We start from the raw sequence: 55,341 nt of genomic DNA, 5'->3' as shown, positions 1-55,341 counted from the left end.
GCGCCAGGAAGGCGGTGGCCCGCTCCGCGATCGCCGAGAGCCCCGTGTCATAGCCGATCGGCCTCGCGCCTGCTCGGCACAGCTTGATGCCGTTGTAGGCGGCGGGGTTGTGGCTCGCGGTGATCATCGCGCCCGGCAGGTCGAGATCTCCCGAGGCGAAGTAGAGCAGGTCTGTCGAGGCCAGGCCGATGCCGATGACATGGCCGCCCTGGGCACGCACGCCGTCGGCAAAGGCGGACACCAGCTCTGGTGAGGTGTCACGCATGTCGTGGCCGATCACGACCGTGCCCCCACCCTCGACCGTCGCGGCATCAACGCCGGTCTCGAGGGCGAAGGCCTCGCCGAGAGCGCGGGTCAGGGCAGCGTCGAGCTGTTCGGGCGAGCGGCCGCGTACGTCGTACGCCTTGACCACCTCCGCCAGACGGGGATCGATCAAGATTCGGGCCTCACGAGTCGAAGGGCGGGCGGTCCGTCGGGAACCGGTGTCGGTGGACGACCGGCCTCCCGGACAGCGTCGGCGAGAGCGAGCAGGTCATCGCGGCTGGGCTCGACGGCCGCCGGATCGGGGGCGAGGCGAAGGACGTTCCACCCCAGCGGTGCGGACATCCGCTGCGAGTGCTCGGAGCACAGGTCGTAGGTGTGCGGTTCGGCATAGGTCGCCAGGGGTCCGAGGACCGCGGTCTGGTCCGCATAGACATAGGTCAGCGTCGCCACTGCAGTCTGAGAGCACGCCGAGCGCGTGCACCGTCTCATCACACCCACGAGGCGAGGCTATCCCTGACCCCCACACCCGCGCGTTAGGCTCACCGCATGGATCATTTCGGCGGCGCCGTCAGTGGTCCACGCCCGGGCCGGATGCGCGATCGCCGGGGCCGGGGCCCGCGTGGGCCGATGGCGCTGCCGGGTCCGCTCTCGCCCCGCAGCGTGCCGGCTCATCGCCCGGCCCGCGCCTCGTTCGATCTGCTCGTCGGCGATGTCATCGCTGCACTCGAACCGCATTTCGCGGTCGAGACCGATCATGTTCAGGTCGTGGTCGAGGAGGCGCCGCTGCTGCCGCCGGAGTGGACCGACGACGTGCCGCTGAGCATCGTCACGCCGGACGCCGGGGGTTCCCGCGTGGTGCTGTTCCGCATCCCGATCGCGCAACGGTGCGGGAGCAACGAGGACCTCGAGGACCTGGTCTGGGCGACCGTCCTCGACCGCCTCTCCGAGGTGTGGCACATCTCCCCTGACGACCTAGATCCGCGGCCACGCTGACCCCTCCTTCAGGAGACCGGGCGCACCTGAGGTCCGAGCACTGTCACCGGCGCTGCGGTGAGTGCGAGAGAGCTGAGGGCATCGCCCTGTGCGTAGGTGGCCCCGGCCACGACCCGTCCGCGCGGGCGCACGATGAAGTAGGCCGCGTCCTTGGCGTCGACCTCGAGCCACGTCGTGGTGCCGGCCTTGATCTTGGCGGTGCTCGACATGAGCGGCCGCATGTCGGCGTCGTAGGCCTGCACCTCGGCGGACGCCGCCTCACCAGGTGCGGTCAGCACGAGCCGCGGGGCATCGACCTCCGGACCGATGTCTACCGGCACGATCGCGGGTCCGTCCAGCGCCGGCACCGCCTCGGCGTAGGCATAGTCCTTGTCGCTCGGCGCCATCTTGACCGTCGCGGCAACCGGTTGGTCGGAGGTCAGACGCATGGCCTGCGACCCCGAGCCCGCCGACTTCGGCACCGTGATCGCCAGGGTCGACCCGGCCGGCACCTTGATGTCCTCGAGGCCCGACGGCGTGAAGGTGCTCTTGGGCCCGATCACCTCGGCATCGACACGCGCGCTCTCGTCGCCCGGGTTGAGCAGCAGGAGCGTACGCCCGGCAGCGCCCTCCGCGACGCCGCCGATGACCTGCGTACGACGCGGAGCGAGTGTTGCTGAGACCGGCTCGGTGCCCCTGGACGCAGACGTCGACGAGTCGTCGACCGCGGCGGACAGCAACCCGCGCCGACGATGCACGTGCATCGCGAGCTCGGGCTCTCCCGCAGCCAGCTCGTCGAGCCTGATCCGGCGGACCGACGACGGCTGGACCACGATGCCCTCCGCGCCGACCGCTTCGATCTCGCCCTCGGGGCCCCACAGCGACAGGTCGACGGCGGCCGGCGAGTCGCCCAGGTTCGTGAGGATCAGGGTCGAGAAATGTTTGCCACCCGAGCCGAGCCCCATCAGCCAGGCATCGTCGACAACACCCGGGCAGGAACCGACGACCAGCCCACCGCCACCGTCCTTGGGAGCCGTACCGGCGAAGAATCCGACCGCGCCGGAGCCACGCCCGGGCTGCTGCACGACGACACCCGATCCATCGACGACTGACGTGCGCCACGCGCTCGCGTCCTCGAGGTCCGCATCGCGGTCGCGGCCGGGCAGGACCGTCGCGGTGCTGCCGGAGCCGGCCCGCACCTGGCCCGAGGCCACCGTGATGACCGAAGAGGCAGGGCAGGCATACGACGACTCGGAGACCGTGACCCGGGACGGAACACGGTCCGGCTCGGAGCCGGTCGGCGCCGACATCGCGAGCACGACGAGCGCGATGGCAATGAATGGAAGCGCCAGGATGCGCAGGTCTTTCACGGGGTCCCGACCTCCTGTTCTTCGCTCGCTCCGAGTGGTTCCGGAACGGCTCTCCTCCGTACGGGCGCGGTGAGCACGATCGCCACGAGCCACAGGAGGGATTGCAGAACCATCAGGACTCCGTGCCACCAGGGTGTGATGTCGGTGTTGACGCCCGGCTTTGAGGACAGGGTCCACACCCGCGAGCCGGGCTGGTCACTGCCGGCCGGGTCGAGCCGCGGCGCCGCATCGATTCGTCGGCTGAGCTCCGGGTCGGCCTGGGGGGCATAGATCGAGTCGATGCCGGCAGCGCTGAGGGCCTCGATGTCGGCGACGGTCGCCTGTGCCAGCACTCGGCGCATGATCGCGCTCAGGTCCGCTGACTCCGACGCCGATGCGGTCATGGCCTCCTGTCCCAGGTAGGGGCCTTCGCCCGCGACGACGCGATAATCCACACCCGCGGCGATGGTGCCCGTCATGACGAGGGTGTCCCCCGGGCGCTCGGCGAGGAACGCCGGGACGACCGCGGTCGGACCATCCTTGATCGGGTCAGCGACACCCCGGCCGAGCCACCACGCGCCAGAGCCGAGCGGCAGGATCAGGGCGACGACGACTGTGGCGGCGAGGGCCGGACGGGGCCACGAACCGACTGCCGGCACGGCCAACAACACCGCGGTCAGCAGCCCGCCCATCCACACGACAGTCGGCACCCCGACCCATGGCGTGATGTCGGTCGGGCCGGCATGGGTGGAGAAGGTCACGAGTGTCCCGGACAGCGCGGCGCCGAGCCCCAGCAGGGCGACGAGCCAGGCGAGCTGGACCCCCGTGCGGGTGCCGCGGGGTACGAGTGCCAGCAGCGCCAGGACCAGGAGCCCAACTGTCAGCCAGTCGGGCGCCGCACCGGGCCCGCCTGCGCGACCCAGCACGATCTCGCGAATCGTGGCCGAGCCGGGCAGCGGATAGCCAGCCTCCCACCAGCCGCGCCATGGCCGCAGGGCCCGCTGGGCGAGCCACGGGCCGAGCAGGAGCAACGGGACGACCGCTGCGACGACGAGCTGTCGCCGGACCCATCTGCCCTCCGCGTACCAGAGGATCAGGAGCCCACCAAGGCCCATGACCAGCACGATCGGGGCAAAGGCGGCCGCGAGTGCGATCCAGATGCCGAGTCGCAGCGCGAGCTGCCGGCCCGGGTTCTCGGCGAGCTGCCATGCGGTGTTGGCGATGATCGGGAGCACGATCAAGGCGATCACCGTGCCGATCCGGCCTTGGCTCACCGCGCCCGTCGCGACGACGCACAACGCATAGGAGACCGCCCAGACCATCCGGGGGAGGCGGTGCGGGGTGATCTGTCGACCGAACCGGTGTGCGGTCAGCGCGGCGAGCGGCACCGCGAACAGCATGACGATCGTGATGACGAGACCCGGGTGGAACCACACCGGGGTCGACAGGACCGCGAGCGGCAGCGCGAAGATGGGTGGCAGGGCACCGCTGGGGACGCCGAGGTCCTGGTTGATCCCCAGGAGCAGCTGCCACCAGCCGGCTGCCGAGGCCGGAGCCGGCGGGAGCGAGCCGCCGTGGAGGCCGCCCCCGAAGAGTCCGCGTCCGGCGACCACCGAGAGCGCGACAAGCACCACGACCGCGGTCAGCCATGGCCTCCGCTGCAGGAGCGACGGACCGTCCTCGAGATCGACAGCGTCGTCCGGCGCCTGGTCGAGAGTCGTCGACCGGCGCCCCACGGTCTGGACCGACTCCGGCTTGACGAGGGCGGTCGCGGTCTCACGGGCCATGTCCAAGCCGTGCTGATAGGGCAGCCAGAACGGCGCGAACAGGTGGCGGATCGCCCGCTGCGATCGTCGCGCTGTCAGTCCCCTTCGGCGGCGTGCCCTCGCGAGCCTGACCGGGTGCGCGTACGCCGATCGCAACGCCAGGAGCTCGTCGCCTGCGGCCTCGGGATCCTTGCCGACCAGCAGGCCGAGCACCCGCAACAGCGATCCGAAGAACAGCCGGACGTACTGCCAAAGGAAGCGTGGCATCGGGGTGTTGGCGAGCATCGTGTGGAGCGCAGCACGGCGATGCTCCCAGTGCGGGACGTCTCCCGCTGTGCGGGTGCGGGTGCCGCGGCGGCTCGACTCGGCGTGGAACATCACGGCGGTCGGGGCAGTCAGGGTGCGATAGCCCGCCCGGGCGATCCGCCACCCCAGGTCGATGTCGTCGAAGAACATCGGCAGGTCGGGATCCAGGCCGTCGAGCTCGTCCCAGACATCGCGACGGATCAGCATGCCTGCGGTGTTGACCGCGAGCACCTCTCGGGGGCGGTCGTGCTGACCGGCATCGGGCTCACCGGTCTCTAACCCTGTCTCGCGAGAACCCGTCGACGTGATCGTCAGGCCGACCTCGAGCAGCCGGCGCAGCGATGGCCACTCGCGGATCTTGGGACCCACGGCGGCGATGTCGGGGGCCGAGGTCGCGGTGTCGAGCAGTCCCGAGAGCGTGCCCGGGAGCACCGAGGAGTCGTCATGAAGCAGCCAGATCCAGTCCGTGCGGGGCATGGCGGCCAACCCGAGTCGCACCGCCGCACCGAAGCCCGTTCCGGACGGCGCATACGTGATGCGCTCGGCGCCGAACGAGTCGCGCAGCAGGTCCGCACTTCCATCGGTCGAGCTGACGTCGACGACCCGCCACGACGTCGGGGCATGGAACATCTCGGTGAACGAAGCGAGGACCTTGGGCAACCAGGTCGCCCCGTTGTGGGCCACCAGGACAGCGGCGACGCTCGGTGGATCATCGAGCCAATGGCGCGTCGTACTGGTCTCGTCCACGTAGAGCGACTCTAGTGGACGAGGAAAGAGCGGGTTCTAGGCCCGCTTCTTGAGCTTGCGACGCTCGCGCTCGGACAGACCGCCCCAGATGCCGAACCGCTCATCATGTGCCAGGGCGTACTCGAGGCATTCTCCACGGACATCACACGTCAGGCAGACTCGCTTGGCCTCACGTGTTGATCCGCCCTTTTCAGGGAAGAACGCCTCGGGATCCGTCTGAGCGCACAGGGCACGCTCTTGCCACATGAGTTCCTCATCGAGCTCTTGCGGCAGATCCAGATCGAATGACATACATGGAATTACAGTCCTGTCACCTGTCACAAGTCAAGCCGAATGGCAAGATTCATGAAATCTCCGGCGTGTCGCCCGCCTGCTGGACGTCTGAACCCGCACGACACAATGGCCGGCATGCGCATTCTGCTCGTCTCCGGCGGTGACGGAGCCCCCTTCGCCCGCGCCCTCGGCGACGCCCTGAGGTCCGACGACGAGCTGACTGTCATCGCGCCCACGGTGCGCGGTCACTGGTCCGCGGGACTGTTGGCGAGCCCGGACCTCGACGCCCTGCTGGTCTCCGCGGCGACCCCGCCGACATACGCGGTCGCCGACTCGCTCGAGCAGATCGGGTATGTCCCGCAATGGCAGCGTGCCAGCGACGACACCATTGCCATCCGGCTCGTCCGCACGGACATTGCGACAAGCGGCGGGGCCTTGACCGATGCCACGATCGCCGCGGCGCAACGGGCGGCACTCCCCTATCGCCTGCTCCCGATGTGCGAGGACCGGGCCGAGCTCCGCGTCGTCATCGGCACCGAGGACCCGCACGCGGTCCATGTCGACGAATACCTCGACGACCCTTCGGCGCATGAGCCGACTCAGCTGCTGCTGGTCGCCGAGGGCATCTCGATCTCCTCGGCCGTGTCGCGGGCACTGCTCGACGCCGACCTGGTCGTGATCGGCCCCTCGAGCCGCACGCTGGCGGTCGATCCCGTCCTGAGGACACCGGGCTTCCTCGACCTGGTCGCACCCGACCTCCCCGTCCTCGTCGTCGATCATGAGGATCAGGCACCCGCTGACCTCATCCGCGTCGCCGGACTGCGCGAGACGGTTCCCGGCCGGACCGAGCCGGTCGCGCCGGACGCCGCCGCCGTCATCGAGCACGCGAGGCTGGTGGTGTCATGAAGGCCCTCGACCACTTGTTGCGCGCATCAGCTGACCCCTCCCAGCCGCTCGTGACGTACTACGACATGGCGACCGGCGAACGGGTCGAGCTCAGCACCACCACGACGGCCAACTGGGTCGCCAAGACCAGCAACTTCCTCGTCGATGAGCTCGATGCGGGCCCGGGCAGCCGAATCCGTATCGGGTTGCCGAGCCACTGGCTCACGACCGTGTGGATCCTGTCGGCGTGGAATGTGGGCGCTGCCCTGGTCGACCACACCGCCGACATCGGGCTGAGCGGCCCGGAGCTCATCGCAGATGAGCCACACCGGGTCGCGGCATCATTGCGCCCGCTGGGGGGTCGATTCCCCGTCCCTCCACCCGGATTCGTCGACCTCGGCGCCGAGGTGCCGGGCCACGGGGACCACTTCCTCGCGCTCGATCCGCCCGAGCCGTCCACCGTGGCGATCGACCTCGACGGAGCGCTCGTCACTCACGCAGAGCTCATCACCACGACTCTGCCGACCGGCACTCGCCGGCTCGTCACCCCCGCACACGTGCGGCGCGACGCCGAGCTGATCGTGGCGGCTTGCCTGGGCGGAGGTTCCCTCGTCATCGTGTCGTCGGCCACACCGGAACAGATCTCCCGCGTGGGCGCGCAGGAGGGCGCCGAGATCGGGTAGCCGGGTCCACTACACTCGACGATGGCCTCGACGGCAGCGCCCCGAGCTGCCCGACCCACCGAGCATGAGGGACCACACGACATGACTTCCGCCGAGGACGCGGCACAGGCCGGCCTGATCAAGGTCGGCGGCCGCCCCACCCTCTCTGCCTACGTGTCGGAGGTGTGGCGTCGTCGCACCTTCATCTACTCGATGGCGCGGTTCAAGATCGAGGCGGAGAACCAGCAGAACTCCCTCGGCATGCTGTGGGTCATCCTCAAGCCGTTGCTCAACGCACTGGTCTACGGCGCCGTCTTCGGCCTGCTGATCGGCCCCGAGGGTCGTCCGGACCAATTCGTCGAGTTCCTCATCATCGGCGTCTTCGTCTTTGAGTTCTTCTCCCAGTCGTGGACCGCCGGTGGCAGGGCGATCACCAACAACGCAGCCCTCGTGCAGAGCCTCGCCTTCCCACGCATGGTGCTGCCCCTGGCAGCGGTCACGCAGCGCTTCCTGCAGTTCCTGCCGACCGTGGCGATCATGCTGGTGTTCCTGCTGGTGACCGGCAGCTCGCCGAGCTGGAAGTGGCTGCTGATCCTCCCGCTGTTCGCGCTGTTCTTCCTGTTCAACTGCGGCCTCGCGATGATCACGGCGCGGCTGTCCGTGCACTGGCGTGACCTCAACAACTTCCTGCCCTTCCTGACCCGGTTCGTGTTCTACACGACCGGGATCTTCTTCAGCGTCGAGGAGCGATTCGGCGAGGGTGCACGTGGCGGTGGGCAGCCCTGGGTCGTCGCCATCAGCAACTGGCAGCCAGTTCACGAGTTCCTCACGCTCGCCCGCTCCTGCCTTCTCGAGGGGCCCGGCTACGAGATGAATGAGCAATTCTGGATCCGCGCCACGGGCTGGTCGATCGGCTTGTTCGTGTTCGGTATCTGGTTCTTCTGGCGGGCCGAGGAGAGGTATGGCCGTGTCGAGTGAGCAGCACCGCAGACCCGTCGTGATCGTCGACGACGTGCATGTCGAGTACAAGGTCTTCGCGACCGGCAAGCGTCCCAACGCCGCAGACCGCCGCAGCCTCAACCTGCGCGGCCGCGGCAAGCAGATGCGTACCGTGCACGCGCTCAAGGGAGTCACCTTCACGGCGTACGAGAACGACAGCATCGGCGTGATCGGCACCAACGGATCAGGCAAATCGACCCTGATGCGGGCGATCGTCGGGCTCACCAGCACGAGCCAGGGCGCGATCTATGCCCAGTCACGCCCCAGCCTCCTCGGCGTCGGCGCCGCACTGATGAGGGATCTGTCGGGTGACCGCAACATCGTTCTCGGCGGTCTCGCGATGGGGTTCACGCGTCAGGAGATCGAAGACAACTACGACGAGATCGTGGACTTCGCCGGTTTGGAGAAGTTCATCGACCTGCCGATGCGCGCCTATTCCTCGGGCATGACGGCCCGGCTCAAGTTCGCGATCGCCAGCGTCAAGACTCACGAGATCCTGATCGTGGACGAGGCGCTAGCGGTCGGTGACCGCAAGTTCCGTCAGCGCAGCGAGGCCCGGATCCGCGAGATCCGCGACAATGCCGGAACCGTCTTCCTCGTCAGCCACTCCATGACGTCGATCCGCGACACCTGTAGCCGGGTCATCTGGCTCGACCAGGGCAAGCTCGTCATGGATGGCGACCCCGACGTCGTCATCAAGGCCTACAACGCGTCTCAAGACAGCAAGTAGGGCGTGCGGCTCGTTCCTCGCCGCTCCCGCGACTTCGTCGCGGCCAGGCTTCGCCTGGACGCCTGCCTTCACTCGCTGCGCTCGTTCGGCAATGTTGGGCCGGGCGAGCGCAGCGAGAGACGCTCTAACAGACGGCTTTGAGGTCGTCGGTCTGGTTGGCCGGCCGGCCGGAGGTGTCCTTGTCGTCCCGCTTGACCGGGGCCGTGCTCTCGGACTTGTCGATCGCGGTCTGAACCGCGGTCTGGATCGCCGGGAAGTCCGGCACCACGGTGTCGAACTTCGGAGGAACGATCGACACGGTGCGGATCTTCTCACCACGTGACTTGAGCGCGAGATCAGCGAACTGGCCGAGCTCCTTGGCCGGGATGTTGGTGCTCAGGAGCTCCTTGCCCGACTTGGCGATCTTGGTCGCGTTGAGCAGCACCGTCTGCGGGCTGAGCTGTTCGACCATGGCGGCCATGAGGCACTTCTGCCGCCCCATCCGGTCATAGTCATCGGACCCCACCCGGCTCCGTGCGTACCAGAGGGCCTTTTGGCCGTCGAGGTTCTGCTTGCCAGGCTCGATGTAGACGTTCTTGTAGGCATCTTCCTGGCCGAACATCGCGATTCGGGCCTTGACGTCCATCGTGACACCGCCGACCGCATCGACAAGCCCTTTGAAACCGTTGAGGTTGACCATCACGTAGTAGTTGATCTTGAGGTCCGTGACGCCCTGCACAGCTTCGATCGTGGCATCCAGTCCCGGCTGCTTGCTGCGGGGGTAGAGGTCGGGTCGCCCCTCCGCCGTTACGTAGACCGCGTTGAGCAGGCACTCACTTCCACAGTTGAAGCCATTGGGATAGACCGCTTGAAGTGGCGATCCCTCCGAGAACGGGACGTTCTGCAGGTTGCGCGGCAGTGAGACCAGGACGACCTTGCCGGTGTCGGTGTCGATGCTGGCGACCGTCATCGAGTCCGGCCGAACCCCCGTGCGATCCTTCCGCGCATCCGAACCGAGGAGCAGGATGTTGTAACGCCCCTGGAGCGGCGCCGAGGTCTTGGTCTCGCTGAAGACCACCTTGACGGTGTCTCTCGACACCTTGATGAGCTGCGAGGCGTATGCCGTGGAGCCGGCGACGCCGCCGATGATCGCCAGGTTGAGCACCGTGATCAGCGCCGCCCGGGTGAAGTTGAGCTGGAACGGCGAGCCGAGTCGCCAGGCATCGATGAAAAGCGCGACCCACAACACCGCCAGCGCGACGATGCCGGCCCTCGCCAGCAAAAGGACATCGGTGTCGGTGAACCAGCCCAGCACCTCGGCTCGGTCGGTGCGGAACTTCCAGAGCAGATAGCCACCGCCGCCGAGCGCGGCCAGCCACACCGTGACGGCAAACCAGCCGACGCCTCGTCTGCCGGCAGCGATGTGACCCGAACCGGGCACCACGACCGTCATCAGGCACAACATGAGGGCACGACGGAACCGGATGCGCGGCGAATCCAGATGACTGTCCCGGTAGCCGCGGCCCAGGATACTCGCGCGGTGCGACATGAGCTCCCTATTCAGTGTGGCCGACGAAGCACCCAGTATCACTGAGACCAGTGGCAGGTGTGAAACCGGCCGCCGTGATCTCAGCGAGCACTCAGGGTGCGGACATCAGCATGACGCACCCAGATCGGAGCTCTGGTTGGCCTTGCGCGGGTCCTTGGCCTCGCTCCCGGACTTCGGCAGCGACAGCTTGGCCTTGGTGATCCCGCCCTGGATCGACGAACGACCCTCGGCCTTGTCGATCGCCTTGTCGATCTGCCGCCTGACCTTCTCGAAGTCCGGGTTGCCCGTGTAGATCGCCGGCGGCACCAGCGAGACCGTCGAGACCTTCTGCGTCTTGGCCTTGAGGGCGAGCTCGACGAAGACGTCGAGGTCCTGCTGGGGTATGTCGGTCGTCAACAGCGCCTTGCTCGAGGTCGCGATCTTCTCGACGTTGAGCAGCACCCGCTGCGGGCTGAGCTGCTGCAGCATCGCGTTCATGACGCACTTCTGGCGACCCATGCGGGAGAAGTCGTCGTTCTGCACGCGGCTTCGGGCGTACCACAGGGCCTGGTCTCCAGTCAGCTGCTTCTCGCCGGGCTCGATCCAGCCGCGGATCGGCGAGCCGATGCCGCCGATCGCGGTCCGCTCGCGGACGTTCATGCGCACGCCTCCGACTGCATTGACGAGCTTGGAGAACCCGTGCATGTTGACCATGGCGTAGTAGTTGAGCTTGAGCCCGGTGACCTCTTCGACCGCGCCCATCGTCGCGTCGAGCCCGGGGCGCTTCTTCCCGAACAGCGATGCGTGGTCATTGGCCCAGGTGTTGATCGCGTTGAGATAGCACCCCTCGCAGTTGAAGCCGTCCGGGAACTGATCGTCCATCACCGAGCCCTTGGGGAACGGGATGTTCTGCAGGTTGCGTGGCATCCCGATCAGCACGGTGCGACCGGTCTCGCGGTCGATGCTGGCCACGGTGAGGGAGTCCGGACGTACGCCGTCGCGGTCGGGGCCGGAGTCGCCGCCGAGCAACAGGACGTTGTAGCGCCCGTCCTCGGGCTCGGAGACGGTGTCGGCGACGAACACGCCGTCGATGAACGAGGCCTGGACCGCCACGAGATGGGCGGCGAAGAACAACGTCCCGGCGGTCACGAAGCACAGCGCGCCGTTGAGGCCGGTCATCCAGAGACGATGCTTGCGCCGCAGCTCCAGTGGCCGGCCGAGGCGCCAGGCATCGACGATCAGGGCGACCCACGCGATGGCTCCCGCGATGAGGACCCATCGGCCGACCATCAACAGGCGGGTGTCGAGCATGATCGAGAGCAGGCCCTGGCGAGAGGTCAACGACGTGAACAGCAACACCGCACCAACGGCGAGGAAGCCGAGCCACACCCGAATCGCGACACGGCCGATCCGTTTGTTGCCGCTCACGAGCTGTGCGGATCCGGGCATGAGGAGGGTCATCGCCGTCAGGGTCAGCGCACGGCGGAACTGGATGCGAGCCGATGTGTCGGCCGGACGGGAGTACGACCCACCCATCACACTCGAGCGAACGTCAGACATGGTGCCCTCACGTTGGGGAAGAAGCTGAGGCGATCATCAGTATCCACACAAAGTCTCCAGTTGAGGTTGAGGGCGCGCCGCGAGACCCGGAAGAACTTCGCACCTTCTCCCCGGAGGGCGAGGTCGGGTCGGGTACGGTCGTGCCCATGTCAGATCAGCGTCCCGACGGCAGCTATGGATGGTTGTACGGCGAGGCGCAGCCGACCCGTCCCGCGCCACGCTCCGGTAGCTCGGACCTGCCTCCGCCGAACCTGCCGCCGCCGGGCAGGCGGGCCGGCGGCTCCCGCCCTCCCGGACCGACGAAGCCCAGCAATCGGCGCAGCGGCCGGCGGATCCTCGGGATCATCCTGCTGGCCTGGATCGTGTTCCTTGTCGCGGTGCCGATGTGGGCGTGGGGACAGATCGACAAGGTCGACGCGTCCCCGGCAAGCGGCCGTCCTGATGACCAGCCCGGGACGACATACCTGCTGGTCGGCTCCGACAGTCGACGTGGTCTGAGCGCGGCGGAGCAAAAGGAGCTCACGACCGGCGGAGACTCCGGCGGCCGGGGCCGCACCGACACGATCATGCTGCTGCAGACCGGCTCGGGTCCCAGCGTCCTGATGTCCCTCCCCCGTGACTCGATCGTCGACATCCCCGGCTATGGCCAGAGCAAGATCAACGCGGCGTACGCCTTTGGCGGACCGAAGCTCCTCGTGAAGACCGTCGAGCGCAACACCGGCATCAAGGTCGACAACTACATCGAGGTCGGATTCGGCGGGCTCGTCAAGGTCGTGGACTCCCTCGGCGGCGTCGAGATCTGCCCCAAGCAGCGGATCAAGGACAAGGACTCGGGACTCAACGTCAAGAAGGGCTGCCAGGACGCGGACGGCAAGACCGCCCTCGCCTACTCGCGCAACCGGCACTCCTACGCCACACAGGACATCCAGCGTGTGCAGAGCCAGCGCGAGGTGCTCGGCTCGATCTCGAGCGAGGCCAAGTCGCCGTGGACCGTGCTCAACCCGGTGCGCTACGTGAGCGTCGCGAACGGCGCCTCGGGATCGCTCAGGATCGGCGACGACGTCAGCCCGATCGCGCTGTTCAGGTTTGCGCTCGCGCTGTCGGCGTCGATGGGCGGCGACGGCCTCAACTGCACCGTGCCGCTGCGGGACTTCGCGGTCAACTGGGATGCCGAGCGCGCGCCCAGGATGTTCGACCTGATCAAGAAGGATCGGACGGATCAGATCGGCAGCCTCTGCACCAAGGACGGCCTGCCGAAGTCCTAGTCGCCCCCAGATAGGTTTGGGACATGACTTCTGCCGATCATCCAGGCGCCCACGCCTATGGCGTCGCCACGCTGACCCCGGACGGCACGGTCCTCGACGTCTGGTATCCCCAGCCCCGGCTGGGCGCGGCTCCTGACGCCGATCCGGAGCCGCCTGAGCTCATCGCGATGGGTGGCGAGGACGCGATCCGAGGCGTGCGGACCTTCGTCGTCCACACCGACATCGCCGACCTGCAGCGGCCTCCCGCCGATGCATACGACGTCTATCTGCGCCTGCACCTGCTGTCGCACCGCCTGGTGGCCCCCCATGGATTGAGCCTCGAGGGTCAGTTCGGGCTGCTCGCCAACGTCGTGTGGACATCGATCGGCCCGTGCGCGGTCGACGGGTTCGAGGCGACTCGCTCCCGGGCGCGTGGGGCGGGCCTGCACCTGCAGGTCACGAGCATCGACAAGTTCCCCCGCATGACGGACTACGTCGTCCCGTCGGGTGTCCGCATCGGTGACGCCGACCGCGTACGCCTGGGCGCCCACCTCGCCGAGGGGACGACCGTCATGCACGAGGGTTTCGTCAACTTCAACGCGGGAACGCTCGGCACCGCGATGGTCGAGGGTCGGATCTCTGCCGGCGTCACGGTCGGCAACGGCTCGGACGTCGGCGGCGGCGCCTCCATCATGGGCACGCTGTCCGGGGGCGGCAAGGAGATCGTGAGCGTCGGGGAGAACAGCCTGATCGGCGCCAACGCCGGAATCGGCATCTCGCTCGGCAATGACTGTGTCGTGGCCGCCGGGACCTATGTCACGGCAGGCTCCAAGGTCACGATGCCCGACGGCGTCGTGGTCAAGGCCTCCGACCTGTCCGGGCAGGACGGCATCTTGTTTCTCACCAACAGCCAGACCGGAGCGATCGAGGCCCGGCCGCGCGGCGAGCGTACGGGCATCGAGCTCAACGCCGATCTGCACGCGAACTGACGGTGCGCTACCGCTGGCTGATCGCCCTCGCTCTGGTCACCGCCACGATCGTGGTGGCGATCACGCTGCGCGACCGCACGCCGCTTCGCAGCGAGCAGTGCGTGGCCGAGGTCGGCAAGGTGCGGGCGGAGGTCGACCTCGAGCAGGCCCGGTGGTCGGCCCTGATGTCGGCGATATCACTACGCCGGGGCCTGCCGCCGCGTGCCACGACGATTGCGATCGCCACGGCGTTCCAGGAGTCCAAGATCCACAACATCGACTACGGCGACCGCGACTCTGTCGGCCTCTTCCAGCAACGGCCGTCGCAGGGCTGGGGCACGGTCGAGCAGATCAGCGATCCGCTCTATTCCATCGGCCGGTTCTATGACGCACTGGTCAGGATCGACGGCTACGGGAGCCTGAAGATCACGGATGCGGCTCAGCGGGTCCAGCGGTCGGCCTATCCCGCGGCCTACGCCCAGCACGAGGCCAGCGCTCGCGCCCTCGCCTCCTCGCTCCGTGGATTCAGCCCAGCGAAGTTCACCTGCCAGATCAATCCGCGCGGCAACGGGACCATCAGCCGGGTCGTTCAAAGCGTCGAGGCGGCGTTCGGCGACGTCTTGGTCGCCACCGAGGGCAGCGAAGCCAGCTATCCGCTCACCGGCCGTCCCGCCGACGTCAAGGCCCGGGGATGGGCCATCGCCCACTATCTCGTCGCGAATGCCTCGCACCTGCGGATCACGAAGATCTCTTTCAGCAACCGGGAGTGGAGCGCGCCTGCCTCCGACCAGGGCTGGACGAGCCGCTCGGGCACCGACTCGGACACCGTCAGGGTCTCGACGAACTAGGTGTGCGTACGGGTCGGACCCAACTTTCCCAATTGGCGGTCACTTAGCGACCTTTCGACAGCTCGGATAGGTCGCTGACTCACCGCTCCAACTCAGATGGTGAGGCGGGCGACGGCGGCGGCCACCCGCTCGTCAGTGGCGGTGAACGCCGCGCGCACGTGTTGCGATCCGGCAGCACCGTAGAAGTCGCCCGGGGCTGCCAAGATGCCCCACTCGGCGAGCCAGTCGATCGTGTCACGGCAGGGCTCGCCGCGAGTCATCCACAGATAGAGCGCACCCTCGGAGTGCTCGACCGTGAAGCCGGCCGACTCGAACGCCTGGCGCAGGGCGTGCCGCCGGGCCGCGTAGATCGTGCGTTGGGCGTCGACATGCGAGTCGTCGCCGAGGGCCGCTGCCATGGCGGCCTGCACCGGCGTCGGGAGCATGAACCCCAGGTGCTTGCGGACCTCCAAGAGCTCTGTGATGAGCGACTGGTCACCCGTGACGAACGCGTCGCGATAGCCCGCGAGATTGGACCGCTTGGACAGCGAATGCACCGCGAGTATGCCGTCGAACGAGCCGCCGCAGATGTCAGGGTGCAGGACCGAGCAGGGCGTGTCCTCCCACGCGAACTCCAGGTAGCACTCGTCCGAGACGACCAGGGCGCCCCGCTCGCGGGCCCAGTCGACGACCTTGCGCAGGTGATCGCGTCCCAGGATCTGCCCGGACGGATTGGCCGGCGAGTTGAGGTAGACGAGCGCCGGCACCCTGGGGCCCAGCGACAGCGTCGAATCGGTCGCGATGACCTCGCAGCCGGCATAGCGGGCGCCGACCTCGTATGTCGGGTAGGCCAGCTCAGGCACCACGACGAGGTCACCCGCACCGAGGCCGAGCTGCGTCGGCAGGTTGGCGATGAACTCCTTGGAGCCGACCGTCGGCAGCACCTGGGACGGGCTGAGCCCGTGCACCCCGAAGCGACGATCGAGCCAGTCGACCGCGGCCTGGCGCAACGACTCAGGGCCGAACACCGTGGGATAGCCGGGAGCGTCAGCGGCCGCGGTGAGTGCCTCGCGGGCGACCGCGGGAGTGGGGTCGACCGGCGTACCGATCGAGAGGTCGACCAGTCCGTCCGGATGCTCGGCCGCCCGCGCCTTCGCAGCCGCGAGCGTGTCCCACGGGAAGTCCGGGAACCTGGTCGAGACCTGGCCCATGGAGCCCATCAGTGCGACTAGTCCTGGATCTGCGGGGGCAGCGCGGCGATCAGTGGGTGATCCTTGTCGATCACGCCGAGCTTGGCAGCACCACCGGGCGAGCCGACGTCGTCGAAGAAGTCGACGTTGGCGGCGTAGTAGTCCTTCCACTCCGCCGGGGTGTCGTCCTCGTAGAAGATCGCCTCGACCGGGCATACCGGCTCACAGGCACCACAGTCGACGCATTCGTCGGGGTGGATGTAGAGCATCCTGTTGCCCTCGTAGATGCAGTCCACGGGACACTCGTCCACACAAGCGCGGTCCTTGAGGTCCACACACGGCTGGGCGATCACGTACGTCACGAGCATTTCTCCTTAGAAGACCTGGTCCTAGTATCGCGGGTCGCTCTGAGTCCCGCACATGAGGTCCACCTCGTGACATGGAAGGGTTGCCCGCATGAACCTGGACGCCGCTTCCGTGGGCCAGCGCGTCGTCGTCCGGCATGCCGTCGGCGGCACCGGGCCCTCCGGCGGTCCGGCCATGAGCGATGTCATCGGCCGTGTCCGATCCGTCGATGCGACAGACGTGACGATTGAGCGACGGGACGGGCGCATGCACGTCGTCCACCTCGCCGACGTGGTAACCTGGAAGCCCGTGCCGGACCGGCCGGCGCGTCGGCGCAAGGCCGCCGATGTCAGCGCGGCCGAGCTGACCCGCATCACGTCGCGCGGCTGGCCGGCGATCGATTCGGTGCCGCTGGGCGAGTGGGAGCTGCGTACGTCCGGGCGTTTCACCGGGCGCGCCAACTCCGTCGCGGTGCACGGCGATCCCGGTGTCCCCTTCGACGAGGCCCTCCTGCGGGTGCACGAGTTCTATGCGGCTCACGGGGTGCCGCCCCTCGCCCAGGTCGTCGTGGGATCGGCCGACGACCGCACGTTCGCTGCGGCGGGCTGGGTGCCGATGTCCGGTCGCCACGACGGCGCGGTCGTGCAGGTCGCTGATCTCGACCCGGCCTACGACACGCACCCCGGGGCGCGCATCGCGGACACCGCCGATGACGACTGGCTCGACAGCTACGGGCGGGTCAACGACCCGTTGGCCGCGAGAGCCGTGCTTGAGGGCCCGGCGACCGTCGGCTTCGTGTCGATCGGCACGCCGGCCGTGGCGATCGGCCGCATCGTGGTCACCGGCGAGTGGGCCGGGATCGCCTGCGTCGAGGTCTCCCCCGGCCATCGACGACAGGGGCTGGCGAGGCAGATCGTCGAGACCGCGCTCGCCTGGGCGGTCGAGCGCGGAGCCGACAAGGCATACCTGCAGACCATGCGCTCCAACGAGGCGGCTCTTGCGCTCTATCAGCCGTACGGCTTCGGCGACCACCACGACTACCGCTACCTCGAGCCCGGGCACCCAGGCAGGATTCGTACGGTGCTGGCATAGCCAAGACCTTTCCCGACCTTCCAGCGCTGCTCAACCCGCGCCGCGCACTCGGCCTGATCAGTGATGCTGACCTGGCCGCGGCGCTAGCGGATAGTTCAGCGTATGCCGAACTGGATCTGACGCTCCGCATCTCCTGAGGCACTGAATCGGCCATGCGGAATCCAGGAAGCGGAACCCCCTTGCGCCCGGTCTGTGCCGTATATAGATTGCAAGACAGCCTCTCTCGGAGTCCGGCGAAACACGGACGAACATTCGACGTTGGCTTCATCGGTTGCGGTGGTCGGACTGGTTCAGTGAAGGAAGAATCGGGGGTGAAAATGCGCAGGTCACGAAGAGTTGGAGTGGTTGGGGGATTGTTTCTAGCGGCCATGTCGATAGTTGGGCCGGGCGTTGCTCAGCAGGACATAGCCTGGACGTGGAACTCAAGCGATGAGGACGCTCGGGCAAGGTTCGATGATTGCAGCAGCACGAAGTACGGGGTGTCCTGATCAGCAGGAGCATCGGCTCGCTGATTTCTTACCCCGGCGTGCGATGAGACAAGAGGCCGAACACCCGGTAGTCCTCGTCCGCGATCTACACGCGCGGCGGGGACTATCGGTCGTGCTCGATGGAATTGACCTGACACTTCGGCGGGGCGAGACGGTGGCCGTGCAGGGCTCCAGCGGCACCGGCAAGTCGACTTTGCTTGCAGCCATCGCTGGATTGTCGGAGGTCGAGTCCGGTGAGATCGTCGTGGATGGCAACCCCATGGTTGGAGTGTCAGACCGGTCGAGGTCAGCCACTCGGCTTCGGTCGATTGGAATGGCATTCCAGAGCGACGAATTGCTCCCCGAATTGACACTGGGTGAGAACGTCTCACTCCCTCTAAGAATGGGAGGGCGCCGGTGGTCGAAATCTGATGTCGGAACGGCGGTTGCCGGCGTCTTGGCGCGGCTCGGTATCGAAGACTTGGGCGATCGACTACCGGCGGAAGTCTCTGGAGGACAGCTGCAACGCGCTGCTATCGCCCGCGCGATCGTCCACGATCCAGCGGTTGTGTTGGCTGATGAGCCGACTGGAGCACTCGATGACGAGACAGCACGGTTGACGGTTCAGCTGCTCGTCGAGCTGGCAAGCGACCGTGATGCTGCTGTGATTGTGGTGACCCATGACGCGGACGTAGCGCGGGCGTGCGACCGCAGGGTCTACCTGGACGCCGGTCGCCTCAGCGAGCAGCCCGGTGAGACCCAAACCGCCGGTGGGTGAGATGGGCGGGCATGCCTCGTTAGCGGTGCGATTTGCTCTGAGGGGCACCGACCGACTGACCTCCTCCCTGCTCATGATGGTCGGCGTGGCGGGCGTGACGGTGCTGGCATTGGCGACTGTTGGCGCCCCTCAGGTCGCCGCGGACCGAGCAGCACGCACCGAAGCGATCGCCCCCCAGGTCACGTACGACGGCTCGCGAACCGACCTGAGCAATCTGCGCATGATCGATCCCGCTGTACCGCAGGGTCGCCGGTGGAACGGCCATCCCGTCGTCAGGCAATATTTCGCGACTGGAACCTCAAGTCTGACGGCACCTGGGGTGCGGCAGATGCCGGCAGCGGGTGAGTATGTCGCCTCTCCCGCGCTGGTCGACCTGATCGATCGCGACCAGTCCGCCGCAGCCCTGTTCGAAGGCATCACCCGGACCGGCGTGATCGATTCGGCCGGTTTGGTGCAGCCACACGAGCTCCGCGCTGTCATGGGAATATCTGGCGATCCGCGCACTCCGCTGCTCGTCGAGGTTGAGGGCTTCGGCGGGCCCCCACCCCAAGCCCTCGAGGACACGACCAACCTCAACCGGCTTGTATCGTTCTTCGTCCTTGCCCTCGTCTGGCTACCGGTCGGGGCGTTCATCGTGGTCATCAGCCGACTATCGTCGCAACAGCGCTCGCGCCGGGCGCGGACCCTCCGTCAGGTTGGTATGTCACGTCGATCGGTCCTGCTGCTGCACGGTGTCGAAGCTGCTGTGATTTGCACGCCAGCAGCTCTTGCCGCGGCGCTGGTGTACGACAGGTTCGTCGTGCGGGTGGACAGCGTGCCGGGCACCCAGATCGGGTTCTTCGGCGGACCCGCCCGTGCAGGGTGGCTGGTCTCGGCGATCGTCATAGTTCTGGTCATCGGAACGTTCGCCGCTTCCGCCGCAGTTGCGATTCGACGTGCGTTCAACACTGTTGGCGAGACGACGCTCACCGTCCAACCCGCGGCCGCTCTTCGACGATCTCGGGGAACGAAGATCCTCTGCGGCGGGTTGGGACTGCTCATCCTCGCACCGCTTCTCGTCAAAGTCGTCTCTGGCGGAATTGGGTTCAGCAGCCTATGGATTGGTTGCGTGCTGGTAGCGCTAGGGACTGGCACGACGGGCGCAGCCCTCGTCGTGCAAGCGATGCGGTCGACCAGCACACGCCTGTCGTCCGCATCAGCGTTCGTGGGGCTGCGATTGGGCGCGGTGGAGACCGGTTCTCTGCGGCTGGCCAGCATGTTCAGCGTGATCGTGATCCTGCTGCTGGGTGGGCTGGCTTTCATGAACGTGCTCAACGGGGGCAGCTCCCGAGGGTGGGACGAACGCCTCGCCACCCAACAACACGTGCCGGTCGTTGTGAACGACCTCGTCGGCAACCTCAACCTTCAGGACGTTCGGGCAATCGCGCCCGGCACGAGTGCCATCGAGACACGCCAGATTCAACACGGCAAGCAGGAAATCCCTGTCGTCTTCGCCAGCTGCGCTGATCTTGAGAAGCTCACCGGTGTGGCGGTGCGCGATTGTTCAGATCGTCCTCAGTGGATCGCCGCTGAGGGCACGCCCCCGCGACCCAAACTGAGTGGCGCGATCAGGCTTCCAAGCGGAGTCAACATCCAGACCCCGGCTGACTCCGAAGCAGAGATCAAGATGCCGGGCCAGGCCGTGCCCGATGTGATCCGTGGCGCTCTGCTCATACCTGCGGATCTGGCCCCGGTTGCCCCGACCTATGAGAGTGCGAACTATCTGTTGCTCGTGAAGAACGCCAACCTCGAGCGGGTCATGGCCAGGCTCAGTTCGCGTTCACCACAACTCCAGTTCGACCTCGGTGAGCTGGACTACCACAACCCCGACACGCTCCTATTCCCATCGCAGGTTCGCTGGCTCACCGTCGGCACCATCCTGGGCCTCCTTCTCGGGGTGGCGGCCATAGCCGCGGCGGGACTTGGGGAAGCAGGCCAACGATCGTCCCGGATGCGCGGACTGCGCATCCTCGGCGCTCGACGCCAGTTCATCCTCACCTCACACCTCTGGTCGACGGTCACTCCGATCGCTACCCTCGGCCTGGCGTCGACGATCATCGGCTGGCTCGTATGCACCGCGATGAAGAACGTGGATGACAGGGCCGCTGTCCAGCCCTCGACGTTCGCCTGGACAGCCTTGGGGGTGCTCGTCGCGGCCTTTGTCGTCGGCCTCATCACCTTTCCGGCAGTGACTCGTCGATCGGCCCACAACGCTGCAGTGGAAGCCTGAAGGTTCAGACCCAGGCGTGGCGGGTGAAATAGGCGCCGGCGGCGCGCCCGCCTCAATGCGCTGGAGCGGCGTGACGCCTACTCGCTGGGGTCGTTCGGTGATTCCGGCTTCTTGCCGCAGATCACGTTGTCGGCGGCCTGGTAGTTGGCGGTGTCGGTCTCAGTCTTGATCTTCTTGCCGCCTTGGTAGAACGTGCGGTAGATGTCGATGTCGAAGCCCTTGATGGGTTCTTGCGGCACGCACTTGTCCGTGTCGTCGTACTGCTTGCCGGGCGACCGGCCGTTGCGGCGGCCCGACTTGCCGGCGTTGACCTCATAGACCTTGGTGCTCCAGAGCTCGACCTGCATACGACCCGGCGATGACGGAGTGCTCTTGACCACGTTGGCCCGGATCAGGACGCCGTACTTGGTGGGGTTCTTGAACCGCAGGTCGAGGCTGCCGAAATAGACCGTCGCCTCGCGGCCGACCGGATAGCGATTGATGTAGAACGCGTGCGGATGGTGCTCGACATCGTCCATCGCGCCGAAGAAGCCGGCGTTGTACGTCGTGGTGGCGACCTGCGAGACCCCACCGCCGAGCTCTTCGCGAAACACCCCGCCGTTGATGACCGTGCCGCTGACGAAGCCGTTGGCGGCGGTCCGCTCGCCGACGACGTCGTTGAAGCTGAAGGTCTCGCCGGGCTCGAGGATCGTGCCGTTGATCAGCGCAGCGGCGCGGCCCTGGTTGGTATTGCGGTACTCCGCATAGGGGAACTTCGTCTCGAAGCTGCTGATCTTTTCCTTGATCCGCAGCGCCTTGGCGTCCTTGGTCGTGAACAGCGGCTCGACGAGCTTGGCCTCGACCTCGACCGACCGCTGCGCCCCGGAACGGGCCAGCGCCGGGATGAGCTTGGTCGCCATCTCCTTGGGCTGCAGGCCCACACCCTCCTTGCCCGGGACCACGACCGGCTTGCCGTTCTCGATGCGCACCGTGGCATCGACGGCCTTCCTGCCGATCCCCGTCGTCGAGTCGGTCAACGGTTTGGCAAGCTTCTTGGCATCGAGGTGCGGCTGGAGCTTGCCGTCCTCCACGCGTACGACGAGCGCCGGCGCGTAGGCCGAGACCGGGAGCTTGACGCTCTTGTCACCGACCCGGATCGTCACGGGACCGCTGACCGCGGGTTCGGCTATCTCCTTCATCGCGTCGGTCAGACCGTCAGAGTCGACCGCAGGCTCGACGACAGCAGTCGGCACCTTGATCGGCTTGTCGTTGACGAGGTATGCCTCGCGGACCGCCGTGGCGGCATCGGCTCGCGCCACGACTCGGCCGGCCTTGGGTTCGCGCGGCTCGGGCTTGCCCTTGGGGAACGTGATCTGCGCCTCGACGACGTCCTTGTTGACCTTCTCGCCGATCGTCCCGATCGCGCTCTGGAGCTTGGCGTCGTCCACGTCCAGGGCCGGAGCGAACTCATGATCACCGACGAACAGGCCGGCAATGTCGGCCGGCTTCCAGCTGCGCTGGCCTCCTGCCTGGGAGATCGACCCGTCCAGGTCGAAGGCAAGGCCGGCGGCCTCGGGTCGGACGTCGAAATCGGTCCCACCGTGGGTCAGCGTGATCTCGCGATCGACGTTGGGCGTCAGAGCCTCGTCGACCGCACTGCGGGCGGCCGCTGGTGACTTGCCGCTGACGTCGACCCCGCCGATCGTGGCGTTGGCCGGCATGCGGGAGCCGGTGAGGAAGTATCCGCCGACATAGAGGACCGCGAGCACGGCGGCCAGTCCGAGCACGATCCGGCGACCCCAGTGGGCCGAGGGCTCGTCGCCGTCGCTCTCGCCATGCCACGTTCCGTTACCGCCATCACCCGCGTCAGCCGGCGTTGTCTCACGCGCGACCGGCGCGGTCAGGACGGCATCATCGGGTTCGTCGACCTCGACCGACGACTCGTCCGGATCGGGATCGTCACCGGTCTCGGGTTCCTCGCTGGGTTCGGGTTCAGGATCGTCGTCGGGTTCGGGATCATCAACCGCCTCAGCCGATTCGGCTCCCACCTCTGCCCCCGCATCGGCGTCGACGTCGGCCGGCTCAGCCTCGGGGCGTTCGTCGAGCTCGATCTCGTCATCGTGCTCGACGACCAACCCGGGCTCGACGACACCTTCGCCCTCTTGGGCGATGTCGGCCTCTCTCATGTCGGAGTCCGGGTCGCCGGGGATCCGGTCGTCCCCGGGGGTCATGCTCCGGTCGGGCTTGTCGGTCATGAGTGGCTCCCGTAAACGGTCTTCTCGGAGTCGGGCAGACGCACGATCGTGCCGTAGTGCGAGCGGTAGTAGAGCAAGGGGTCATCGAGGTCATCGCGCACGGCGGCCGCAGTGACCTCGCCGACGAGGATCGTGTGATCGCCGCCATCTGTCACCGAGACCGTCGAACATTCCAGCCACGCCAACGACTCGTCCATCAGGGCAACGCCGGTCGCGCCGCGGTGGTGGGCGATGCCCCGCAGCTGGTCAGCCAACGGGCGGCCGCGGTGTGCAAACCAGGCCGATGTCGCGATGCCCTCCTCGGCCAGGATCGATACACCCCAGACGCCGGTTGCGAGGACCGCTTCGTGAAAACGGCTCGTCTTGTGCGAGCACACCAGCACGAGCGGCGGGTCGAGGGAGACCGATGTGAACGCACTCGCGGTCATGGCGTGATCGATGCCGTCGTGGACCGTGGAGACGACCGCGACGCCGCTGGCAAATCGCCCCAGGGCGCCGCGGAACGTCTGCTTGTCCACGGTCACGGTCATGGACCCAGCCTAGGAGGCCGGAGCACCCCGAGGACGATGGCCCCCAGGCAACCGGCCGTGAACGACCAGCCGAGCGAGTCCGAGCCGATGAGATAGCTCCCACCGGGTGAAAATTGCTGCGCCATCAGTGCGATGGCCCAGCCCAGGCCGAACCACGCGCCCCCGACCCGTGCGAACCGATCGGCCGCGAGCACCATCGCGTACGTTGCCGCGATCGCCATCAGGAGCCCCCACGGCCACTGGATTCCACCGACCGACCAGGTGTGACGGTGCACGATCGCACCGACTGTCCCGACGTACGCCCCGAGGACGACCAGAGCTGCCCGCGTCACGACTCAGAGTCCGGCGAAGAGGTCTTCCTCGAGACCGTCTGGTCCCACCGGACCCTTCACGCCCTTGGCGAGGCGGTAGAACTCGGTCCCCCACACCTGCGACCCGGCATTGTTGGACAGCGCGAAGAACGGTCCGTCGAGGGCGATCTGCGAGGCGTGCGCCTTCATCGCGTCCATCTTGGCCTCGGCGAACTCATTGGCCACGACGACCGCGTCGAGCTCCTCGTCCGGCGAGCCCCACGGCAGGTTGTCCGGGTCCCAGCCCTCGAAGCTGGTCTCATCACCAGTGGCCCGCAGCGCGCGGATGCCCTCGGCCATCTGCGACTTGGACATCGCGACCCAATAGACCTTGGGGATGTCCCAGGCGTCGCCCAGCTCGGGTCGGTAGGACCGCACGCCGGCGAGCGCGGTCGCATAGGTCGCGACGCGGTGGGCCTGGACGTGGTCGGGGTGGCCGTAGCCGCCGAACTGATCGTAGGTCGCCAGGACCTGCGGACGGGTCTCCCGAATGATCTCGACCAGGAGGTCGGCGGCCACGGTGAGGTCGGCGTGCCAGAACGTGTCGGCGCGGGTCTCGTCGGCGGCGGTCGCGCTGCCGTCCTCGGCCCACTTCATGCCCGAGTCGCGGAAGTGTCCGACCCCGCCGAGGAAGCGGTGGTCGGTGACCCCCACGGCCTTCATCGCGGCGGCCAGCTCCTCGACGCGGTGCGGTCCCAGAGCGTCGTCGCGGTCTGCGGCGAGGTGCTCCAGCTCGGGCACGAGGATCTCGCCCTCTTCGCCGGCCGTGCAGGTGACGAGCGTGACGTGGGCGCCGTCAGCGGCATACTTGGCCATCGTCGCGCCGTTGTTGATCACCTCGTCGTCCGGGTGGGCATGAACGAGCAGGATTCGCCGGTCACTCAAGGTCATACCTCAAGGCTACTGACCCGCACCGACGTCCCGGGGGTCGCGCTCGCTGCTCGTGGTGAGATGGACGTATGAGCGTCTCCTATCCCCGACTGGCTGCCCGCACGCTGCGCTTCACTCTGGGGATCCCGCGCAACATCACGGTGTCCCCTGACGGGCGCACGGTTCGCTTCATCCGGACGCCAGACGGCGTGACGCGCACCGGCGAGCTGTGGGAGTACGACGTCGCCGCCGGCATCGAGTCGGTGCTCGTCGACCCGACTGCTCTGCTCGGGGAAGAAGGTGAAGAGCTGTCGGCCGAGGAGCGCTCCCGCCGCGAGCGCAGCCGTGAGTCCGCTGCCGGGTTGGTTGGCTATGACGTCGACGAGACCGGGCGTTGGGCGTGCTTCGCCCTGTCGGGCCGGCTGTGGTCCGTGCACCTGGGGGCCAAGGCGGTCCACCCGCTGCCCAGTGTCGGCTCGGTCATCGACCCGCACCTCGACCCGACCGGCCGGTTCATCGCCTATGCCTCGGGCGGCGCCCTGCGGGTCATCGACGTCGCGGGCCGCGACGAGCGCGTGCTCGCGGAGCCTGAGTCCGAGACCGAGGTGTGGGGCCAGGCCGAGTTCATCGCAGCCGAGGAGATGGAGCGCTTCCGCGGGTTCTGGTGGGCGCCGGACGGCCGGTCGCTGCTGGTCGAGCGCTATGACGAGTCGCCCGTCCAGACGTGGCACATCGCCGATCCGGAGCATCCCGAGCGCGAGCCCGTGGCCCAACGCTATCCCGCGGCCGGTACGCCGAACGCCGACGTCACGCTGTGGCACATCGATCTCGACGGCAACCGCACCGAGGTCGAGTGGGACCGGGCGACATACGAATATCTCGGTCGAGTCTCGTGGAGCTCGTACGGCAGCCCCGTCCTCCAGGTCCTCAGCCGCGACCAGAAGTCGTCGCAGATCCTCTCGGTCGACGTCGCCTCGGGGCAAACCGAGGTGCTTCGCGAGCTCTCCGACCCCGCGTGGATCGAGCTGTCATCAGCACCCCGGATCGCCCCCGACGGATCGCTCGTCACGGTCGAGGACGCCGACGGCTGGCGACGCGTGCTGCGGGACGGGGTCGCCCTCTCACCGGACGGCTGGCAGGTCCGCGGCGTCGTCAACGTGTTCGAGGACTGCGTCGTGGCGACCGCCTCGCGGGAGCCCACCGAGGTCCAGGTCGTCCGCTTCGGCTTCGACGGCGTCGTCGCGGAGATCACCCAGGGCGCGGCGGTGCACGGCGCGGTTGTCGGTGGCCCTTCCACGGTCATCATGCGATCCGGGCTCGAGGCGGTCGGCACGACGGTCATGGTGCATCAGGAGGACTCCGAGCCCGCACCCATACGTGTCCTCGCCGAGCCGGCGCCGCACGAGCCGGTCGTGAGGCTGCTCGCGGCCGGTGAGCACGACCTCCGTACGGCGGTGCTGTTCCCCTCCGGACACGTGCCGGGCTCGCATCGTCTGCCGGTCCTGATGGACCCCTATGGCGGGCCCCACGCGCAGCGGGTGCTCGCGTCGTCTCGCGCCTTCCTCGAGGCCCAGTGGCTGGCCGACCAGGGGTTTTGCGTCGTCGTGGCAGATGGCCGAGGCACGCCTGGCCGCGGGCACGCCTGGGAGCGATCGGTGCAGAACGAGCTGGCCACGGTGACCCTCGACGACCAGGTCGCAGTGCTCGAGGCGGTCGCCGAGGCATACCCCGACGACGTCGACACGACCCGCGTAGGAATCACGGGCTGGTCCTACGGCGGATATCTGTCCGCGCTCGCGGTGCTCAAGCGTCCCGATGTGTTCCACGCGGCCGTCGCAGGCGCCCCGGTGACGGAGTGGCGGCTCTACGACACGTGCTACACCGAGCGCTACCTCGGCGACCCGCGCACGCAGCCCGAGGTCTATGACCACAACTCGCTGATCCCCCTGGCTCCGCTGCTCGAGCGCCCGCTGATGATCATCCATGGGCTCGCCGACGACAATGTCGTCGCGGCACACACCCTGAGGCTGTCGTCAGCCCTGCTTGCCGCGGGTCGCGCGCACACCGTGCTGCCGTTGTCCGGCGTCACTCACATGACGCCGCAGGAAGTCGTGGCTGAGAACCTCAAGCTGCTTCAGGTGCAGTTCCTCAAGGAGCACCTCGGCGCTTGAATCAGGTGGTCAGTCCTTCAGCCGCTTGGGCTCGCCGGGCAGCTCGAGCGGGTCGGCGGCCGGACGGTCGTCACCGGGCAGCCAACCCCCGTATACGTCGACCATCTCGCTGACCCGCTCGTCGAACGGCTCGACCACGAGCACCCAGGCGCGATCATCGGAGTCGTCCTCACCGGCAAAGCCGTCACGTGCGAGGCGGGTCGTGTAGCCCTCACTCTGCAGTGCCGTGATCAGCTCGTCCGCGTCGTCGCCGGAGTCGAAGTAGATCGCCTCCATGCCGCCGCCTGAACTTTGTCTTTCGCCCATGGTGAGATCGTATGGTCTAGCGGTCGAGCACACTGGTGACATGACCGAGACCAACTGGGCAGGCAACCTCACCTATGGCGCGTCGGCGCTGCACGAGCCGGCATCGATCGACGAGCTCTCGGCCCTCGTCGCAGCGGCTCCGGCCGTACGTGGGCTGGGCAGCCGGCACTCGTTCAACCGCATCGCCGACACGACCGGGATCCAGGTCTCTGCCGCGGGACTCCCCGCACTGGTGGAGGTCGATGCGGCCGGTCGCACCGTGACGGTGTCGGCGGGTCTGCGCTACGGCGAGCTCGTCGAGGACCTCGACCGCGCAGGCTGGGCGCTGCACAACCTCGCCTCGCTCCCCCACATCTCTGTCGCCGGGGCGATCGCGACCGGCACCCACGGCTCCGGCGACCGCAACGGCAGCCTCGCCAGCTCGGTCGCCGGACTCGAGCTGGTGACCGCCGACGGGAGCGTGTCAACCGTGCGCCGGGGTGATCCGGACTTCGACGGCATGGTCGTGTCGCTTGGCTGCCTCGGCATCGTCACGAAGGTGATGCTCGACATCGTCCCGACCTTCGACGTGCGCCAGGACGTCTATGAGGGCGTGTCGTGGGAGTCCATCGCGGACAACCTCGACGCGATCACCGCGAGCGCCTACAGCGTCAGCATGTTCACCGACTGGAGCGATGCGGGCGCAGGACAGGCGTGGCTCAAGTCGCGGGCGGATGTCACGCCCCCGGACGAGTTCTTCGGCGGTCGGCCGGCCACCCGAGCGCTGCACCCGCTGCCCGATGAATCGGCCGAGTTCACCACAGGCCAGCTCGGAGCACCCGGCAAGTGGTGGGACCGGCTGCCGCACTTCCGACTGGGCTTCACGCCGAGCAACGGTCAGGAGCTGCAGACCGAATATCTCGTGCCACGTCCGCACGCCCTCGCGGCGATCGACGCCGTTCGCACACTCGCCTCCGTCATCCGGCCGCTCCTGTTCGTCAGCGAGCTCCGTACGATCGCCGCTGACGGTCTGTGGCTCAGCCCCAGCCATGACATCGACTGCCTCGCGATCCATTTCACGTGGCGCATGCAGGTCCCGGAGGTGACGGCCCTGCTCCCCGCGCTCGACGACGCGCTCGCGCCGTTCGCGGCTCGTCCGCACTGGGGCAAGGTCTTCGAGTCGGACCACGATCGGCTGCTGGCGGCGTATCCCCGTCTGAACGACTTCCGCACGCTCGCCGACCGCCTCGACCCCGAGGGCACATTCACCAACGAGCTGACATCGCGCTGGCTGGACCGCTGACGATGTGACGCAGTCGGCTCATTTTGGCCGCGACCGCAGTCGAATCCGGTGCCAGACTAGAAATATGAACGCGTTCAACACTTTACCGGCAGAGCTCACCGGACCACGCCTCATGAGGCAGGACTGGACCCGACTCACGTTCGTCCATTGGGCCGTCGACCCCGAGCTCGTCGCCCCGCTGCTCCCGCGCGGCACCAGTCCCGACCTCCTTGACGGCGTGACCTATGTCGGGTTGATCCCGTTCGAGATGCACCGTGCCGGGTTCGGGCGAGGTCCGGCCGTGCCGTTCCTCGGTGACTTCGCCGAGACCAACGTCCGCCTCTACACCGTCGATGACATGGGCCATCACGGTGTCGTCTTCCGGTCACTCGAGACGAGTCGCCTGATGGTGACGCTGGGTGCTCGCCTGGCGTTCGCGACTCCCTACATGTGGGCGCGCATGAGCATCACGCAGGTGGGTCGGCGCATCGACTACACGAGTCGCCGCCGTTGGCCGGGTCCGCGCGATGCCGGGGGTCGAATCTCTGTGACGATTGGCGATCCGATAGCGCACCCCTCCGAGATCGAGGACTTCGTGACAGCACGATTCGGGTTGCACACCCGCTATCTCGGTCGGACGCTGTGGATCCCCAACCACCACGGCCCGTGGCCGCTGCGGCACGCGACGCTGGAGCGTCTCGACGACAGTCTCGTCGCGGCCGCGGGCATACCGGGATTGGCCGGCCGCGCCCCGGACTCGGTGCTCTACAGCGAGACCATCACCACCGAGTTCGGAGCTCCAACCGTCGTGCCCAGCTGAACCTGCCCCCCGCTGGGAGTGACGCTTTTGATGCGACACGCCCGCCGAAACCTCAAAAGCGTCACTCTCAGCGGGGGCGGGAGGTGATGGCTCGACCCTGGATCTTGCGGGTCAGGACATAGCCCCAGATGGCAGCGAACGCGAACATGAACAACGAGTAGACCGCCGCCGGAATCGAGATCTCCGTGACGTCGAGCACCTCGACCGCGATGTAGATCGCGAGAGTCGCGTTGTGCACCCCGATCTCCATCGACGACGCGACGGCCTGGCTCTCGACGACCCCGAATGCCTTGGGCACGACATAGCCGACCACGAGACTGAAGGCACAGAACACCGCTGCAGCGAGCCCGACGTCGGCGAGATAGTCACCGAGCTTGTCACGCTGATCGAGCAGGATCCCCAAGACCAGGACGGCCAAGATGACAGCCGATCCGATCCGCACGGGCTTGTCCATCCGAGCAGCGAAGTCGGGTCGCCGCGAGCGTACGAACATGCCGAGCAGCACCGGGAGCAGCACGATCGCGAACACCTCGACGACCTTGCGGAACTGCAGAGCGACGGTGTCGGCGCGATCGAAATAGGCGATGGCGAGGTTGGTGATGATCGGCAGCGTGAAGATCGCAATGATCGAGTTGATCGCCGTCAGCGTCACGTTGAGCGCCACGTCGCCGTGGAACAAGTGGCTGAACAGGTTGGCGCTCGTGCCCCCCGGGGACGCCGCGAGCAGCATCAGCCCGATGCCCAGCAGCGGCGGCAGGTCGAACAGCAGCACCAGCCCGAAGCAGATGGCGGGCAGCAGGAGCAGCTGGCACGCGAGGGCAATGAACACGGCCCGCGGGTGCTCCCGCACGCGGCGGAAGTCCGCGACGGTCAGCGACAGGCCGAGGCCGAACATGATGATCCCGAGTGCGATCGGCAGGCCGATCGTGGTGAGCGGGGAGTCCATGTCGCCAGCCTAGACGTGACTCAGGTCATGCTGGCGCGGGTCAGAGCGCGGCCACGATCGCCGGTAGACGCGAGGTGAATGCGGCGACCCGGTCACGGGTGCGCTGCGGCTCACCGACCTTGGCCAGGTTGTTGAAGCCCTCGTCGCCGCGCGCCTGGCCGGCCGCGATCCGCTCGCTCGCGGCGGTCATCCGCTCCACGACGGCGTCGAGCACAGTCATCGGCCCCCATTCGCCATATGCGTCGACCAGCAGGTTGAGGCGACGCACGACATCGGCGACCGGGATCTCGCGATAGAGCGGGATTCCGGTCCAGGCGAGAAACGCGAGATCCTCGATCGGCCGACCCGGCCCGGCCATGTCCCAGTCGATCATCGCAACGAAGTGGCCGCCCTGGATGATCCAGTTGTATGCCCCTGGGTCGTGGTGGCAGATGATCTCGTCATCAGCGAGCACGGCCTCGCCACCGCGCCACGCCCGGACACCCTCAGGGCGGAACCCGTCGACCAGGTCGTGGAAGTCCCGCAGCCACTCGGCCGCCTCGGTGAGCACGTTGTCGAGCACGACCTCCCGGTCGATCGGCACCCCGCGCCCTTCGACGTACGAGAGCACCTCGCGACCATCGTCATCGCGGCCGTGCACCTCGGGCACGCCGGGCAGGTCATGGCCGTGCAGATAGGCCAGCAGCTCGTGCACAGCCGGTGTCCATGGCCCGGTCGGGCGCCGAACAGTACGCCCGATGCGGGTCACACCGCCCACCGCGCCGGGGAGGTGTTCGGGCTCAGCGTCATCGCGTGGCACCCTTTCATCGTGGCACATTCGCACTCGCACACCTCTGTCGACTACGGCCCGCCCCGACGGGGTCTGGCGACGGTCCTCACGATCGTCGTGCTGGCGCTCGCGGCACTCGCGATCGCCGCCATGGTGGTCCTGTGGCCCGACACCAACAACGTGCCCCGCGATCAGGGCCCCTACAACGGGCAAGGCGTCAGTACGCTCAACGCCAAGGTGACCGGCGTCGACCCGTTCGACTGCAACAGCGGCGGCGAGGGGCCCGACGGCATGCCGCAGGTCAAGGGCGACTGTGCCCACATCACCGCCACGGTCGACGACGGCACCGCGACGTTCAACCTCGACGCGGCACGCTACAAGGCCGGCATCAAGCCCGGCGACGAGGTCAAGATCCTGCGCATCGCGCACAAGGGCCAGTCGGTCTTCTACGAGTTCCTGGACTTCCAGCGCGGCGTACCGCTGACCGCGCTCGCCGCGATCTTCGCAGTGCTGGTCGTCGTGGTGGCGCGCTGGCGCGGTTTCTTCGCGATGGTCGGCATCGGCGTCACGCTGCTGGCACTCACCAAGTTCGTGCTGCCGGCCTTCCTCTCCGGAGAGGACCCGCTGGCGGTGGCGATCGTCGGCTCCACCGCGATCATGATCGTCGTGCTCTATCTGGCTCATGGGGTCTCGATACGTACGACCTCGGCCCTCTTCGGCACGCTTGTCGGCATCGGGTTGACCGGTGGACTGGGGCTTGCCGCGACCGCCTGGACCAGCCTGTCCGGGATCGGCTCGGAGGACGATCAGGTCCTCGTCGCCACTGTCCCCACCCTCGACCTGTCGGGTGTCGTGGCCGCGACGATGGTGATCGCGGGTCTGGGCGTGCTCAACGACGTCACCGTGACGCAGGCCAGCGCCGTGTGGGAGATGCGAGCGCTGCAACCCGCGGCCCGCGGTGCGTCGCTGTTCGCTTCGGCGATGCGTATCGGCCGCGACCACATCGCCTCCAGCGTCTACACCCTCGTGTTCGCCTACGCCGGCTCCGCCATGACGATCCTGCTGCTCATCACGGCCTATCAGCGTGGCCTCGCCGAGGTGGCGACGAGCGAGGAGATCGGGACCGAGATCGTCCGTACGCTCGTGGGCGCGATCGGGCTCGTGCTCGCGGTGCCGATCACCACGATCTTCGCGGTGTGGCTCGCGCCGAAGGCGATCGACCAGACCCCCGCAGAGCCATCGCCCTCTCACCGGGGCAACCATGCGGGGACTGCAGGAGGCTGACCTACTCGTCGTGCAGGTCGTCGGTGGCGACGTCGTCGTCGCGGGCGGGACCGGCCTGGGCCGTGAGGTCGCCCTGCTGATCACCGGTGTCGCTGACGTCTTCCGGCTCGTCGGGAACGGGACCGGGGTTGGCCAGCTGGCCATCCTCGCCGGTGTTGTCGTTGCGTGCGTCTTGCGCGTTGGGCTCGGTGGATTCACTCATGTCCCCGACGTACCCGCTGGGCGCCGACTCAAGCCTGCGCCCCTGTGCCGTCGACACGTGGCGGCACCAAGATCCCGTTCACGATCGTGGCACGCACTGTTCACGCCCGATCCGCGGGATTTCGACAGGCCTGTCAGTCGGCGTTCCTTACGCTTGAACCACCGCTCGACCACGAGCTCTTCGAGCAGGAGGTCAGATGTCCACCACCCCGCGACGCGCTGCCTGGTCGTCGACCTACCGGGTCTCCTCGGAGTCGCGCCAGCAGCGCATCCTGCGCGCGATCCGCCGGCTGGACCATCCGGGGATCACGGCGCTCGGATTCGTCCATGACCGCGACCTCGTGGTCGTGATCGACTGTGCCTCGGCCGCGGCGGAGGTCCGGTCCCGGCGGATCGTGCTGTCGCTCGACCTGATGGCCGAGCGTCTTGAGACCACTCGGGCATCGAAAGACTCCGGCGACGATCCCCCGCTCTCGGCCCACCCGCCTGGACTCGCCATCCCCCGACGCCTGCTCAACCTCAGCCCGGCAGACCGCCTCCGCAAGCTGTAGTGACCCGACCGGAGGCTCAGCTCCGGGTGGCACTCCCGGAATATCCGTACGTCCAGGGTCGCCCGACCCGGGGCCCGGGGAGATAGCGCTGCTCGAGCGCCACGATCTCGAATCCGGCCGAGCGGACCAGGGCCGGCACGTCGCGGGAGAGGTGACAGCCACCGGCGACCAGGTGCTGGAGCGGGTCCAGCCGCCGCTGCCAACGTACGACTCCGGGCTCGGGAGCCAACCCGTGCTCGAGGAACACCAGCGTGCCACCCGGTCGCAGCACCCGATTGACCTCGCGCAGGGCCCGCTCGACGTCGGGGATCGTGCAGAGCGTGAAGGTCGACAGGACTGTATCGAACGACTCATCGGGCTCGCCGAGCGATTGACCGTCGAGGCCCGAGCGCGTGATCGGAGCTGGCGAAGCCGCGCGGCGATCGGCCGACATACGCCATGCCAGATCTGATGGCTCGACGGCTGATACCGACTCGACGGTGGTCGGGTACTTCTCGATGTTCAGGCCCGAGCCGAAACCGATCTCCAGGACCCGCCCCTCCAGCCGCGCACAGGCCAGCTGCCGCTCGTTCATGACGCCACCGGTGGACAGCGACTTGTCCACGATGTGCGGCAGCACCCGATCGGTCCACAGTCCCATGTCCCGATCGTGTCAGAGAGCGCTCCGGATGTGCTCGCCGAGGCGGGCGATCTGCTCCTCGTTGCGACGGTAGTGCGTCCACTTGCCGACGCGCGTCGCGATGACGAGACCACCTGCGGCCAGACTCGCCAGGTATTGCGACGCCGTGGACTGCGAGACATCGGCGCGGGACTGGATGTGCTTGAGGCATACGCCGACCTCTTGGGCTGGCGCGAGCTGGGGTGGGAAGGAGTCCGGGTCCTTGAGCCACCCGAGGATGCGTACGCGCGCCGGGTTCGCCAGCGCCTTGAGCGCGGCTTCGAGCTCGTCGTCAGGCAGAGCGGTCGTCATGCACTCATCCTACGTCGCATCGCGATAATCCGATCGGTCTGCTACTTTAATCGTAAGATTACGATTTGACGATTGGAGCAACGGATGTCGAAGCAACGCAAGGTCGCCCTCATCGCAGGAGCAAGGGGTGTGATCGGCGGGAATCTCCTCGACCACCTCAGCGCGACGGACGACTGGGACATCATCGGCCTGTCACGCCGAGGGGGTACCGACAGCGAGCGAGTGCGGCACATCGCCGTGGATCTGACCGACGCGGAGGAGACGCGGTCCAAGCTGGCCGGACTCGCCGATGTCACTCACATCTTCTACGCAGCCTTTCAGGACCGGCCCACGTGGGCCGAGCTCGTCCCACCCAACGTGAGCATGCTGGTCAACACGGTCACTGCGGTCGAGGCCGTCGCCCCTGGCCTCGAGCACGTCAGCCTGATGCAGGGCTACAAGGTCTATGGCGCGCACCTCGGGCCCTTCAAGACCCCGGCACGGGAGGACGATCCGCCGCACATGCCGCCGGAGTTCAACGTCGACCAGCAACAGTTCCTCGAGCAGCGGCAGACCGGCAAGTCGTGGACCTGGTCCGCGCTCCGGCCGTCGGTGGTGTGCGGCTTCGCGCTGGGCAACCCGATGAACCTCGCGGTGCTCCTGGCGACGTACGCCACGATCTCCAAGCAGCTCGGCGTGCCGCTGCGCTTCCCCGGCAAGCCCGGCGCCTGGTCGAGCCTCGTCGAGATGACCGATGCCGGGCTGCTCGCCGAGGCGACGGTCTGGGCCGCCACCACACCGGCGTGCGCCAACCAGGCGTTCAACATCAACAACGGCGACCTGTTCCGCTGGCAGGACATGTGGCCGGTGATCGCCGACTACTTCGAGCTCGCTACCGCAGCTCCCCTGCCGATGTCGCTCGACGACGTCATGGCGGACAAGGAGCCGGTCTGGGACTCGATCGTCGCGGACAACGATCTGCTGCCGACGCCGTATGCCGAGGTCTCGTCGTGGAAGTTCGGCGACTTCGTGCTCGCCTGGGACTACGACGTGATCGCCGACGGCTCCAAGGCCCGCAGGCTCGGATTCCAGTCATTCGTCGACACGCGCGAGATGTTCGTCCGCATCTTCGATGACCTGCGCAGCAGGCGCATCATCCCGTGAGTCAGGTGGGTCGGACGTCGGCGACCTCCACGCGGCCGTCGACGCTGTGGCTGCGGACGGGTACGGCCTCGTCGGTGGAATTGGCGAATACGAGAACAGCGTGCGCATGGCCTACGTACGCGGGCCCGAGGGGATCACCGTTTCCCGGTTCGAGCAGATCGGATGACCCGCGTCACTCCGCCGCCTTGTCAGCGCGCCCATTGTGGCGCTGAGTCTTAGTGGCCACAGCCGGTCTGCTCAGGCGGGTCGAAATACCGCTTGTTCAGGGTCCGCGTTTGACCATCGAGAGCGCCGACGTCAACCCCAGAATATCGGGTCGCCGCTGTCCTCGATCCAGTCGAGCAGCACCTGGACATTCTTGTTGGGGCGCTTGCGCTCGTACTCGTGGAACTTCAGGTTGCGATCGCGCCAGTAGATCGCCCACTGCCCTGTGCTCTTGGTGTAGCGCAAACGGGCGATCGGGAAGCGAGTGTGATCGCCCACACCGTCCCAAGGTGGCCTGACCTCCACGATGTCCACGTACCTGTCGGCGACATCCGCCTCGACCTTGAGCTCGTCCCACAAGTTCTCGGGTACGCGTTCACGCGCCCAGCGGCGAATGCGGTGCAGATCTGTCTCGGGAAGTGTCATGACGGCCTCTTGGAGTAGCGATCGAACATCACGGGGTCACACCTCGTGCCACGGCAGCATCAAAGAGTGCGCGGGCGACCTGCTCGGCTTGGTCCGCAGCGGCAGCCCCCACGGGTTTGGCTTGATAGCGATCCCGGTTGCGCGCCCGCCGCAGACGGTCGAACAGTTGTGCCGCCTTGTCGGCAGGAGGCTTGTCGATCACGGTGCGCAAGTAGCGGCCGAGCGCCTCGTGCTGTCCGGGTCCATTGGTGGTGCGAAACCCGTAGGCGGCCAACAGCGCCTCGCCGATGTCGTGGGAGGCGTCGTAGGCGATGCCGTAGCGGACGGCTGCGCTGGTGAGCAGCGGCAGTTGCCTGATTCGCTCGTCAGCCTGCTGCATGAACGAGGACGCCCGAGACTCGTCGACGGGCGCGACGTCGAGACGGCGGGCCTCCACCAGCGCAACCAGAACCGCCTTCTGGACGTTGCTCAGCTGAGTCAGTGCCACGGCAACTCCCCGATGACCGGGACGACCGGGCCAGAACGCACACTGCCGAGGAATCCAGAACGCTCGGCGAGCTCGTCGGCCGTCAGGATGGTCGGGTTGACCGGTCGGTGCACGGCCGATTCCACGTGGGCGCAGGCCTCGTAGACCTCATTGATATCAGGCGTTCCGATCACCATCACGTCGATGTCATTGGGTGTCGGTCCTTCGATGCCGAGGAGTCGGGCCGCGAACGATCCGTAGAGAAATGCAGAGCGGATGCCAGCGATGCGCCCAAGCTCCCCGCTCAAAAGCGCGGCAGGACCGGCGCTGATGACCAGGATCTCGCGCAGCGGTCTCGTGAGGGGACTGTCCTGATTGGCTCGGATCAGCCGCGTACGACCAACGAGACGCTCGGTCAGAATCCCGGCCTCGAGCAACCGGGCCACCTCCCTGTGCACAGTCGGGTAAGCCAGATCGGCGCGACGCGCCAGGTCCGTCACGCTCAGCTCGTCATCACCCAGCAGCAGAGATGCCAACAGACGTGCCTGACCGTCCGACCGGAAGATCGGCGCAAGCAGAGGAGACGCTGTTCTCATATAACTGAGGTTATCCTCCGTTATACGGATAGTCAACACCACGCACCACCGTCGATGTTGATACGATCATTTGAGTATCCACTTCCTATATCAACAGGGGAATCCCGTGCCTCGAGGATGACTGTCTCGGGCCACCGTCCACGCGCGCCTCGATGCTGTCATCGATGAGCTACGCCGTCTCGGCGGACTTCCATCACCCGAGGAGTCGGACTTCGTGTGGCGGGACATCTGGCACCTGGAAGCGCACCACTCCACCGCGCTCGAGGGCAACACCCTGGTGATCCGCGAGGTCGAAGCGCTGCTCGAGCATGGTCGGGCTGTGGGCGCCAAGCCTCTCAAGGAAAGGCCACCCATGGCTGTACCGAAACGCAAGATGTCCCGAAGCAACACCAGGCACCGACGCTCGTCCTGGAAGGCCGCACCCACCCAACTCGTCCCTATCACCGTCGGCGGCGTCGAGTACCGGGTCCCTCGCCGCCTCGTGCGCGCGGTGCACGCCGGACTCGTCGACCCCACCACTGGAAGGCCAACCCCATGAAGGTCCACAACTCCCTGCGCTCGCTCAAGAACAAGCCCGGCGCACAGATCGTCCGCCGCCACGGTCGCACGTTCGTGATAAACAAGCAGAATCCGCGGTTTAAGGGCCGCCAGGGCTGACGGTTGCACGCCAAGTAGACCCGGGGTTCGGGCCCAAAGCGACTGGACCTTCCTTGTCGCCGCGGCACATGCCAGCTGTGTTGCCGCCGATTGTCTACTGAACCAACGGAGACCTCCACACCTTCGAGCCACGAGATCAGCGCCTGCCCGATTTCAACGAGTCTAAGAGCCCGCTCACTGCTGCAGCTCCTAAAAGCCACGTCTACACGGGACGGATCGACCCACCTCGAGGCGCGTCAATCTGGGATGCAGCGGTCGCCCTCCGGCGACGTCTCGGCTCCTATGGGGCAGGCGATTCGAACCGTCTCGCAACCCTAGAGATACGAGGCGAACGCAGCCTGGCTGATCCTGGCCGTCATCGCGTTCAACCTCACCCGCGCCAGCGGCACCATCTGTGGCAGCCAGCACGCACGAGCCACCACCGCCACGATCCGCAGAAGGCTCATCAGCGTCGCCGCACGGACCGCGTCATCGGCCCGAAAACTACGGCTCCACCTCCCCGAAACCTGGCCCTGGGAGACCGCCTGGACAGCGCTCTTCGAACGAGTTCTGGGACCGCCGGCCACTGCTCCTTCATGACCACCCAGCCGTCGCCGGCCCAACCAGCACCACCCGGACAACACTGACAACCGAGGTCAGACGAACAGCCACGCCCACGACACGTCAATCAGCAATCGACACTGCCGGATCCGAATCCGCCAGCCCGCCGGTGGATCGAGGCTAAGCACCGCTACTCTCCCGCAGGACGCTCGGTTAAATTGGAGGCATGACTACTGATCTGTCTGCGGTTGTCCTGGTGTGCTCGCTGAAAAAATCTCCCGCCGCCTCAAGCTCGGAGAAGTTGGGTCGCGAGGTCCTCGAGGAGCTGAAGGGTCACGGCGTCGCAGGAGGTGACGTGATCCGCGTCGTCGACCACGACGTGCGTTTTGGCGTGAGCGCCGACGAGGGTGACGGAGACGCCTGGCCTGGCATCCGGGAGAAGGTTCTCGCTGCTGACGTGCTCGTGCTGGCCACACCGATCTGGATGGGTCTGCCGTCCGCGGTGTGCAAGATGGTGCTCGAGCGGCTCGACAACGAGATCGCCGAGACCGACGACGAGGGGCGCCCCATCTTGTTCGGCAAGGTCGCTGTCGTGGCAGTCGTGGGCAACGAGGACGGCGCCCACAACACGGGTGCGGAGTTGTTCGGGACCCTGAGCGCCATCGGCTACACAATCCCCGCCGAGGGCAAGACCTACTGGGTCGGTGAGGCGATGCAGGGTACCGACTACAACGACCTGGACCCTGCGCCGGAAAAGACAGTCGGCACGACCAAGACTGCCGCACGCAACGCGGCGCACCTGGCGGGGATGCTGAAGTCCACGAACTACCCCGCGAGCTGAAATTTCGGCCGAGGTCCGGGCTGATCACCTGCGGCTGCGTTCACGTCGATGCACTTCAGGGTGGCATGCAGCTCTCGTTCCGTAGCGAGCGGCAGCGGCTGGAGAGCCCGGGTGACTCCCTTCTGCGCCAGCAGTCTCTCGGTGCAACAGTCGTTCAGCACCTATGCGGAGTCGACAAGATGTCACTGGGCGCTTTCGTGTGGTTCAACGGGAGCGACAACCCAGAGCGGTTGCGCCCTACGGTCCCACCCGCAAGGCTAGAGGTATGGCCTCCCCCGTCACCGACTTCACCGGCCTAAGGGCGACCTTCCTGAACTGCACGCTCAAGAAGAGTCCGGCACTGAGCCACACCGAGGGCCTCATCGACGCGAGCGCGAACCTGATGCGAAAACACGGCGTCGACGTAGACGTGATCCGGCCGATCGACCACGACATCGCGATCGGGGTCTACCCGGATATGAAGGAGCAGGGCTGGGAGAAGGACGCTTGGCCCGACCTCTACCCCGGGATCCTGGACAGTGACATCCTGGTTATCGGCGGCCCGATCTGGCTCGGCGACAACTCCAGCGTCACCAAGATCATTATCGAGCGGCTCTACGCGCTCTCGAGCATGCTCAACGACGAGGGTCAGTCGATCTTCTACGGCCGCGTCGCTGGCTGCCTGATCACCGGCAACGAGGACGGCATCAAGCACTGCGCGATGAACATCCTCTACAGCCTCGGCCATGTTGGGTACACCATCCCGCCCCAAGCCGACGCCGGCTGGATCGGCGAGGCGGGCCCCGGGCCGTCGTACCTCGACGAAGGCAGCGGTGGCCCCGAGAACGACTTCACCAACCGCAACACCACCTTCATGACCTGGAACCTCATGCACATGGCGCAGGCGCTTAGGGCATCTGGTGGCATCCCGGCGTACGGCAATGTTCGTCCCGCGTGGAGTGACGGCGAGCGGTTCGACTGGGAGAACCCCGAGTACCGCTCCTGACCCTGGTTTGACCCTGAGTCGGCGTTAGCTCTCTTGTCCGGCGAGCAGGGAAACGCCGTAGGGCCCCAAACCTGCCGGTGGCCCCGGGTCAGCACAGGGATGGCAAGGTGAAGATATGACAACTGTCGCCGAACTGCTCATCGAGTCACTCGCCGAACATGGTATCCGTCAAGTCTGGGGCGTCGTGGGAGATGCGCTCAACCCCGTCACTGACGCGATCCGACGCGAGGACCGCATCGAGTGGGTCGGGGTGCGCCACGAGGAGGCCGCGGCTTTCGCTGCCTCCGCCCAGTCGCAGCTGACCGACGATCTCGCCGTCTGCGCGGGCACGGTCGGGCCCGGAGCGATCCACCTGCTCAACGGACTCTACGACGCCAAGAAGTCCCACACGCCGGTGCTGGCGATCTGCGGGCAGGTGCCGCGCGAGGAGATGGGCTCGGACTTCTTCCAGGAGGTCGACAACGACGTGCTCTTCGCCGACGTGTCGGTCTTCTGCCAGACCGTGAACAGCGTGGACCAGCTGCCCGGCATCCTCGAGCAGGCCGTCAATGCTGCTCTCTCCGAGCGCGGGGTCGCCGTGCTGACTCTCCCCGGGGACGTCGGCGGACTCGACCTGCCAAAGCACACCCCGGTCCCACGGTTCCTGGAGGCCCAGCCGGTGTTGGCGCCCGACCCGGACGCGGTGCGAGCAGCAGCCGATGCCATCAACGCTGCCGATTCGGTGACGTTCCTCGTCGGTCTCGGAGCACGCCACGCCCGGGCGGAGGTGCTCCAGGCCGCAGAGCGTCTCGCGGCCCCGATGGTGCTCACGCTCAAGGCGAAGGAGGGCTTCGACGACGACAATCCCTACGAGATCGGCCAGTCAGGCCTGATCGGCAACCCGTCGACGGCTCTCGCGTTCGCCTCGTGCGATGTGTTGGTGCTCATCGGCACCGACTTCCCTTACCCGGAGTTCCTGCCGACCGGCAAGACCGTGGTGCAGCTCGACGTCCGCGGTGCCCACGTCGGACGGCGCACGCCGGTCGACCACGCGGTGGTGGGCGACGCTCGCCTCGGGCTCGGTGCGCTGCTGCCGTTGCTGCACGAGAAGCTCGATCGAGGCCACCTCGACCACGCCCGCAAGGCCTACGAGCTGTGGGGAAGCGGCCAGGCCCACTTCACCGACCCCGACTACGACCACAAGAAGGTGGGGCTGCTGCGACGCAAGGTGGACAACCCCGATGCGCTGATCCGCCCCGAGCTGCTTGCCGCTGCCATCGAGCGGCACGCGGGCTCTGACACCGTCTTCACCAGTGACACCGGGATGTCGGCCGTCTGGTTGAGCCGCTTCGTGCGGATGAGTGGCGGTCGGCGACTCCTCGGGTCCTACAACCTCGGTTCGATGGCCAACGCGATGCCGATGGCCCTGGGTGCCCAGGCCCTCGACCGCGACCGCCAGGTCATCGCCTTCTGTGGCGACGGTGGCCTCTCGATGCTGATGGGCGACCTGATCACCGCCGTGTCCCAGGACCTGCCGGTGAAGATCGTGGTCTTCGACAACGGCCGGCTCGGCATGGTCAAGCTCGAGATGGAGCAGGTGGGGCTGCCGGAGTTCGGCACCGTGCTGCACAACCCCGACTTCGCCAAGGTCGCGGAGGCCATCGGGATGCGAGGGATCCGGGTGAGCGATCCGCACGAGGTCGACGGCGCGGTCGCCGAGGCGTTGGCCCACCCGGGCCCGGTCCTGCTCGACGTACTGACCAATCCGGACGAGATCGCCCTCCCGCCGAAGCCGACCCTGGAGCAGGGCTGGGGGTTCGCGATCGCCAAGATGAAGGAGTTCGCGGTCTCGCCCGAGTAGGGCCAGCTGCGGGAGCCAGGCGGTCCGCGGTCTCGGCTTTGCTTCCGACGTGACCGAGCGTGGGAGATCGAGGACAACCGGCACGCTGCGATGCGTGCCTGCCTGCGACCTGGAAGACCTACGCGCCTGCTCCTGCGCCGAAGCCCGGCTATACCGATCCTGCGATCATCCGGAACTTCTGCATCATCGCCCACATCGACCACGGCAAGTCGACCCTGGCCGACCGTATGCTGCAGCTGACCGGGGTCGTCGACGGGCGCGCCGCCCGGGCGCAGTACCTCGACCGGATGGACATCGAGCGCGAGCGCGGCATCACGATCAAGAGCCAGGCCGTCCGGATACCCTGGACGGTCCCGGACGGCAACCGCATGCGGTGACGGCACAGCGCCCTGGTTCATCACGGCCTCAGGTCGTCGTCGTCACCAGATGGGGATTCCGCACCGGCACGCTTCGTGTTGACCATCGGCAAACGGAACTTGTTGATGGACGTCGCCAGGCCATGTTCGGGTTTCGCCCGAAGCTCTCGAGCGCCCATGCTCATCGCCGGATGGCGCGCAACGACTCGGCGGTGACGAGGAGCGAGGCCCCGAGGAGCACACTGTCCTTGATCAAGAATTGTCCCACCATCGAGAGCTTGGGCGCGCCGTGGCCCTCTTGCCATACTTCCGGGGTTGTGAGGAGAAAGCTCATCGTGGTGGCGAACATTGCGACTGCTCCGATTCCGCCGAGCGCGGATGCTCGCGGAGCGAGGGGCTTCGCAGCGATCAGGGAACCCAACGCGATCTCAGTGATCCCCACGATCTTTGCCAGCTCAGTCTCGTTCAGCTTTTTCAGGACTGGGGCAAACAGTGGACTCGAGGAGACCAGGGGTTGGATGTTCTCCACCTCGTAGTCTTCAAACTTCAGTATGCCGATCCACACGAGGTTCATCACCAGTGCGGAGCGCACGGTGGAGGTTCCGATCGAGGTAAGAGCGTGGGCGGTGCCGTTTCGTGTTGTCATGTTTGTGTCCTTTCTATAGTGCCCCCTGTGACTGTGACAGGACGGCGAAGTGATCTATGTCGCGACCGGCTTATTGGCCGCGAGGGGCCGAGATTGCGTCATCGTTGCTGCAAACCCTCACTCAAAGTGTGCGCTGTTGTTGGTGTCGAGACCACCGGCTGGACCCATGAGATCCAATCCGGGGCAGGGTCCTGGCGAGCAACGCTCGCGGTGGGAGCCCTGACGGATGTGTCGAGATGGCGAGAGCCTCAATTACCCATAGGCCCGCAGGCCGGTATGTCGCGACTTGGTTTGCTGGGCGGGTGCGGGCGGGCCGCGGGCGGCCGTGACGTCGCCACCGCACCACCACACGTTGTCGCGCGGCTTGCCGCAGCTCTACGGAACGCCGCCGTTTCGGTCATCTCCACCCGGAGATGACCAGGGGCTGAACCGGGGCCTCCGACTGCGCGCGGATGGGGCAGTCCAGTGTCATCCCAGGCGGGGGCGATCCCCGTGACCTACGCGCCCGCAGGCGGGTCGAGGACCCCTGCCAGGGACCAGTGATGCCCGAGCCGCCCGAGGATCGTCTCGCCGAACTCGTGGCCACCATTCAACTGGGGACAGACTTCGGGCTGGGTCAGTCGATGGAGCACGTCGTCCAACAGACCTTCAACGCGCTTCCGCTCGGGTGAGCTCCTCTGGCTTGACCAGGAGGAGCGCACTGTCCTCTACTACTCCGACTTGCTCGCGCGGGTGGTCAGCCCGGCATCCACAAGCTTGGTGACGAGCATCGAGACGTCGCTGCGCGTGACTCCGGACCGGTCGCCAAACGTCTGCTGTGACGCTGGGCTCGTCCCGCACGGCTCTGGGCAGTTGGAACTGTGCTGGGTTGAGCTGTTCGTTGCGCAGCACTGCAGCGGCATCCTGGGGGTGCGATGCACAATGTCTGCGAGCTGACCAAATACCTCCGCGGACCGCTCGGCGCGCTGCGGGGGCGGGGTCAACGTCGCTGCAGCAGTCTCACTCGCGACCTGGCAGCGAGCAGGCGGCACGTCGACGTATGGAAGAAGTCTGGCAAGTCGTTCGAGGCGCCGTGTCGTTCACGATCGGCCCTCTGGGGTTAAGGGCGCTCGACTGACGTGGCTTCCACTGTGCGTCTATCTGGGCGAAATGACTCACCGTTCATCCGAAAGGCCGTCGGCGTCTTCATCAGGCGAGTGGTCTGCGTGGAGTAGCGCGAGTTCGTTGGTCCCGATCTGCAATCAGACCGTTCGTCATCCTGGGGTCTCCTCCTCGCTGGATACCGCTCGACTCGACTCGAGCCCGCTAGCCTTGACCAACCATGAGCGCTCCCGACGACACCCCTCCCTCCAATCTGCTCGAAGCGTTGCGCGAGTTCGTCGAGGAGCGTGACTGGGCTCAGTTCCATTCCCCCGAAAATCTCGCAAAGAGCATCTCGATCGAGTCCGCCGAGCTCCTCGAGTGCTTCCAGTGGAACAGCGACTTCGACGCCGAACGTGTCGCGGGCGAGCTCGCCGACGTTCTGACCTATTGCCACCTCTTGGCGGACCAGCTCGGGGTGGACCCGGCCCAGATCGTCCTCGACAAGCTGGCCGTTACGCGAGCGAAGTATCCCGTCGACAAGGCCTACGGTCGAAGCGACAAGTATGACGAGCTTTAGAGTCGACCAGGTCCCGTTCAGGGCCGCCGCCCTCGCCGAGTGGGCCAAGAACGACCCGAGGAGTGCCAACTGGCCGATCGTCTACACGATCGACGGCGGCAGGCGCGTGTATGTCGGTGAGTCGATCCACGCCGTCACGCGGATGCACCAACACTTGGCACGACCGGAGCGGGACCATCTCGACACCGTTCGCGTCGTCATCGACCCGACGTTCAACAAGTCCGTGTGCCTCGATCTCGAGTCGTTCCTGATCGCCCTGTTCGCCGGAGACGGCAAGTTCCAGGTCGACAACGCCAACGCAGGCCTCACCGGCTCCAACTACTACGACCGCGACCTCTACCGCGAGCAGTTCCGGTCCATCTTTGATCACCTGCGGGCCGATGGGATGTTCGACGGCTCCATCACGGAGATCGAGAACAGCGACCTCTTCAAGCTCTCCCCGTTCAAGACGCTCAACTACGACCAGCGCGTCGCAGTCTTGCGGATCCTGGAGCAGCTGCTCGACGACCTTCGAAGCAAGAAGCCAAGCACCGCGGTGATCCAGGGCCATCCCGGGACCGGCAAGACCATCGTCGGCATCTACCTCATGAAGCTGCTCAGCGACATCCGTCGCGCCGTTCCGCTCGACGGCTCCGACTCAGACGCGGTCTTCTCGGGCTTCTTCACCCCCGAAAACGCCGACCTGCTCAAGGACTTCCGCATGGGCCTGGTCATCCCCCAGCAGTCACTGCGCGAGACCGTCAGGAGAGTGTTCCGGAAGACCTCGGGTCTGGGCAAGGACATGGTTCTCTCGCCAGCCCAAGTCGGCAACAGCGCAACCGACTTCGACTTGCTGATCGTCGACGAGGCGCACCGACTGCAACAGATCTCAGCCACGATGGCCCTCAGGTCGTTCCGACAGATCAACACCAAGCTCTTCGGCCACGAGAACAGCGGCAATCAGCTCGACTGGATTCGCGCCAAGAGTCCCCATCAGATCTTCCTACTGGATCCCGAGCAGAGCATCCGGCCCGGATCTGACCTACCAGCGCAGGTTGTCCACGCACTCGAGCAGGAGGCCGCGGGGTCCGGCAGGTCCTACGCATTGACGTCGCAAATGCGCGTCAAGGCTGGCGAAGACTACGTCGGCTACGTGCGAGGCATGCTCTCGCCGAACCCGCTTCCGCCTGTCTCGTTCGCCGAATACGACTTCAAGCTCTTCGATGACTTCTCCGAGATGCGCAAAGCAGTCGTCGCGCGCGACAACGAGACTGGCCTCTCGCGTTTGCTCGCGGGCTATGCATGGGAATGGGTGAGCAAGAACGACGCCTCGCTGTTCGACATCGAGATCGGCGGCGAGAGGCTCCAGTGGAACCGTGCCGAGAGGGACTGGGTCAGCTCGTCCACCTCGATCGACGAGGTGGGTTCGATCCACACCATCCAAGGCTACGACCTTAACTACGCCGGCGTCATCATCGGGCCTGACCTCAGGTACGACGGCAAGAATGGCCACCTCTACTTCGTCAAAGACTCGTACTTCGACAAGAAGGGCAAGCAGAACAACAAGATGCTCGGCGTCACGTACAGCGACGATGACCTCCTGACGTACGTCGCCAACATCTACCGAGTCCTCCTAACACGAGGGATCCGCGGAACGTACGTCTACGTGTGCGACCCCGAGCTGCGCGAATATCTCGCGGACTTCATTCCACCAGCGGACAATTCGATTACCGCACCGCGGTCAGGTTCTACCGTGCCCGACATCGTCCATCCGCAAGACGCCCCACCTGCTGATGGGGACACCTTCCTCATCGAACTAGGGGAACCAGTTGCCCAGGATCGCCCGCCGATCAAGTCCGAGCAGACTGATCACAACCGCGGCTAGGCCGGCCTTGGCCGGCCTCGTGCACCCCGACGGTCGTCTTGACGGAAGTTCGCCAAGGCGCGCCGTTCCTCGCGGCGCTCGAACTCTCTGCGGGCCGACGCTCCCGGGTGCCGGGAGCGACCGGAACATCCACGACGGATTCGACTTCGGCAGGGGCGGCGTGGGTGGCGTAGCGCACCGTCTTGCTGGCGCGCTCGTAGATGGCGTCGGCCTTGGGCGGCAGCACGACACACTCGACATACGCCAGCGAAGTACAAGCGCATCCGCCTGCCTACAGGTGCCCCAAATGGCCGCGTGGAACCGTCGGAGAACACCCTCGCGAACAGCACTAAAGACGCCTCTAAAGGACACCTCGCAACCACATCGCGCTGAATCTTTTGTGGACTATTACGGACTGCCGGCCCTCGCAAGCCTCTGACCTGCGCAAACGCGCCGATTCAGACGTTGAAGCGGAACTCCACCACGTCGCCGTCGGCCATGACGTAGTCCTTGCCCTCCATGCGCACCTTGCCCGCAGACTTGGCGGCAGCCATCGTGCCGGCCTCGACCAGGTCGTCGAACGACACGATCTCGGCCTTGATGAAGCCGCGCTCGAAGTCGGTGTGGATGACGCCGGCGGCCTGCGGCGCGGTCGCGCCCTTGGCGATCGTCCAGGCGCGCGACTCCTTGGGCCCCGCAGTCAGGTATGTCTGAAGGCCGAGGGTGTCGAACCCGACGCGAGCCAGCGCATCGAGGCCGGGCTCGTCGACGCCCATGTCGGCGAGCATCTCGGCGCGCATGGTCTCGGCCTCCTCGTCGTCACCGAGCTCAACGAGCTCGGCCTCGGACTTGGCGTCAAGGAAGATCGCCTCGGCCGGCGCGACGATCTCGCGCATACGGGACTTGAGGTCCTCGTCCTGCAGCTCATCGGTGTCGCAGTTGAAGACGAACAGCTGGCGCTTGGCACTGAGCAGGTGCAGATCCCGGAGCGCGTCGAGATCGAGGCCGGCGTGGAAGGCGCCCTTGCCGCTCTCGAGCACTGACTGCGCTTCCTTGGCCGCTTCGTACGCCGGCACGAGCGACTTGTCCTTGCGCGACTCCTTGTCGAGGCGGGGCAGCGCATTCTCGAGGGTCTGCAGGTCCGCGAGGATCAGCTCGGTCGAGATCGTCTCGATGTCGTCGGACGGCGAGACCTTGCCGTCGACGTGCGTCACGTCCTCGTCGCGGAAGACGCGGGTCACCTGACAGATCGCGTCGGACTCGCGGATGTGCGACAAGAACTTGTTGCCGAGTCCCTCGCCCTCCGAGGCGCCGCGCACGATGCCGGCAATGTCGACGAACTGCACCGTCGCGGGGAGCTGCTTCTCCGAGCCGAAGATCTCGGCGAGCGCGCCGAGGCGGGAGTCGGGCACGCCGACCACGCCCACATTGGGCTCGATCGTGGCGAACGGATAGTTCGCCGCGAGGACGTCGTTCTTGGTCAGTGCGTTGAAGAGGGTCGACTTGCCCGCGTTGGGGAGTCCGACGATGCCGATGCTGAGAGCCACGATCGACAAGCCTACGGGTTCAGTGGCGGACGTCATCACCCCTGTGGCCACTTCAGCACACTCGTGATGACGTCCTGCGGGGGTGGTCGAGTCGAAACGCTTGGAGCTCGCAGTCATACCAATCAGCCCTGAGGCCGAGATCCGTCATGCCGAGTCGGCGGCAGACGGCCTGTGACGGGGCGTTGTCCGGATCAGTCACGGCATACAGCTCCGGTATGCCCGCCGCGAACGCGCGCCCGACGAGGGCCTGCGCCGCCTCAGTCGCATAGCCGCTCCCCCACACGTCGGGGTGGAAGTGCCAGCCGATCTCCATGTCGTCGCGATCGAGTCCGGCGCTGCTCGGGATCGGCACGAGCACCACGGTGCCGACCGGCACTTCCCCCGCCGAGACGAGGAAGATCCCGGCGGCGGGGTGGTCACCGATCCGCTCGGGCTGACCGGCGATACGGGCCACCGCCTCGTCCCGATTCACCATGGGAATGCCCTGTCGGCTCCATCTCGCGACCTCCGGCCGGCCGAACAGGTCGAACAGGAAGTCTGCGTCTGCGGCCGTCATCGGCCGCAGGGTCAGCCGCGAGGTTTCGATCGTCCCGGTCACTCCACGGTTCTATCAGCCGGCCGATTCTGTCTGCGGTGCGGCGCATGCTGAGGTCATGGACGCCTCGACACCCCGATCAGTGACGGCTTCTGCGCCGGTCGATCGACTAACGTCATGACCATGTCGCAGGCGGTTACCCGCTCACCCTCAGCCATGGCGCGCCGCGATCTGGGCGCCCGCCAGGCCATCGTCGCGGCCTGCGTCGCCATGGCGGCGGTGACCGGCCTCGACCTCATGGACGGCCGCCTCGGTCTGTTGTTCTCCCTCGGATTCATCCTGATCGCCGTGACCGCGCCGCTGGCCGTCGACGTACGCTCGCTGTTCCCCACCGGCGTCCTGCCGCCTGCTCTGTTGATCGGCAGCCTCTTGCTGGTGTGCATGTTCGCCTCGTCGGCGATCCAGGTCGACGGGCTGGCCAAGGACGCCGGGCTGGTGGCGCGCTTCATCGCCGCCGTGATCGACCATGGCCTGACCCTGGTCATCGGCCACGGCCTGGCGCTGGGCATCATCGCCCTGCGGATCCTCACCGATCCCGACCGATGAGCCGGCTCGCCTAGCCGCTCGCCTGGTCGATGAAGCACCAGCGCCAGGCCTCGCCCGGCTCAAAGCTGCGCATGACCGGGTGCCCGGTCTGCTCGAAGTGCCCGGTGGCGTGCTTGTCCTCCGACGAGTCGCAGCACCCGACGTGGCCGCACTCCATGCACAGCCGCAGGTGGACCCAGTCGAGGCCTTCGGCGAGGCACTCCTCACAGCCCGCCGGGGTCCGGGGCGGCGGCACGGAGCACGCAGCGGTGAGGTGCTCGCACGCACCCTCGGCGTCATAGCTCGGGCGCAGATCGGTCTCGCGGTCGGCGGTCGTCTCGTCCTCATACAGACGGTCGAGGATCGACTCCTCCACATCCAGGGCGTTCATGACCCGCGCCAGCACCGACTGGTCGATCGTGCCGAGGTCCCTGAGTCGCAACAGCTCGGTCCGCTCCCGCTCGAGCATCGCAGCCCGGATGCGGGAATATTGCGCGCTGGGCGTCCCAGTGCCCCCGAGTCGCTCCCACACCGCGTTCGTACGATCTGTGGCGCGCTGCCGCAGCCGCTGGACGACCGGGTCGGAGACGTCGCCGTCGACTCCTTCGTCGAGGTAGGACATCCCGGCCTCGGTCACGGACTGGAAGACCGTCGCCTCCTGCAGATGGTCCTCGTGCTGATCCGGTCCGTCGACCTTGAGCCGGCCGACAAGGTACGGGATGCTCAGCCCCTGGATCAGCAAGGTGCCGACCGTCACCACGAACGCCATCAGCACCAGGACCTCGCGCTGCGGGGTGTCTTCGGGCAGCAGGAATACCGCGGCCAGCGTCAGCACGCCACGCATGCCGGTCCAGGCGACCATGAAGATCGAGGTGACCGGCGGGCGTGGATCGGCCGCGGCGACACGTGGGATGAGCCGCGGGAGATATGTCGCCGGGAACACCCAGATGAATCGCAGCGCGATGACCGCGACCAGCACCGCAGCACACGAGACCCCGATACGGGTCGCACTCAGATCGCTGTCGTCGAGTGCGTTGACGATCGACCGGATCTGCAGGCCGATCAGCAGGAAGACCGCGTTCTCCAGGACGTACGAGATGGTGTTCCAGTTGGTCCGCTCGAACAGCCGCGACGACGCGGACTGGATGACCGGCGACTTGTGGCCGAGGATCAGGCCGGCCACCACCACCGCGAGTACGCCCGAGGGATGCGCGTCGATGCCGGGGAGGTGGATCTGCTCTGCGCCGACATAGGCGATCCACGGGGTCAGCAGCGACACGGCCACATCCGTGAGGTCGTCCTGGATGAGCGTGCGGATGCGACCGATGACGTATGCCACGGCTACGCCGACCAGGAGACCACCTGCGGCGGAGATCACGAATCCGCCACCGACCTCCCACACGCTGACGGTGCCCGCAATCGCCGCGATCGAAGCGCGCAGGATAACGATCGCGGTCGCGTCGTTGACCAGGCTCTCGCCCTCAAGGATCGTCACGACCCGGCGAGGGAGCCCCACCCGTCGGGCGATCGCCGTCGCGGCAACGGCGTCGGGAGGAGCGACGACGGCTCCGAGCGCGAAGCCGACCGCGAGCGGCACGTCGAGCAGGACGGACACCAGGAAGCCGACCCCGACGGTCGTGAAGATCACCAGCCCGATGCTGAGCAACAGGATGGGCCGCTTGTTGGCCCGGAAGTCGATCAGTGACGATCGGATCGACGCGGCATACAGCAGTGGCGGCAAAAGCCCGACCAGGACGAGCTCGGGGGTCAGCTCGAAGTCGGGCACGAACGGCAGGTAGGAGCCGACGATCCCGACGACGATCAGCACCAAGGGCGCCGACATGCCGATCCGGCCGGCACCGGCGCTGACCGCGACGACGATGGCCAGCAGGGTCACGAGGGTCAGGGCGGTGTCCACGGACCCATTCTCGCAGTCGGGACCCCACCTCCCGCCACGGTCGCGATCTCGCCGCAGGAGGCATACCGTGGAGGATCAGCAACGACCGACTTCCGGGGGGAAGCCTCATGCTCGCAACACACCGCCGACCGCGCCGCATCGCCTTCGGCCTGAGTGCCGCACTGGTGTCCGGCGCACTCCTCGCGGTCTCATCGGCCCCGCCGAGTAATGCGGAGGCTCCGATATCCGGAGGTACGTCCTCGGGAGCCACGGCGTACGGCAGCGGTGGGGCGGTGTCATCCGTCGACGCCAGCGCCAGTCGGATTGGCCTCGAGGTGCTCCGCAAGGGTGGCAATGCGGCCGATGCGGCCGTCGCCACCGCGTCGGCGCTGGGTGTCTCTGAGCCCTACAGCGCCGGCATCGGAGGCGGAGGTTACTTCGTCTATTACGACGCCAAGCGCCACAAGGTCAGCACGATCGACGGACGCGAGACCGCCCCGGCCGGGATCACGCGCGATGCCTTCATCGATCCGGCGACCGGCAAGCCCTACAAGTTCACCCCCGAGCTCGTCTCGTCCGGTGTCGCGGTCGGCGTGCCCGGCACGGTCGCGACCTGGCAGTCCGCGCTCGAGCGGTTCGGCACGAGATCCCTCGCCCGCACGATCGAGCCATCGGTCGAGCTGGCGCGCGAGGGTTTCGTCGTCGACGCCACGTTCCGCAACCAGACGCTCGACAACGCCAAACGCTTCGCGGCATTCCCCGACTCCGCCCGGCTCTTCCTGCCGAACGGTGATGCGCCCCAGATCGGCACCCGCTTCCGCAACCCCGACCTTGCCTCGACGCTGAGCCGCATCGCCCAGCAAGGCCCCGACGCGTTCTATCGCGGGGCTCTGGCCGAGGACATCGCCGATGTCGTGCAGCACCCGGTCAAGGATCCAGCGTCGACCCTGCCGGTTCCGCCCGGATCGCTCAGCACGCGGGACCTCGCGGCATATCGGGTCCGCCATCAGGACCCGACCAAGGTGTCCTACCGCGGCCTCTCGGTCTATGGCATGGCACCGTCGTCGTCCGGTGGCACGACCGTCGGTGAAGCGCTCAACATCTTGGAGAACTATCGCCTCGGCAGCGGGTCGAAGCTGGCCAGGAGCCTCCACCTCTATCTCGAGGCCTCGGCCCGCGCATTCGCCGACCGCGGGGCCTATGTCGGCGATCCGGCGTATGTCGACGTGCCGACCAAGACGCTTCTGAGCCAGAAGTTCGCCGACTCGCGGGCCTGCACGATCGACCCGGCGCAGGCCGCACCCAAGCCCGTAGCCGCCGGAGCGCTCGCCGGCTCGCGCTGCGCAACCACCAAGCACACCGAGAAGGCGGACACCGAGAACGTCTCGACGACTCACCTCTCGGTCGTCGACCGCTGGGGCAACGCGGCGGCATACACCCTCACGATCGAGCAGACCGGCGGCTCGGCCATGACCGTGCCGGGGCGCGGCTTCCTGCTCAACAATGAGCTGACCGACTTCACCGCCGTCTACGACCCCCAGGACCCCAACCGCATCGCGCCGGGCAAGCGCCCCAGGTCCTCGATGTCGCCGACGATCGTGCTCGACAAGGGCAGGGTCAGGTATGTCCTCGGGTCGCCCGGTGGCGCCACGATCATCACGACCGTGTTGCAGATCCTGCTCAACCGGGTCGACCTCGGCATGACGCTGCCCGAAGCCGTCGCAGCGCCGCGGGCCTCACAACGCAACGCAGTCACGACACCGGCCGAGCCCGAGTTCATCAGCGCCTATCAGGATCTGCTGGCTCCGTTCGGCCACAAGCTGGTGCCGTCGGGTGACCAGTTCACCTCGGCCGCCGAGATCGGCGCCGCCGCGACGATCGAGGTCGGGCGGCGGGGCCAGCTCATCGCCGTGGCGGAGCCGAAGCGGCGAGGCGGCGGGTCCGCACTGGTGGTGCGGCCCAACCGCTGAGCGGGTCACTTATAGGGGATGCCCGCTGCTTTCATGTCGCGGCGCAGCTCCGGCGGGAGGGCAAAGATCAGGCTCTCGTCGGCGGTGCGCACGGCGTCGGCATCGGGGTGGCCGTGCTCGCTGAGATAGCCCAGCACTTCCTGCACGAGATCATCCGGCACCGAAGCGCCAGAGGTGACGCCGACGTGCTCGACGCCGTCGAGCCAGGCCTCGTCGATCTCGGAGATGTCATCGATGCGATAGGACGCCTTGGCGCCGGCCTCGAGCGCAACCTCCACGAGGCGTACGGAGTTGGAGGAGTTGGCCGAGCCGACGACGATCACCAGATCGGCGTTCTTGGCGATCTCCTTGACCGCGACCTGGCGATTCTGGGTGGCATAGCAGATGTCGTCACTCGGCGGATCCTCCAGCTGCGGGAACTTCTCACGCAGCCGCCGCACCGTCTCCATGGTCTCGTCGACGCTGAGGGTCGTCTGGGAGAGCCACGACAGTCGCGTGCCCTCGGGGAACTCGAGGGCGTCGACATCGTCGGGAGTCTGCACGAGGGTGATGTGGTCGGGCGCCTCGCCGGCGGTGCCCTCGACCTCCTCGTGTCCTTCGTGCCCGATCAGCAGGATCCGATAGCCCTCGCTCGCGAAGCGTCTGGCCTCGTGGTGGACCTTCGTCACGAGCGGGCAGGTCGCGTCGATCGTCTTGAGGCTGCGATCGGCGGCCTCGGAGTGGACCATCGGCGAGACCCCGTGGGCGGAGAACACGACGGTCGCCCCCTCGGGCACCTCGTCGAGCTCTTCGACGAAGATCGCGCCTCGCTCGGACAGGTTGTTGACGACATGCTTGTTGTGCACGATCTGCTTGCGTACGTAGACCGGGGCCCCGTAGAGGTCCAGCGCCTTCTCCACCGTGATGACGGCGCGATCGACACCGGCGCAGTATCCGCGCGGGTCGGCGAGCAGCACGCTGCCGCCGACGGGGGGCATGCCGAGCTCGATCGTGGAAGCCATGTGGACGAGTCTAACGGTGTCGTGGGGAGACCCTAGGGTGTGCGTATGGCCTTGGAGACGACAGCGGACAAGCCGGCACCGCTGCGGCAGATCTCCCAGCTGCTCGACGGATACATCGGCCGGCTCGGCACGGTGTGGGTCGAGGCCGAGATCGCCCAGCTGACCCGCCGCCAGGGCGTCTGCTTCCTCACGCTGCGAGACCTCGAGGCCAAGATCTCGATCGATGCCAAGTGCCACGTCAGCGTGCTCGACGGGTCTCCTGCACCCATCACCGAGGGGTCGCGCGTCATCGTCAACGCCAAGCCCTCGTTCTATGCACCGCGCGGCACCCTCGCGCTCGACCTTCGGGAGATCCGCCCGCAGGGCGAGGGCGCGCTGCTGGCCCAGCTTGAGCGCCGCAAGCAGTTCCTCGCGGCGGAGGGGTTGTTCGATCCCCGTCTCAAGAGGCGGCTGCCGGTCCTCCCCCGCGGCATCGGCCTGATCACCGGCAAGAACTCGGCAGCCGAGCGCGATGTCCTCCAGAACGCCCGGTTGCGCTGGCCGGACGTACGTTTCGTGGTGCGCCACGCGTTGATGCAGGGCAACGGCTCGGCGCTCGACGTCATGCGCGGCCTCAGCGAGCTGTCCGCCGCCGACGCGATCGACGTGATCGTGATCGCGCGCGGCGGGGGTTCGGTCGAGGACCTCTTGCCATTCTCCGACGAGGCGCTGATCCGGGCGGTGCACGCATGCTCGACTCCCGTGGTCAGCGCGATCGGCCACGAGCCGGACACCCCGATCCTCGACCTGGTGGCCGACCTGCGTGCCTCGACACCGACCGACGCCGCCAAGCGGATCGTGCCCGATGTCCGCGAAGAGCTGGCCGGGCTGGCCTCGATGCGCGAGCGCTCCTCTCTCGCGATCCGTGCGCTGCTGGGCCGGGAGATCCAAGGATTGTCCGCCCTCCGGTCGCGCCCCGTCCTGGCCACCCCCACGACCCTCGTCGACGTCCAGCAAGGCCTGATACACGAGGCGCGCGACCGGGCTCGGCGCTCGCTGGGCCACCGGTTGGACCGCGCCGGCGACGAGGTCGGGCACCACCTGGCACGCATACGCGCCCTGTCGCCGCTCGCGACGCTCGAGCGCGGTTATGGCGTGGCG

At 67.0% G+C, this 55,341-nt stretch carries 56 protein-coding genes and 2 pseudogenes (2 of these 58 cut by a window edge); 31 read left to right on the top strand and 27 right to left on the bottom strand.

Features of this window, described 5'->3' with window-relative positions; all coding sequences use genetic code 11:
* A protein-coding gene (locus WKF39_RS04150) for a phosphomannomutase/phosphoglucomutase (RefSeq protein WP_340385965.1) crosses the window boundary here: on the bottom strand, window positions 1-436 show its 5' end (the start). It extends 938 nt beyond the left edge of the window; the window shows 436 of its 1,374 coding nt (coding positions 1-436); it begins with the start codon at window positions 434-436; its stop codon lies beyond the left edge, outside the window.
* A complete protein-coding gene (locus tag WKF39_RS04145; protein WP_340386079.1) occupies window positions 433-753 on the bottom strand; it encodes a DUF3499 domain-containing protein in 321 nt (106 codons plus the stop codon). Before WKF39_RS04145 ends, WKF39_RS04150 begins: the two co-directional genes overlap by 4 nt.
* Before the next feature lie 57 nt (window positions 754-810).
* On the opposite strand from WKF39_RS04145, the gene WKF39_RS04140 reads away from it, so the two are divergent.
* A complete protein-coding gene (locus WKF39_RS04140) occupies window positions 811-1,257 on the top strand; it encodes a metallopeptidase family protein (protein WP_340385964.1) in 447 nt (148 codons plus the stop codon).
* An 8-nt stretch (window positions 1,258-1,265) separates the two neighbouring features.
* On the opposite strand, the gene WKF39_RS04135 is transcribed toward WKF39_RS04140, so the two are convergent.
* From WKF39_RS04135 to WKF39_RS04125, 3 genes are read right to left on the bottom strand one after another with little or no spacing between them, the layout of a single operon-like run.
* Window positions 1,266-2,606, bottom strand: a complete 1,341-nt coding sequence (locus WKF39_RS04135; protein WP_340385963.1) for a DUF5719 family protein — start codon at window positions 2,604-2,606, stop codon at window positions 1,266-1,268.
* Entirely contained in the window at window positions 2,603-5,404 is a 2,802-nt protein-coding gene (locus WKF39_RS04130) for a glycosyltransferase family 2 protein (protein ID WP_340385962.1), read from the bottom strand. The genes WKF39_RS04135 and WKF39_RS04130 overlap by 4 nt, the downstream gene beginning before the upstream one ends.
* Window positions 5,405-5,440: 36 nt before the next feature.
* Complete coding sequence (locus WKF39_RS04125; RefSeq protein ID WP_340385961.1) at window positions 5,441-5,695, bottom strand: WhiB family transcriptional regulator; 255 nt, start codon at window positions 5,693-5,695, stop codon at window positions 5,441-5,443.
* Between the two features lie 117 nt (window positions 5,696-5,812).
* On the opposite strand from WKF39_RS04125, the gene WKF39_RS04120 reads away from it, so the two are divergent.
* The 4 genes from WKF39_RS04120 (at window position 5,813) to WKF39_RS04105 (ending at window position 8,953) form a co-directional block, all read left to right on the top strand.
* Window positions 5,813-6,583 (top strand): 2-phospho-L-lactate transferase CofD family protein, encoded by a 771-nt coding sequence (locus WKF39_RS04120; RefSeq protein WP_340385960.1) that lies wholly within the window; start codon window positions 5,813-5,815, stop codon window positions 6,581-6,583.
* The gene (locus WKF39_RS04115) at window positions 6,580-7,245 is read left to right on the top strand and encodes a TIGR03089 family protein (protein ID WP_340385959.1); all 666 of its coding nucleotides are present in this window, start codon (window positions 6,580-6,582) and stop codon (window positions 7,243-7,245) included. The genes WKF39_RS04120 and WKF39_RS04115 overlap by 4 nt, the downstream gene beginning before the upstream one ends.
* An 81-nt stretch (window positions 7,246-7,326) precedes the next feature.
* Window positions 7,327-8,202 (top strand): ABC transporter permease, encoded by an 876-nt coding sequence (locus WKF39_RS04110; RefSeq protein WP_340385958.1) that lies wholly within the window; start codon window positions 7,327-7,329, stop codon window positions 8,200-8,202.
* Window positions 8,186-8,953, top strand: coding sequence for an ABC transporter ATP-binding protein (locus tag WKF39_RS04105; RefSeq protein ID WP_340385957.1), 768 nt, complete (start codon window positions 8,186-8,188; stop codon window positions 8,951-8,953). Before WKF39_RS04110 ends, WKF39_RS04105 begins: the two co-directional genes overlap by 17 nt.
* A gap of 124 nt (window positions 8,954-9,077) precedes the next feature.
* Here the strand turns inward: WKF39_RS04105 and WKF39_RS04100 are convergent, their stop codons facing one another.
* A complete protein-coding gene (locus tag WKF39_RS04100) occupies window positions 9,078-10,385 on the bottom strand; it encodes an LCP family protein (protein WP_340385956.1) in 1,308 nt (435 codons plus the stop codon).
* 201 nt (window positions 10,386-10,586) lie between these two features.
* Window positions 10,587-12,020: an LCP family protein gene (locus WKF39_RS04095; RefSeq protein WP_340385955.1), complete on the bottom strand. Its 1,434-nt coding sequence runs from the start codon at window positions 12,018-12,020 to the stop codon at window positions 10,587-10,589.
* A 146-nt stretch (window positions 12,021-12,166) separates the two neighbouring features.
* Here WKF39_RS04095 and WKF39_RS04090 point away from each other — a divergent pair, with 146 nt between their 5' ends.
* The 3 genes from WKF39_RS04090 to WKF39_RS04080 are packed head-to-tail and all read left to right on the top strand — an operon-like array spanning window position 12,167 to window position 15,080.
* A complete protein-coding gene (locus tag WKF39_RS04090; RefSeq protein ID WP_340385954.1) occupies window positions 12,167-13,285 on the top strand; it encodes an LCP family protein in 1,119 nt (372 codons plus the stop codon).
* A 23-nt stretch (window positions 13,286-13,308) separates the two neighbouring features.
* Window positions 13,309-14,253 carry a 2,3,4,5-tetrahydropyridine-2,6-dicarboxylate N-succinyltransferase gene (gene dapD, locus WKF39_RS04085; RefSeq protein WP_340385953.1) on the top strand — a complete coding sequence of 315 codons (945 nt, stop codon included), beginning with the start codon at window positions 13,309-13,311 and terminating at the stop codon, window positions 14,251-14,253.
* Window positions 14,254-14,255: 2 nt separating this feature from the next.
* Window positions 14,256-15,080, top strand: a complete 825-nt coding sequence (locus tag WKF39_RS04080) for a hypothetical protein (protein WP_340385952.1) — start codon at window positions 14,256-14,258, stop codon at window positions 15,078-15,080.
* Window positions 15,081-15,172: 92 nt separating this feature from the next.
* Here WKF39_RS04080 and dapC read toward each other — a convergent pair whose 3' ends face one another.
* The gene (gene dapC, locus WKF39_RS04075; RefSeq protein ID WP_340386078.1) at window positions 15,173-16,270 is read right to left on the bottom strand and encodes a succinyldiaminopimelate transaminase; all 1,098 of its coding nucleotides are present in this window, start codon (window positions 16,268-16,270) and stop codon (window positions 15,173-15,175) included.
* A 17-nt stretch (window positions 16,271-16,287) separates the two neighbouring features.
* The gene (gene fdxA / locus WKF39_RS04070; RefSeq protein WP_340385951.1) at window positions 16,288-16,611 is read right to left on the bottom strand and encodes a ferredoxin; all 324 of its coding nucleotides are present in this window, start codon (window positions 16,609-16,611) and stop codon (window positions 16,288-16,290) included.
* Window positions 16,612-16,705: 94 nt separating this feature from the next.
* Between fdxA and WKF39_RS04065 the strand changes: the two genes are divergently transcribed.
* The 3 genes from WKF39_RS04065 (at window position 16,706) to WKF39_RS04055 (ending at window position 21,200) form a co-directional block, all read left to right on the top strand.
* Window positions 16,706-17,686 carry a GNAT family N-acetyltransferase gene (locus WKF39_RS04065; protein WP_340385950.1) on the top strand — a complete coding sequence of 327 codons (981 nt, stop codon included), beginning with the start codon at window positions 16,706-16,708 and terminating at the stop codon, window positions 17,684-17,686.
* Between the two features lie 531 nt (window positions 17,687-18,217).
* The gene (locus WKF39_RS04060; protein WP_340385949.1) at window positions 18,218-18,931 is read left to right on the top strand and encodes an ABC transporter ATP-binding protein; all 714 of its coding nucleotides are present in this window, start codon (window positions 18,218-18,220) and stop codon (window positions 18,929-18,931) included.
* Between the two features lie 85 nt (window positions 18,932-19,016).
* The gene (locus tag WKF39_RS04055) at window positions 19,017-21,200 is read left to right on the top strand and encodes a hypothetical protein (RefSeq protein ID WP_340385948.1); all 2,184 of its coding nucleotides are present in this window, start codon (window positions 19,017-19,019) and stop codon (window positions 21,198-21,200) included.
* Window positions 21,201-21,277: 77 nt separating this feature from the next.
* Here WKF39_RS04055 and WKF39_RS04050 read toward each other — a convergent pair whose 3' ends face one another.
* The 4 genes from WKF39_RS04050 to mshB are packed head-to-tail and all read right to left on the bottom strand — an operon-like array spanning window position 21,278 to window position 25,205.
* Window positions 21,278-23,434, bottom strand: coding sequence for a VanW family protein (locus tag WKF39_RS04050; protein ID WP_340385947.1), 2,157 nt, complete (start codon window positions 23,432-23,434; stop codon window positions 21,278-21,280).
* A complete protein-coding gene (locus WKF39_RS04045; RefSeq protein WP_340385946.1) occupies window positions 23,431-23,964 on the bottom strand; it encodes a flavin reductase family protein in 534 nt (177 codons plus the stop codon). Before WKF39_RS04045 ends, WKF39_RS04050 begins: the two co-directional genes overlap by 4 nt.
* Entirely contained in the window at window positions 23,961-24,296 is a 336-nt protein-coding gene (locus WKF39_RS04040; RefSeq protein WP_340385945.1) for a hypothetical protein, read from the bottom strand. The genes WKF39_RS04045 and WKF39_RS04040 overlap by 4 nt, the downstream gene beginning before the upstream one ends.
* A 3-nt stretch (window positions 24,297-24,299) precedes the next feature.
* A complete protein-coding gene (gene mshB / locus WKF39_RS04035; protein ID WP_340385944.1) occupies window positions 24,300-25,205 on the bottom strand; it encodes an N-acetyl-1-D-myo-inositol-2-amino-2-deoxy-alpha-D-glucopyranoside deacetylase in 906 nt (301 codons plus the stop codon).
* 68 nt (window positions 25,206-25,273) lie between these two features.
* On the opposite strand from mshB, the gene WKF39_RS04030 reads away from it, so the two are divergent.
* Window positions 25,274-27,355, top strand: coding sequence for a prolyl oligopeptidase family serine peptidase (locus WKF39_RS04030; RefSeq protein ID WP_340385943.1), 2,082 nt, complete (start codon window positions 25,274-25,276; stop codon window positions 27,353-27,355).
* 9 nt (window positions 27,356-27,364) lie between these two features.
* Here WKF39_RS04030 and WKF39_RS04025 read toward each other — a convergent pair whose 3' ends face one another.
* Window positions 27,365-27,661, bottom strand: a complete 297-nt coding sequence (locus tag WKF39_RS04025; RefSeq protein ID WP_340385942.1) for a hypothetical protein — start codon at window positions 27,659-27,661, stop codon at window positions 27,365-27,367.
* Between the two features lie 40 nt (window positions 27,662-27,701).
* On the opposite strand from WKF39_RS04025, the gene WKF39_RS04020 reads away from it, so the two are divergent.
* Window positions 27,702-28,943: an FAD-binding protein gene (locus WKF39_RS04020; RefSeq protein WP_340385941.1), complete on the top strand. Its 1,242-nt coding sequence runs from the start codon at window positions 27,702-27,704 to the stop codon at window positions 28,941-28,943.
* Between the two features lie 64 nt (window positions 28,944-29,007).
* On the top strand, window positions 29,008-29,742 hold the full coding sequence (locus tag WKF39_RS04015; protein ID WP_340385940.1) for a DUF2071 domain-containing protein: 735 nt from the start codon (window positions 29,008-29,010) through the stop codon (window positions 29,740-29,742).
* Between the two features lie 67 nt (window positions 29,743-29,809).
* Here the strand turns inward: WKF39_RS04015 and WKF39_RS04010 are convergent, their stop codons facing one another.
* Together WKF39_RS04010 and WKF39_RS04005 are read right to left on the bottom strand one after the other, a co-directional pair.
* On the bottom strand, window positions 29,810-30,688 hold the full coding sequence (locus WKF39_RS04010; protein ID WP_340385939.1) for a bile acid:sodium symporter family protein: 879 nt from the start codon (window positions 30,686-30,688) through the stop codon (window positions 29,810-29,812).
* A 40-nt stretch (window positions 30,689-30,728) separates the two neighbouring features.
* On the bottom strand, window positions 30,729-31,487 hold the full coding sequence (locus WKF39_RS04005) for a phosphotransferase (RefSeq protein ID WP_340385938.1): 759 nt from the start codon (window positions 31,485-31,487) through the stop codon (window positions 30,729-30,731).
* A 9-nt stretch (window positions 31,488-31,496) separates the two neighbouring features.
* Here WKF39_RS04005 and WKF39_RS04000 point away from each other — a divergent pair, with 9 nt between their 5' ends.
* Window positions 31,497-32,741 (top strand): YibE/F family protein, encoded by a 1,245-nt coding sequence (locus tag WKF39_RS04000; RefSeq protein ID WP_340385937.1) that lies wholly within the window; start codon window positions 31,497-31,499, stop codon window positions 32,739-32,741.
* A gap of 1 nt (window position 32,742) precedes the next feature.
* Here the strand turns inward: WKF39_RS04000 and WKF39_RS03995 are convergent, their stop codons facing one another.
* On the bottom strand, window positions 32,743-32,943 hold the full coding sequence (locus WKF39_RS03995; protein ID WP_340385936.1) for a hypothetical protein: 201 nt from the start codon (window positions 32,941-32,943) through the stop codon (window positions 32,743-32,745).
* A gap of 196 nt (window positions 32,944-33,139) precedes the next feature.
* Here WKF39_RS03995 and WKF39_RS03990 point away from each other — a divergent pair, with 196 nt between their 5' ends.
* A complete protein-coding gene (locus WKF39_RS03990; protein WP_340385935.1) occupies window positions 33,140-33,493 on the top strand; it encodes a hypothetical protein in 354 nt (117 codons plus the stop codon).
* Window positions 33,494-33,509: 16 nt separating this feature from the next.
* On the opposite strand, the gene WKF39_RS03985 is transcribed toward WKF39_RS03990, so the two are convergent.
* Window positions 33,510-34,133: a class I SAM-dependent methyltransferase gene (locus WKF39_RS03985; protein ID WP_340385934.1), complete on the bottom strand. Its 624-nt coding sequence runs from the start codon at window positions 34,131-34,133 to the stop codon at window positions 33,510-33,512.
* Window positions 34,134-34,145: 12 nt separating this feature from the next.
* Window positions 34,146-34,463, bottom strand: coding sequence for a helix-turn-helix transcriptional regulator (locus WKF39_RS03980; RefSeq protein ID WP_340385933.1), 318 nt, complete (start codon window positions 34,461-34,463; stop codon window positions 34,146-34,148).
* An 84-nt stretch (window positions 34,464-34,547) separates the two neighbouring features.
* On the opposite strand from WKF39_RS03980, the gene WKF39_RS03975 reads away from it, so the two are divergent.
* Both WKF39_RS03975 and WKF39_RS03970 read left to right on the top strand, forming a co-directional pair.
* Window positions 34,548-35,606, top strand: a complete 1,059-nt coding sequence (locus tag WKF39_RS03975; protein WP_340385932.1) for an SDR family oxidoreductase — start codon at window positions 34,548-34,550, stop codon at window positions 35,604-35,606.
* Window positions 35,575-35,772 carry a hypothetical protein gene (locus WKF39_RS03970; RefSeq protein ID WP_340385931.1) on the top strand — a complete coding sequence of 66 codons (198 nt, stop codon included), beginning with the start codon at window positions 35,575-35,577 and terminating at the stop codon, window positions 35,770-35,772. The genes WKF39_RS03975 and WKF39_RS03970 overlap by 32 nt, the downstream gene beginning before the upstream one ends.
* Before the next feature lie 131 nt (window positions 35,773-35,903).
* On the opposite strand, the gene WKF39_RS03965 is transcribed toward WKF39_RS03970, so the two are convergent.
* Genes WKF39_RS03965 through WKF39_RS03955 form a run of 3 tightly spaced genes read right to left on the bottom strand, consistent with a single transcriptional unit; the run spans window position 35,904 to window position 37,298 of the window.
* Window positions 35,904-36,236 (bottom strand): DUF3024 domain-containing protein, encoded by a 333-nt coding sequence (locus WKF39_RS03965; protein WP_340385930.1) that lies wholly within the window; start codon window positions 36,234-36,236, stop codon window positions 35,904-35,906.
* A 28-nt stretch (window positions 36,237-36,264) separates the two neighbouring features.
* Window positions 36,265-36,723 carry a hypothetical protein gene (locus WKF39_RS03960; protein ID WP_340385929.1) on the bottom strand — a complete coding sequence of 153 codons (459 nt, stop codon included), beginning with the start codon at window positions 36,721-36,723 and terminating at the stop codon, window positions 36,265-36,267.
* A complete protein-coding gene (locus WKF39_RS03955) occupies window positions 36,714-37,298 on the bottom strand; it encodes a winged helix-turn-helix domain-containing protein (protein ID WP_340385928.1) in 585 nt (194 codons plus the stop codon). Before WKF39_RS03955 ends, WKF39_RS03960 begins: the two co-directional genes overlap by 10 nt.
* Before the next feature lie 352 nt (window positions 37,299-37,650).
* On the opposite strand from WKF39_RS03955, the gene rpmF reads away from it, so the two are divergent.
* The 7 genes and pseudogenes from rpmF to WKF39_RS03920 form a co-directional block, all read left to right on the top strand.
* Entirely contained in the window at window positions 37,651-37,836 is a 186-nt protein-coding gene (gene rpmF / locus WKF39_RS03950) for a 50S ribosomal protein L32 (RefSeq protein WP_340386077.1), read from the top strand.
* The gene (gene ykgO, locus WKF39_RS03945) at window positions 37,833-37,955 is read left to right on the top strand and encodes a type B 50S ribosomal protein L36 (RefSeq protein ID WP_340385927.1); all 123 of its coding nucleotides are present in this window, start codon (window positions 37,833-37,835) and stop codon (window positions 37,953-37,955) included. The genes rpmF and ykgO overlap by 4 nt, the downstream gene beginning before the upstream one ends.
* 318 nt (window positions 37,956-38,273) lie before the next feature.
* Window positions 38,274-38,534, top strand: a pseudogene (locus tag WKF39_RS03940) (transposase); the annotation flags it as partial.
* Window positions 38,535-38,721: 187 nt separating this feature from the next.
* A complete protein-coding gene (locus WKF39_RS03935; RefSeq protein WP_340385926.1) occupies window positions 38,722-39,336 on the top strand; it encodes an NAD(P)H-dependent oxidoreductase in 615 nt (204 codons plus the stop codon).
* A gap of 265 nt (window positions 39,337-39,601) precedes the next feature.
* The gene (locus WKF39_RS03930) at window positions 39,602-40,321 is read left to right on the top strand and encodes a flavodoxin family protein (RefSeq protein WP_340385925.1); all 720 of its coding nucleotides are present in this window, start codon (window positions 39,602-39,604) and stop codon (window positions 40,319-40,321) included.
* Window positions 40,322-40,436: 115 nt separating this feature from the next.
* The gene (locus WKF39_RS03925; RefSeq protein WP_340385924.1) at window positions 40,437-42,161 is read left to right on the top strand and encodes a thiamine pyrophosphate-dependent enzyme; all 1,725 of its coding nucleotides are present in this window, start codon (window positions 40,437-40,439) and stop codon (window positions 42,159-42,161) included.
* Between the two features lie 98 nt (window positions 42,162-42,259).
* Window positions 42,260-42,523: pseudogene (locus tag WKF39_RS03920) on the top strand (GTP-binding protein); the annotation flags it as partial.
* Window positions 42,524-42,698: 175 nt separating this feature from the next.
* Here the strand turns inward: WKF39_RS03920 and WKF39_RS03915 are convergent.
* Window positions 42,699-43,163 carry a DUF417 family protein gene (locus WKF39_RS03915; protein ID WP_340385923.1) on the bottom strand — a complete coding sequence of 155 codons (465 nt, stop codon included), beginning with the start codon at window positions 43,161-43,163 and terminating at the stop codon, window positions 42,699-42,701.
* A 542-nt stretch (window positions 43,164-43,705) separates the two neighbouring features.
* On the opposite strand from WKF39_RS03915, the gene WKF39_RS03910 reads away from it, so the two are divergent.
* From WKF39_RS03910 to WKF39_RS03900, 3 genes are all read left to right on the top strand, one after another.
* A complete protein-coding gene (locus WKF39_RS03910) occupies window positions 43,706-43,834 on the top strand; it encodes a hypothetical protein (RefSeq protein WP_340385922.1) in 129 nt (42 codons plus the stop codon).
* A 650-nt stretch (window positions 43,835-44,484) separates the two neighbouring features.
* The gene (locus WKF39_RS03905) at window positions 44,485-44,823 is read left to right on the top strand and encodes a nucleotide pyrophosphohydrolase (protein ID WP_340385921.1); all 339 of its coding nucleotides are present in this window, start codon (window positions 44,485-44,487) and stop codon (window positions 44,821-44,823) included.
* Complete coding sequence (locus WKF39_RS03900) at window positions 44,810-46,687, top strand: DNA/RNA helicase domain-containing protein (protein ID WP_340385920.1); 1,878 nt, start codon at window positions 44,810-44,812, stop codon at window positions 46,685-46,687. Before WKF39_RS03905 ends, WKF39_RS03900 begins: the two co-directional genes overlap by 14 nt.
* A 437-nt stretch (window positions 46,688-47,124) precedes the next feature.
* On the opposite strand, the gene ychF is transcribed toward WKF39_RS03900, so the two are convergent.
* Complete coding sequence (gene ychF / locus WKF39_RS03895; protein WP_340385919.1) at window positions 47,125-48,213, bottom strand: redox-regulated ATPase YchF; 1,089 nt, start codon at window positions 48,211-48,213, stop codon at window positions 47,125-47,127.
* 52 nt (window positions 48,214-48,265) lie between these two features.
* Entirely contained in the window at window positions 48,266-48,811 is a 546-nt protein-coding gene (locus WKF39_RS03890) for a GNAT family N-acetyltransferase (RefSeq protein ID WP_340385918.1), read from the bottom strand.
* 114 nt (window positions 48,812-48,925) lie between these two features.
* Between WKF39_RS03890 and WKF39_RS03885 the strand changes: the two genes are divergently transcribed.
* Window positions 48,926-49,354, top strand: a complete 429-nt coding sequence (locus WKF39_RS03885) for a DUF6542 domain-containing protein (RefSeq protein WP_340385917.1) — start codon at window positions 48,926-48,928, stop codon at window positions 49,352-49,354.
* Between the two features lie 10 nt (window positions 49,355-49,364).
* On the opposite strand, the gene WKF39_RS03880 is transcribed toward WKF39_RS03885, so the two are convergent.
* A complete protein-coding gene (locus WKF39_RS03880) occupies window positions 49,365-51,251 on the bottom strand; it encodes a Na+/H+ antiporter (RefSeq protein WP_340385916.1) in 1,887 nt (628 codons plus the stop codon).
* A gap of 107 nt (window positions 51,252-51,358) precedes the next feature.
* On the opposite strand from WKF39_RS03880, the gene ggt reads away from it, so the two are divergent.
* Window positions 51,359-53,200, top strand: coding sequence for a gamma-glutamyltransferase (gene ggt / locus WKF39_RS03875; protein WP_340385915.1), 1,842 nt, complete (start codon window positions 51,359-51,361; stop codon window positions 53,198-53,200).
* A 5-nt stretch (window positions 53,201-53,205) separates the two neighbouring features.
* Here ggt and WKF39_RS03870 read toward each other — a convergent pair whose 3' ends face one another.
* Window positions 53,206-54,201 (bottom strand): 4-hydroxy-3-methylbut-2-enyl diphosphate reductase, encoded by a 996-nt coding sequence (locus WKF39_RS03870; RefSeq protein WP_340385914.1) that lies wholly within the window; start codon window positions 54,199-54,201, stop codon window positions 53,206-53,208.
* Window positions 54,202-54,246: 45 nt separating this feature from the next.
* On the opposite strand from WKF39_RS03870, the gene xseA reads away from it, so the two are divergent.
* Window positions 54,247-55,341 carry the 5' portion of an exodeoxyribonuclease VII large subunit gene (xseA, locus tag WKF39_RS03865; RefSeq protein ID WP_340385913.1) on the top strand. 150 nt of this gene lie beyond the right edge of the window, so the window shows 1,095 of its 1,245 coding nt (coding positions 1-1,095); it begins with the start codon at window positions 54,247-54,249; its stop codon lies off the right edge, out of view.

Origin of the sequence: Aeromicrobium sp., assembly GCF_037719875.1 — a bacterium.
Taxonomy (GTDB): domain Bacteria; phylum Actinomycetota; class Actinomycetes; order Propionibacteriales; family Nocardioidaceae; genus Aeromicrobium.
Note: the sequence above shows the minus strand (reverse complement) of the source record. Positions and strands in the feature narration are given on the sequence as shown.

Coding starts and splice junctions, on each gene's coding strand:
- WKF39_RS04145 (WP_340386079.1), bottom strand. CDS start 753: ATGAGACGGTGCACGCGCTCGGCGTGCTCTCAGACTGCAGTGGCGACG.
- WKF39_RS04140 (WP_340385964.1), top strand. CDS start 811: ATGGATCATTTCGGCGGCGCCGTCAGTGGTCCACGCCCGGGCCGGATG.
- WKF39_RS04125 (WP_340385961.1), bottom strand. CDS start 5,695: ATGTCATTCGATCTGGATCTGCCGCAAGAGCTCGATGAGGAACTCATG.
- WKF39_RS04120 (WP_340385960.1), top strand. CDS start 5,813: ATGCGCATTCTGCTCGTCTCCGGCGGTGACGGAGCCCCCTTCGCCCGC.
- WKF39_RS04115 (WP_340385959.1), top strand. CDS start 6,580: ATGAAGGCCCTCGACCACTTGTTGCGCGCATCAGCTGACCCCTCCCAG.
- WKF39_RS04110 (WP_340385958.1), top strand. CDS start 7,327: ATGACTTCCGCCGAGGACGCGGCACAGGCCGGCCTGATCAAGGTCGGC.
- WKF39_RS04105 (WP_340385957.1), top strand. CDS start 8,186: ATGGCCGTGTCGAGTGAGCAGCACCGCAGACCCGTCGTGATCGTCGAC.
- WKF39_RS04100 (WP_340385956.1), bottom strand. CDS start 10,385: ATGACGGTCGTGGTGCCCGGTTCGGGTCACATCGCTGCCGGCAGACGA.
- WKF39_RS04095 (WP_340385955.1), bottom strand. CDS start 12,020: ATGTCTGACGTTCGCTCGAGTGTGATGGGTGGGTCGTACTCCCGTCCG.
- WKF39_RS04090 (WP_340385954.1), top strand. CDS start 12,167: ATGTCAGATCAGCGTCCCGACGGCAGCTATGGATGGTTGTACGGCGAG.
- dapD (WP_340385953.1), top strand. CDS start 13,309: ATGACTTCTGCCGATCATCCAGGCGCCCACGCCTATGGCGTCGCCACG.
- dapC (WP_340386078.1), bottom strand. CDS start 16,270: ATGGGCCAGGTCTCGACCAGGTTCCCGGACTTCCCGTGGGACACGCTC.
- WKF39_RS04065 (WP_340385950.1), top strand. CDS start 16,706: ATGAACCTGGACGCCGCTTCCGTGGGCCAGCGCGTCGTCGTCCGGCAT.
- WKF39_RS04060 (WP_340385949.1), top strand. CDS start 18,218: ATGAGACAAGAGGCCGAACACCCGGTAGTCCTCGTCCGCGATCTACAC.
- WKF39_RS04050 (WP_340385947.1), bottom strand. CDS start 23,434: ATGACCGACAAGCCCGACCGGAGCATGACCCCCGGGGACGACCGGATC.
- WKF39_RS04045 (WP_340385946.1), bottom strand. CDS start 23,964: ATGACCGTGACCGTGGACAAGCAGACGTTCCGCGGCGCCCTGGGGCGA.
- mshB (WP_340385944.1), bottom strand. CDS start 25,205: ATGACCTTGAGTGACCGGCGAATCCTGCTCGTTCATGCCCACCCGGAC.
- WKF39_RS04030 (WP_340385943.1), top strand. CDS start 25,274: ATGAGCGTCTCCTATCCCCGACTGGCTGCCCGCACGCTGCGCTTCACT.
- WKF39_RS04025 (WP_340385942.1), bottom strand. CDS start 27,661: ATGGGCGAAAGACAAAGTTCAGGCGGCGGCATGGAGGCGATCTACTTC.
- WKF39_RS04020 (WP_340385941.1), top strand. CDS start 27,702: ATGACCGAGACCAACTGGGCAGGCAACCTCACCTATGGCGCGTCGGCG.
- WKF39_RS04015 (WP_340385940.1), top strand. CDS start 29,008: ATGAACGCGTTCAACACTTTACCGGCAGAGCTCACCGGACCACGCCTC.
- WKF39_RS04010 (WP_340385939.1), bottom strand. CDS start 30,688: ATGGACTCCCCGCTCACCACGATCGGCCTGCCGATCGCACTCGGGATC.
- WKF39_RS03995 (WP_340385936.1), bottom strand. CDS start 32,943: ATGAGTGAATCCACCGAGCCCAACGCGCAAGACGCACGCAACGACAAC.
- WKF39_RS03990 (WP_340385935.1), top strand. CDS start 33,140: ATGTCCACCACCCCGCGACGCGCTGCCTGGTCGTCGACCTACCGGGTC.
- WKF39_RS03985 (WP_340385934.1), bottom strand. CDS start 34,133: ATGGGACTGTGGACCGATCGGGTGCTGCCGCACATCGTGGACAAGTCG.
- WKF39_RS03980 (WP_340385933.1), bottom strand. CDS start 34,463: ATGACGACCGCTCTGCCTGACGACGAGCTCGAAGCCGCGCTCAAGGCG.
- WKF39_RS03975 (WP_340385932.1), top strand. CDS start 34,548: ATGTCGAAGCAACGCAAGGTCGCCCTCATCGCAGGAGCAAGGGGTGTG.
- WKF39_RS03970 (WP_340385931.1), top strand. CDS start 35,575: ATGACCTGCGCAGCAGGCGCATCATCCCGTGAGTCAGGTGGGTCGGAC.
- WKF39_RS03965 (WP_340385930.1), bottom strand. CDS start 36,236: ATGACACTTCCCGAGACAGATCTGCACCGCATTCGCCGCTGGGCGCGT.
- WKF39_RS03955 (WP_340385928.1), bottom strand. CDS start 37,298: ATGAGAACAGCGTCTCCTCTGCTTGCGCCGATCTTCCGGTCGGACGGT.
- rpmF (WP_340386077.1), top strand. CDS start 37,651: ATGGCTGTACCGAAACGCAAGATGTCCCGAAGCAACACCAGGCACCGA.
- ykgO (WP_340385927.1), top strand. CDS start 37,833: ATGAAGGTCCACAACTCCCTGCGCTCGCTCAAGAACAAGCCCGGCGCA.
- WKF39_RS03935 (WP_340385926.1), top strand. CDS start 38,722: ATGACTACTGATCTGTCTGCGGTTGTCCTGGTGTGCTCGCTGAAAAAA.
- WKF39_RS03930 (WP_340385925.1), top strand. CDS start 39,602: ATGGCCTCCCCCGTCACCGACTTCACCGGCCTAAGGGCGACCTTCCTG.
- WKF39_RS03925 (WP_340385924.1), top strand. CDS start 40,437: ATGACAACTGTCGCCGAACTGCTCATCGAGTCACTCGCCGAACATGGT.
- WKF39_RS03915 (WP_340385923.1), bottom strand. CDS start 43,163: ATGACAACACGAAACGGCACCGCCCACGCTCTTACCTCGATCGGAACC.
- WKF39_RS03910 (WP_340385922.1), top strand. CDS start 43,706: ATGCCCGAGCCGCCCGAGGATCGTCTCGCCGAACTCGTGGCCACCATT.
- WKF39_RS03905 (WP_340385921.1), top strand. CDS start 44,485: ATGAGCGCTCCCGACGACACCCCTCCCTCCAATCTGCTCGAAGCGTTG.
- WKF39_RS03900 (WP_340385920.1), top strand. CDS start 44,810: ATGACGAGCTTTAGAGTCGACCAGGTCCCGTTCAGGGCCGCCGCCCTC.
- WKF39_RS03885 (WP_340385917.1), top strand. CDS start 48,926: ATGACCATGTCGCAGGCGGTTACCCGCTCACCCTCAGCCATGGCGCGC.
- ggt (WP_340385915.1), top strand. CDS start 51,359: ATGCTCGCAACACACCGCCGACCGCGCCGCATCGCCTTCGGCCTGAGT.
- WKF39_RS03870 (WP_340385914.1), bottom strand. CDS start 54,201: ATGGCTTCCACGATCGAGCTCGGCATGCCCCCCGTCGGCGGCAGCGTG.